Source organism: Arthrobacter sp. Y3222053 (assembly GCF_059092805.1).
Genome location: NZ_JBNHIA010000004.1, coordinates 283,356 through 336,765, shown reverse-complemented (window position 1 = coordinate 336,765; position 53,410 = coordinate 283,356). Strand labels below are relative to the sequence as shown.

The 53,410-nt window shown below is 69.9% G+C and carries 52 protein-coding genes, 1 pseudogene and 1 riboswitch (1 of these 54 running past the window's edge); of the genes and pseudogenes, 34 read left to right on the top strand and 19 right to left on the bottom strand.

Annotation, left to right across the window (positions count from 1 at the left end):
* Positions 1 to 412, bottom strand: a pseudogene (locus AC5RUW_RS12900) (hypothetical protein); the annotation flags it as partial.
* 335 nt (positions 413 to 747) lie between these two features.
* Positions 748 to 1,287 carry a YceI family protein gene (locus AC5RUW_RS12895; RefSeq protein WP_494161055.1) on the bottom strand — a complete coding sequence of 180 codons (540 nt, stop codon included), beginning with the start codon at positions 1,285 to 1,287 and terminating at the stop codon, positions 748 to 750.
* Between the two features lie 141 nt (positions 1,288 to 1,428).
* Between AC5RUW_RS12895 and AC5RUW_RS12890 the strand changes: the two genes are divergently transcribed.
* From AC5RUW_RS12890 to ccsB, 5 genes are all read left to right on the top strand, one after another.
* The gene (locus AC5RUW_RS12890; RefSeq protein ID WP_494161054.1) at positions 1,429 to 2,091 is read left to right on the top strand and encodes a histidine phosphatase family protein; all 663 of its coding nucleotides are present in this window, start codon (positions 1,429 to 1,431) and stop codon (positions 2,089 to 2,091) included.
* 93 nt (positions 2,092 to 2,184) lie between these two features.
* Positions 2,185 to 2,787, top strand: a complete 603-nt coding sequence (locus tag AC5RUW_RS12885; RefSeq protein ID WP_494161072.1) for a TlpA family protein disulfide reductase — start codon at positions 2,185 to 2,187, stop codon at positions 2,785 to 2,787.
* Positions 2,788 to 2,859: 72 nt separating this feature from the next.
* The gene (locus AC5RUW_RS12880) at positions 2,860 to 3,576 is read left to right on the top strand and encodes a cytochrome c biogenesis CcdA family protein (RefSeq protein WP_494161071.1); all 717 of its coding nucleotides are present in this window, start codon (positions 2,860 to 2,862) and stop codon (positions 3,574 to 3,576) included.
* 13 nt (positions 3,577 to 3,589) lie between these two features.
* Entirely contained in the window at positions 3,590 to 5,338 is a 1,749-nt protein-coding gene (gene resB, locus AC5RUW_RS12875) for a cytochrome c biogenesis protein ResB (RefSeq protein ID WP_494161053.1), read from the top strand.
* On the top strand, positions 5,338 to 6,381 hold the full coding sequence (ccsB, locus tag AC5RUW_RS12870; RefSeq protein ID WP_494161052.1) for a c-type cytochrome biogenesis protein CcsB: 1,044 nt from the start codon (positions 5,338 to 5,340) through the stop codon (positions 6,379 to 6,381). The genes resB and ccsB overlap by 1 nt, the downstream gene beginning before the upstream one ends.
* Positions 6,382 to 6,505: 124 nt before the next feature.
* Here the strand turns inward: ccsB and AC5RUW_RS12865 are convergent, their stop codons facing one another.
* On the bottom strand, positions 6,506 to 6,889 hold the full coding sequence (locus AC5RUW_RS12865) for a PLDc N-terminal domain-containing protein (protein WP_494005776.1): 384 nt from the start codon (positions 6,887 to 6,889) through the stop codon (positions 6,506 to 6,508).
* A gap of 74 nt (positions 6,890 to 6,963) precedes the next feature.
* Here AC5RUW_RS12865 and AC5RUW_RS12860 point away from each other — a divergent pair, with 74 nt between their 5' ends.
* Together AC5RUW_RS12860 and AC5RUW_RS12855 are read left to right on the top strand one after the other, a co-directional pair.
* Positions 6,964 to 7,272: a DUF4229 domain-containing protein gene (locus tag AC5RUW_RS12860; RefSeq protein WP_494161051.1), complete on the top strand. Its 309-nt coding sequence runs from the start codon at positions 6,964 to 6,966 to the stop codon at positions 7,270 to 7,272.
* Positions 7,273 to 7,411: 139 nt separating this feature from the next.
* A complete protein-coding gene (locus tag AC5RUW_RS12855; protein WP_494161050.1) occupies positions 7,412 to 8,470 on the top strand; it encodes a hypothetical protein in 1,059 nt (352 codons plus the stop codon).
* 62 nt (positions 8,471 to 8,532) lie between these two features.
* Here the strand turns inward: AC5RUW_RS12855 and AC5RUW_RS12850 are convergent, their stop codons facing one another.
* The 3 genes from AC5RUW_RS12850 to AC5RUW_RS12840 all read right to left on the bottom strand — a co-directional run bounded on the left by AC5RUW_RS12850 (position 8,533) and on the right by AC5RUW_RS12840 (position 11,630).
* Positions 8,533 to 9,417 (bottom strand): 1,4-dihydroxy-2-naphthoate polyprenyltransferase, encoded by an 885-nt coding sequence (locus AC5RUW_RS12850; RefSeq protein ID WP_494161049.1) that lies wholly within the window; start codon positions 9,415 to 9,417, stop codon positions 8,533 to 8,535.
* 119 nt (positions 9,418 to 9,536) lie between these two features.
* Positions 9,537 to 10,670 (bottom strand): AMP-binding protein, encoded by a 1,134-nt coding sequence (locus tag AC5RUW_RS12845; protein WP_494161048.1) that lies wholly within the window; start codon positions 10,668 to 10,670, stop codon positions 9,537 to 9,539.
* A 6-nt stretch (positions 10,671 to 10,676) separates the two neighbouring features.
* Positions 10,677 to 11,630 carry a 1,4-dihydroxy-2-naphthoyl-CoA synthase gene (locus AC5RUW_RS12840; RefSeq protein ID WP_494161047.1) on the bottom strand — a complete coding sequence of 318 codons (954 nt, stop codon included), beginning with the start codon at positions 11,628 to 11,630 and terminating at the stop codon, positions 10,677 to 10,679.
* Between the two features lie 118 nt (positions 11,631 to 11,748).
* Here AC5RUW_RS12840 and AC5RUW_RS12835 point away from each other — a divergent pair, with 118 nt between their 5' ends.
* From AC5RUW_RS12835 to AC5RUW_RS12805, 7 genes are all read left to right on the top strand, one after another.
* A complete protein-coding gene (locus tag AC5RUW_RS12835) occupies positions 11,749 to 15,516 on the top strand; it encodes a nitrate reductase subunit alpha (RefSeq protein ID WP_494161046.1) in 3,768 nt (1,255 codons plus the stop codon).
* Positions 15,516 to 17,312, top strand: a complete 1,797-nt coding sequence (narH, locus tag AC5RUW_RS12830) for a nitrate reductase subunit beta (protein WP_494161045.1) — start codon at positions 15,516 to 15,518, stop codon at positions 17,310 to 17,312. Before AC5RUW_RS12835 ends, narH begins: the two co-directional genes overlap by 1 nt.
* Positions 17,309 to 18,010: a nitrate reductase molybdenum cofactor assembly chaperone gene (gene narJ, locus AC5RUW_RS12825; RefSeq protein WP_494161044.1), complete on the top strand. Its 702-nt coding sequence runs from the start codon at positions 17,309 to 17,311 to the stop codon at positions 18,008 to 18,010. The genes narH and narJ overlap by 4 nt, the downstream gene beginning before the upstream one ends.
* Entirely contained in the window at positions 18,007 to 18,804 is a 798-nt protein-coding gene (gene narI / locus AC5RUW_RS12820; protein WP_494161043.1) for a respiratory nitrate reductase subunit gamma, read from the top strand. Before narJ ends, narI begins: the two co-directional genes overlap by 4 nt.
* Positions 18,805 to 18,864: 60 nt before the next feature.
* A complete protein-coding gene (locus AC5RUW_RS12815) occupies positions 18,865 to 20,106 on the top strand; it encodes a nitrate/nitrite transporter (RefSeq protein WP_494161042.1) in 1,242 nt (413 codons plus the stop codon).
* A gap of 8 nt (positions 20,107 to 20,114) precedes the next feature.
* Positions 20,115 to 20,930 carry a histidine phosphatase family protein gene (locus tag AC5RUW_RS12810; protein WP_494161041.1) on the top strand — a complete coding sequence of 272 codons (816 nt, stop codon included), beginning with the start codon at positions 20,115 to 20,117 and terminating at the stop codon, positions 20,928 to 20,930.
* 73 nt (positions 20,931 to 21,003) lie between these two features.
* The gene (locus AC5RUW_RS12805; protein ID WP_494161040.1) at positions 21,004 to 21,747 is read left to right on the top strand and encodes a CPBP family intramembrane glutamic endopeptidase; all 744 of its coding nucleotides are present in this window, start codon (positions 21,004 to 21,006) and stop codon (positions 21,745 to 21,747) included.
* Between the two features lie 61 nt (positions 21,748 to 21,808).
* Here AC5RUW_RS12805 and AC5RUW_RS12800 read toward each other — a convergent pair whose 3' ends face one another.
* The 4 genes from AC5RUW_RS12800 to AC5RUW_RS12785 all read right to left on the bottom strand — a co-directional run bounded on the left by AC5RUW_RS12800 (position 21,809) and on the right by AC5RUW_RS12785 (position 24,613).
* Positions 21,809 to 22,237 carry a VOC family protein gene (locus AC5RUW_RS12800; protein ID WP_494161039.1) on the bottom strand — a complete coding sequence of 143 codons (429 nt, stop codon included), beginning with the start codon at positions 22,235 to 22,237 and terminating at the stop codon, positions 21,809 to 21,811.
* A 163-nt stretch (positions 22,238 to 22,400) separates the two neighbouring features.
* A complete protein-coding gene (locus AC5RUW_RS12795) occupies positions 22,401 to 22,958 on the bottom strand; it encodes a dihydrofolate reductase family protein (protein WP_494161038.1) in 558 nt (185 codons plus the stop codon).
* A 262-nt stretch (positions 22,959 to 23,220) separates the two neighbouring features.
* Positions 23,221 to 23,793 (bottom strand): TetR/AcrR family transcriptional regulator, encoded by a 573-nt coding sequence (locus AC5RUW_RS12790; protein ID WP_494161037.1) that lies wholly within the window; start codon positions 23,791 to 23,793, stop codon positions 23,221 to 23,223.
* Positions 23,786 to 24,613 (bottom strand): alpha/beta fold hydrolase, encoded by an 828-nt coding sequence (locus AC5RUW_RS12785; RefSeq protein WP_494161036.1) that lies wholly within the window; start codon positions 24,611 to 24,613, stop codon positions 23,786 to 23,788. Before AC5RUW_RS12785 ends, AC5RUW_RS12790 begins: the two co-directional genes overlap by 8 nt.
* Positions 24,614 to 24,819: 206 nt before the next feature.
* Here AC5RUW_RS12785 and AC5RUW_RS12780 point away from each other — a divergent pair, with 206 nt between their 5' ends.
* From AC5RUW_RS12780 to AC5RUW_RS12765, 4 genes are all read left to right on the top strand, one after another.
* Entirely contained in the window at positions 24,820 to 26,031 is a 1,212-nt protein-coding gene (locus AC5RUW_RS12780) for a thiolase family protein (RefSeq protein WP_494161035.1), read from the top strand.
* A gap of 57 nt (positions 26,032 to 26,088) precedes the next feature.
* Complete coding sequence (locus AC5RUW_RS12775) at positions 26,089 to 26,784, top strand: enoyl-CoA hydratase/isomerase family protein (RefSeq protein ID WP_494161070.1); 696 nt, start codon at positions 26,089 to 26,091, stop codon at positions 26,782 to 26,784.
* Positions 26,784 to 27,653, top strand: coding sequence for a 3-hydroxyacyl-CoA dehydrogenase family protein (locus AC5RUW_RS12770; protein WP_494161034.1), 870 nt, complete (start codon positions 26,784 to 26,786; stop codon positions 27,651 to 27,653). The genes AC5RUW_RS12775 and AC5RUW_RS12770 overlap by 1 nt, the downstream gene beginning before the upstream one ends.
* A 192-nt stretch (positions 27,654 to 27,845) precedes the next feature.
* Positions 27,846 to 28,640, top strand: coding sequence for a hypothetical protein (locus AC5RUW_RS12765; protein WP_494161033.1), 795 nt, complete (start codon positions 27,846 to 27,848; stop codon positions 28,638 to 28,640).
* Positions 28,641 to 28,704: 64 nt separating this feature from the next.
* Here AC5RUW_RS12765 and AC5RUW_RS12760 read toward each other — a convergent pair whose 3' ends face one another.
* Positions 28,705 to 29,163, bottom strand: a complete 459-nt coding sequence (locus AC5RUW_RS12760; protein WP_494161032.1) for a GyrI-like domain-containing protein — start codon at positions 29,161 to 29,163, stop codon at positions 28,705 to 28,707.
* 234 nt (positions 29,164 to 29,397) lie between these two features.
* On the opposite strand from AC5RUW_RS12760, the gene AC5RUW_RS12755 reads away from it, so the two are divergent.
* Positions 29,398 to 30,153 carry a tyrosine-protein phosphatase gene (locus tag AC5RUW_RS12755; protein WP_494161031.1) on the top strand — a complete coding sequence of 252 codons (756 nt, stop codon included), beginning with the start codon at positions 29,398 to 29,400 and terminating at the stop codon, positions 30,151 to 30,153.
* Between the two features lie 116 nt (positions 30,154 to 30,269).
* Here AC5RUW_RS12755 and AC5RUW_RS12750 read toward each other — a convergent pair whose 3' ends face one another.
* Positions 30,270 to 30,656 carry a hypothetical protein gene (locus tag AC5RUW_RS12750; RefSeq protein ID WP_494161030.1) on the bottom strand — a complete coding sequence of 129 codons (387 nt, stop codon included), beginning with the start codon at positions 30,654 to 30,656 and terminating at the stop codon, positions 30,270 to 30,272.
* 77 nt (positions 30,657 to 30,733) lie between these two features.
* A riboswitch (SAM riboswitch) is annotated at positions 30,734 to 30,861 on the bottom strand.
* Positions 30,862 to 30,980: 119 nt separating this feature from the next.
* Complete coding sequence (locus AC5RUW_RS12745) at positions 30,981 to 31,889, bottom strand: SGNH/GDSL hydrolase family protein (protein ID WP_494161029.1); 909 nt, start codon at positions 31,887 to 31,889, stop codon at positions 30,981 to 30,983.
* A 255-nt stretch (positions 31,890 to 32,144) separates the two neighbouring features.
* Here AC5RUW_RS12745 and paaZ point away from each other — a divergent pair, with 255 nt between their 5' ends.
* The gene (paaZ, locus tag AC5RUW_RS12740; RefSeq protein ID WP_494161028.1) at positions 32,145 to 34,232 is read left to right on the top strand and encodes a phenylacetic acid degradation bifunctional protein PaaZ; all 2,088 of its coding nucleotides are present in this window, start codon (positions 32,145 to 32,147) and stop codon (positions 34,230 to 34,232) included.
* Between the two features lie 186 nt (positions 34,233 to 34,418).
* On the opposite strand, the gene AC5RUW_RS12735 is transcribed toward paaZ, so the two are convergent.
* From AC5RUW_RS12735 to AC5RUW_RS12715, 5 genes are all read right to left on the bottom strand, one after another.
* Complete coding sequence (locus tag AC5RUW_RS12735) at positions 34,419 to 35,042, bottom strand: TetR/AcrR family transcriptional regulator (RefSeq protein WP_494005751.1); 624 nt, start codon at positions 35,040 to 35,042, stop codon at positions 34,419 to 34,421.
* A gap of 64 nt (positions 35,043 to 35,106) precedes the next feature.
* Entirely contained in the window at positions 35,107 to 36,450 is a 1,344-nt protein-coding gene (gene paaK / locus AC5RUW_RS12730) for a phenylacetate--CoA ligase PaaK (protein ID WP_494161027.1), read from the bottom strand.
* Positions 36,451 to 36,494: 44 nt separating this feature from the next.
* Positions 36,495 to 36,968: a hydroxyphenylacetyl-CoA thioesterase PaaI gene (paaI, locus tag AC5RUW_RS12725; protein WP_494161026.1), complete on the bottom strand. Its 474-nt coding sequence runs from the start codon at positions 36,966 to 36,968 to the stop codon at positions 36,495 to 36,497.
* 203 nt (positions 36,969 to 37,171) lie between these two features.
* The gene (locus AC5RUW_RS12720; RefSeq protein WP_494161025.1) at positions 37,172 to 39,355 is read right to left on the bottom strand and encodes a S9 family peptidase; all 2,184 of its coding nucleotides are present in this window, start codon (positions 39,353 to 39,355) and stop codon (positions 37,172 to 37,174) included.
* Positions 39,356 to 39,443: 88 nt separating this feature from the next.
* Positions 39,444 to 40,004 carry a hypothetical protein gene (locus AC5RUW_RS12715; RefSeq protein WP_494161024.1) on the bottom strand — a complete coding sequence of 187 codons (561 nt, stop codon included), beginning with the start codon at positions 40,002 to 40,004 and terminating at the stop codon, positions 39,444 to 39,446.
* Between the two features lie 334 nt (positions 40,005 to 40,338).
* Between AC5RUW_RS12715 and paaA the strand changes: the two genes are divergently transcribed.
* The 11 genes from paaA (at position 40,339) to AC5RUW_RS12660 (ending at position 49,307) form a co-directional block, all read left to right on the top strand.
* Positions 40,339 to 41,328, top strand: coding sequence for a 1,2-phenylacetyl-CoA epoxidase subunit PaaA (gene paaA / locus AC5RUW_RS12710; RefSeq protein WP_494005746.1), 990 nt, complete (start codon positions 40,339 to 40,341; stop codon positions 41,326 to 41,328).
* Positions 41,329 to 41,331: 3 nt separating this feature from the next.
* Complete coding sequence (paaB, locus tag AC5RUW_RS12705) at positions 41,332 to 41,637, top strand: 1,2-phenylacetyl-CoA epoxidase subunit PaaB (protein WP_494005745.1); 306 nt, start codon at positions 41,332 to 41,334, stop codon at positions 41,635 to 41,637.
* Between the two features lie 2 nt (positions 41,638 to 41,639).
* Entirely contained in the window at positions 41,640 to 42,452 is an 813-nt protein-coding gene (paaC, locus tag AC5RUW_RS12700) for a 1,2-phenylacetyl-CoA epoxidase subunit PaaC (RefSeq protein ID WP_494161023.1), read from the top strand.
* Positions 42,453 to 42,454: 2 nt separating this feature from the next.
* Positions 42,455 to 42,991, top strand: coding sequence for a 1,2-phenylacetyl-CoA epoxidase subunit PaaD (gene paaD, locus AC5RUW_RS12695; protein ID WP_494161022.1), 537 nt, complete (start codon positions 42,455 to 42,457; stop codon positions 42,989 to 42,991).
* 2 nt (positions 42,992 to 42,993) lie between these two features.
* The gene (paaE, locus tag AC5RUW_RS12690; RefSeq protein ID WP_494161021.1) at positions 42,994 to 44,148 is read left to right on the top strand and encodes a 1,2-phenylacetyl-CoA epoxidase subunit PaaE; all 1,155 of its coding nucleotides are present in this window, start codon (positions 42,994 to 42,996) and stop codon (positions 44,146 to 44,148) included.
* 16 nt (positions 44,149 to 44,164) lie between these two features.
* Positions 44,165 to 44,932: an enoyl-CoA hydratase/isomerase family protein gene (locus AC5RUW_RS12685; protein ID WP_494161069.1), complete on the top strand. Its 768-nt coding sequence runs from the start codon at positions 44,165 to 44,167 to the stop codon at positions 44,930 to 44,932.
* Between the two features lie 142 nt (positions 44,933 to 45,074).
* Positions 45,075 to 45,767 (top strand): hypothetical protein, encoded by a 693-nt coding sequence (locus AC5RUW_RS12680; RefSeq protein WP_494161020.1) that lies wholly within the window; start codon positions 45,075 to 45,077, stop codon positions 45,765 to 45,767.
* A gap of 229 nt (positions 45,768 to 45,996) precedes the next feature.
* Positions 45,997 to 46,704, top strand: a complete 708-nt coding sequence (locus tag AC5RUW_RS12675; protein ID WP_494161019.1) for a copper resistance CopC family protein — start codon at positions 45,997 to 45,999, stop codon at positions 46,702 to 46,704.
* 191 nt (positions 46,705 to 46,895) lie between these two features.
* On the top strand, positions 46,896 to 47,420 hold the full coding sequence (locus tag AC5RUW_RS12670; RefSeq protein ID WP_494161018.1) for a copper chaperone PCu(A)C: 525 nt from the start codon (positions 46,896 to 46,898) through the stop codon (positions 47,418 to 47,420).
* Complete coding sequence (locus tag AC5RUW_RS12665) at positions 47,420 to 48,853, top strand: Dyp-type peroxidase (protein ID WP_494161017.1); 1,434 nt, start codon at positions 47,420 to 47,422, stop codon at positions 48,851 to 48,853. The genes AC5RUW_RS12670 and AC5RUW_RS12665 overlap by 1 nt, the downstream gene beginning before the upstream one ends.
* A 205-nt stretch (positions 48,854 to 49,058) precedes the next feature.
* On the top strand, positions 49,059 to 49,307 hold the full coding sequence (locus AC5RUW_RS12660; protein ID WP_494005737.1) for a DUF6480 family protein: 249 nt from the start codon (positions 49,059 to 49,061) through the stop codon (positions 49,305 to 49,307).
* 143 nt (positions 49,308 to 49,450) lie between these two features.
* On the opposite strand, the gene AC5RUW_RS12655 is transcribed toward AC5RUW_RS12660, so the two are convergent.
* Positions 49,451 to 49,903, bottom strand: a complete 453-nt coding sequence (locus tag AC5RUW_RS12655; protein ID WP_494005736.1) for an Lrp/AsnC family transcriptional regulator — start codon at positions 49,901 to 49,903, stop codon at positions 49,451 to 49,453.
* A gap of 246 nt (positions 49,904 to 50,149) precedes the next feature.
* Here AC5RUW_RS12655 and pdhA point away from each other — a divergent pair, with 246 nt between their 5' ends.
* The 3 genes in view from pdhA to AC5RUW_RS12640 are tightly spaced (at most 14 nt apart) and all read left to right on the top strand, a layout consistent with a single transcriptional unit that may run on beyond the window.
* Entirely contained in the window at positions 50,150 to 51,271 is a 1,122-nt protein-coding gene (gene pdhA / locus AC5RUW_RS12650) for a pyruvate dehydrogenase (acetyl-transferring) E1 component subunit alpha (protein ID WP_494161068.1), read from the top strand.
* A 14-nt stretch (positions 51,272 to 51,285) separates the two neighbouring features.
* A complete protein-coding gene (locus tag AC5RUW_RS12645) occupies positions 51,286 to 52,329 on the top strand; it encodes an alpha-ketoacid dehydrogenase subunit beta (RefSeq protein WP_494161016.1) in 1,044 nt (347 codons plus the stop codon).
* Positions 52,326 to 53,410, top strand: partial view of a dihydrolipoamide acetyltransferase family protein gene (locus tag AC5RUW_RS12640; RefSeq protein ID WP_494161015.1) — the 5' portion only. Its footprint extends 580 nt past the window's final position; 1,085 of the gene's 1,665 nt are visible here — the first part of the coding sequence; its start codon is at positions 52,326 to 52,328; its stop codon lies off the right edge, out of view. The genes AC5RUW_RS12645 and AC5RUW_RS12640 overlap by 4 nt, the downstream gene beginning before the upstream one ends.

The following is a 53,410-nucleotide window of genomic DNA, read 5'->3' as shown; positions in this document are numbered from 1 at the left end:
GGTCCGCCGGCTGTCCGTACTGCTGCTGTCCGTACTGCTGCTGGGCTGTGGGGTCCGCCGGCTGTCCGTACTGCTGCTGTCCGTACTGCTGCTGGGCCGTGGGGTCGGCGGGCTGGCCATACTGCTGCTGACCGTACTGCTGACCGTACTGGGGCTGCCCGTACTGGGGCTGCTGAGTCGGCTCGGCAGGCTGGATGTACTGCTGCTGCCGGGCGGCGTCGTCCTGCGCGTCAGGAGCAGCGGCGGCCTCGGCCTGCCCGGCTCCGGCGGAGTGCGAACCGGGGGAGACTGCGTCGCCGTCGACGGCCCCCGCGCCGTGCGCGGATTCAGGCGCGCCGGTGCCGGGCTCATTCCCGGCGTCCGGGCTCCCGTGCCCGGCGTCCTGGGGTTCGGGGCTGTTCGGTGTGGTCATTGCAGTTGGTTCGCCTCTCTGACAGGCCCGGAAACCGGCTCGCCGGTGCGGGTGCGGAAATGGACCGGGGCCATGCGGCAGGTCACAGGCCCGTTCGCCCAGCCTACCTGCGTACCCGATGTTTGGGCCGTTTCACCGGAGACGTGGCGCCCGGGCCTCCCGCCCCGGGACCGGTGCGGGGACGGCGTGCCCGACGTGGGACCTGCGCCGGACAGCTCGGACGCGTGGGGTGCCCGGGCTGCGGCACAGATGAGGCGGCCCCGGACGCGTGGGGGTCAGGCGTCCGGGGCCGCGGTCCATGTCTGCCTCTCAGGCAGCGGTGTCCGTCCGCCGGGTCAGCTGGCCACGAACTCGGCGTCGATGTTGATGCTGACCTTGTCGCCGACCAGGACGCCGCCGGCTTCCAGGGGCGCGTTCCACGTGAGGCCGAACTCCTTGCGGCTCACGCTGGTGCTGGCGGAGAAGCCTGCGCGGGTGACGCCGAAGGGGTCGACAGTGACGCCGTTGAACTCCGCGTCCAGGACCACCGGACGGGTCACGCCCTTGATGGTGAGGTCACCGGCAACCCGGTACGTCTCGCCGGCCGCCTCCAGGCCGGTGTACCGGAAGGTCAGCTCCGGGTGGTTTGCCACGTCGAAGAAGTCCTCGCCCTTGACGTGTGCGTCGCGGTTCGCGTCCTTCGAATTGAAGGATTCGGCCTTGATGGTCGCGGCGATGCGGGACTCCCCGGCCGTCGGGCCGACCTCGATGACGGCCTCCACGTCCTGGAAAGCGCCGCGCACTTTGCTGATGCCCGCGTGCCGGACCGAGAACCCGACCTCGCTGTGGGAGGGATCGAGGGTCCAGGTTCCGGCGGCAAGTCCGTTGGGGATCATGTGGTTTCTCCTTGATGGGTCCGTGGCGACGAGGTCATCTCCGACGCGAGGTGCATGCATATGCATGCAGTCTGGCATGAATCGCTTGAATGTTCAAGTGTTGATTTAGTGCCCGGCCTTGACTCTGCGAAACTGGGGTGCATGTCCCGCTCATCCATACATCTGGTCCGCCACGGCGAAGTGCACAACCCGGACCGCGTCCTTTACGGCCGGCTGCCTGAATTTCACCTCTCCGATTTGGGGAGGCAGATGGCTGACCGGGTCGCCGGCTACTTCGGGGATCGGCAGCAGGCGGGCGCCAACGTCGTGCGGCTTGTCGCCTCGCCGCTGACCCGCGCCCAGGAAACCGCGGAGCCGATCGCCGCAGCCCTGGGGCTGGAGGTGGTCACCGATGATCGCATCCTGGAAGCGGAGAACCGCTTTGAAGGGCTCTCCGCGGTGCAGCGGCAGCTGCGTAATCCGCGGTACTGGCCGCTGCTGCGCAATCCGTTCACGCCGTCCTGGGGGGAGCCGTACGCCCAGCAGGTGGCGAGGGTTATGGCTGCCGTCGAGGATGCCCGCGTTGCCGCGGTGGAGGCAGCCGGCGACGGCGCCGAAGCGGTCCTGGTCAGCCACCAGCTTCCGATCTGGGTCACCCGGCTGGCCGCGGAGGGCCGACGGCTCTGGCACGACCCCCGGCAGCGGCAGTGCACGCTGACCAGTGTCACCACCCTGAACTTCGAAGGCCCCGTGCTGACAGGGGTCCGATACGCGGAGCCGTCCGCCGACCTGCTGCCCGGGGCAGCGAACGTCCCCGGAGCGTAATAGAATTACTACGCTTCGTAGAAAGGGCACCGCCCGCGCCGCGATGAAAGTTGGACAGCCTTGAACAATCCCCGGAGCCCCGAGCCGGACACCATGGGCCGCCGCCGCTTCCTGCGCGCCGGCGCGGCCCTCGCGGTCGCGGCGCCTTTCGCCGTCATGGCCGCGGGGTGCAGTGCGGAGGAGGACCCGCTTGCCGCCCAGGCCCGGGCGGGTGACAACAAGAACTACATCGCCGGTGACGGTTCCGTCACCGAGTACGCGGCGTCCGAGCGCGGCGAGCCGGTGCAGCTCAGCGCCCGGCTCTTCGACGACACGGAAGTCAGCTCGGCCGACTGGGCCGGCGACGTCGTCGTCCTCAACTTCTGGTACGCCGCCTGCGCGCCCTGCCGCAAGGAAGCCCCGGACCTGGTGGACCTGCACAACCAGTTCGAAGCCGAGGGGGCGCGCTTCTACGGCGTCAACATCCGTGACGAGCGGCAGACCGCTGAGGCGTTCGAGCGCACCTTCAACATCCCCTACCCGAGCATCAACGACCGCGACGGCGGCGTGCTGCTGTCCATGACCAGCTATGTTCCGCCGCAGGCGGTACCCACCACGCTGGTGCTGGACCGGGAAGGCCGCGTGGCCGCCCGCATCCTTGGCCTGGCCGACAAGGGAACCCTCAAGGCGCTTATCACCGACGCCCTGGCGGCCTGATCCGTGCAGCCCTTCCTTCCGGCAGCCCTCCCGGCGGCCAACGTATTCGCGGAGACCATCCTCAACGGCTCCATGCTGCTGGCCATCCCGGTCGCTGTCCTCGCCGGACTGGTGTCCTTCCTGTCTCCCTGCGTGCTGCCCCTGGTGCCGGGCTACCTCGGCTACGTGACGGGGCTGACCGGCATCGACCTGGCGAACCAGCGCCGCGGCCGGATGCTGGCCGGCATCAGTCTGTTCGTGTTCGGCTTCTCGCTGGTCTTCGTGCTCATCGGCGCCGGTGTCGGCCAGCTGGGCGGCTGGCTGCGCAGCCCCGACCAGGGCTGGGTGCCCCAGGTCCTCGGCGTGCTGATCATCCTCATGGGCGTGGTGTTCCTCGGCGGACTGAGCTGGTTCCAGCGCGACCGGAAAATCAACGCCCGGCCGCCGGCCGGCCTCTGGGGCGCACCGCTGCTGGGTGTCACCTTCGGCCTCGGCTGGGCTCCGTGCCTCGGGCCCACCCTTTCCGCCGTGCAGCTGCTGTCCTTCTCCGGCGACGACGCCAGCGCAGCCAAGGGTGCCCTGCTGACCTTTGTCTACTGCCTTGGGCTGGGACTGCCGTTCCTCCTCATCGCCCTCGGATTCCGGCGTGCCTCAGGTGCCCTGGGCTTCCTGCGGCGGCATCGCCTGGGCCTGCAGCGCTTCGGCGGCGGGATGCTGATCCTGCTTGGCCTGCTGATGGTCACCGGCGTCTGGAACCTGTGGATCAACGACCTGCAGGGGTGGCTCGACAGCGTGACCCTACCCATCTGATGACTGCCGCCCCATGACCGAGAACCCGAACACCGAACCCCCTGGGAAGCCCGTGAAGACCGAACACGATACCCCGCCCGGCAGCTCCGGGCCGGAATCCGGCAAGGACCGGACCGGACGCCGGGACGCCGACGTCGCCCTCCCGGCCCTCGGCGCGCGCGGCATGCTGCGCTGGGCCTGGAACCAGCTCACCAGCATGCGGACTGCGATGTTCCTGCTGCTGCTGCTGGCGGTGGCGGCAGTGCCGGGGTCGCTGTTTCCGCAGCGGCCCTCCGACCCGGCAGGCGTCAACCAGTACCTGCAGGAAAACCCGGCCCTGGGGCCCTGGCTGGACAGGTTCCAGCTCTTCGACGTGTATTCCTCGGTGTGGTTCTCCGCCATCTACCTGCTGCTGTTCGTCTCGCTGATCGGCTGCGTCATCCCGCGGGCCAAGGCGCACTTCAAGGCCATGCGGTCCAAGCCGCCGCGGACCCCGCGGCGTCTGTCCCGGCTGCCCGAGCACGGCACGCTGGCTATCCCCGCCGATCGTGGGCTCACTCCGGAGGGCGCAGTCCGCGAGGCCGCCGCCATCCTGCGCCGCCGCGGCTACCGGGTGGACGTGCGCGACGCCGCCACCGACGCTCCCTCGGTCGGAGCCGAACGCGGTTTCGCCAAGGAGCTGGGCAACCTGGTCTTCCATACGTCGCTGATCGGGGTGCTCATCTCCGTGGCCGTCGGCAACCTGTACGGCTATAACGGCCAGAAGATCGTGGTGGAGGGGGACACCTTCGTCAACACCCTGGTCGGCTATGACACCTTCACACCCGGCAGCAGCTTCACCGCGGAGGAGCTCGATCCGTTCTCCCTGACGCTCGATGAGTTCCAGGTGGAGTTCGACCGGGAGTCGCAGACCCACTACGGGCAGCCCCTGGACTACACCGCCAAGGTCACGCTGCGCGACGACGTCGACGGTGAGCCGCGGACCGAGGAGCTGAAGGTCAACTCTCCGCTCTCGGTGGACGGCACGCGCGTCTATCTGGTCGGCAACGGCTACGCGCCGATGGTGACCGTGCGGGACGGAAACGGCGACATCGCCTTCTCCGGGCCGGTGATCGGCGTCCCGCAGGACGGGATGTTCACCTCCCTCGCCGTCATCAAGGTGCCGGACGCCCGCCCCGACCAGCTCGGATTTGTAGGCTTCTTCCTGCCCACCGCCATGCTGGACGAAGACGGCGTTTCCTATTCGGGGGACCCGGATCCGTTCAATCCCCAGCTGAACCTGAACTCCTACTACGGCGACCTCGGGCTCGACGAGGGCGTGCCCAGCAATGTCTACGTGCTGGACACTGAGGAGCTCACCGAGCTGAACAACCGGGACCTGGAGTCCGGCGGCATCGTGCTGGGTGCCAACGACACCTACGAACTGCCCGAGGGCAAAGGCAGCATCACGTTTGACGGCCTCAAGCGCTACATCGCCGTCGACATCGCCTACGATCCGGGGGAGATGGGGGCCCTGGTCTTCGCCACCCTCGGCTTCGCCGGACTGATCGCCTCGCTCTTCCTCGCCCGCCGCCGGGTATGGGTCCGTGCCGCCGACGGGGAGGATGGCCGCATAATGGTCGAGTACGGCCTGCTGGCCCGCGGCGAGGACGCACGCCTGGGCCCGGAGGCAAAGGCGCTGCACGAACTCTTCGAAAAGCAGTGGTCCCCCGTCGGGACCGCGACCGGAAACCACCCCGTCGCCGCTGACGTGCGGGAAACAGAACCAGGTAAGGACAAGTAATGCCCTCCATCGATCAGACCCTGGCGGAGTACAGCGAGCTGTTCATGCTCCTGGCCGCGTTCACCTATACGGTGGCGTTCCTGGCGTTCTGCTGGGACCTGGCCCGGAGCAGCCGGTCCCTGGCCTCCCTCGAAGAGCGCCTGGCGGCGCAGCAGCCGGCGCGCGCGATGGTCGGAGCCGGTGCTTCCGCCGGGGGCGGCACGGATGCCCTGCCCGCCGCGGAGCGCGGGGCCCGGGACACCGGCGCGCACACCGCCGATGACGCCATGCAGTACTCCGGCGCCCGCCGCAACGCCGCCCGTGTGGGCGTCGCCCTGACGGTCCTGGCCGCGGCAATCCATGCCGCCGGCGTCATCACCCGCGGCATGGCAGCCCACCGTGTTCCGTGGGGCAACATGTACGAGTTCTGCACCACCGGTGCCCTCGTCGTGGCCGTGGTGTTCCTCATCGCGCTGGTCAAGAAGGACCTGCGGTTCCTCGGCACCTTCGTCATCGGCCTGGTGCTGATCATGATGATGGCCGCCACCATCGGCTTCCCGACGCCGGTCGCGCACCTCGTTCCGGCCCTGCAGAGCTACTGGCTGATCATCCACGTCTCCGTGGCCGTCCTAGCCTCGGCCCTGTTTACCCTGACCTTCGCCATGTCGGTGCTGCAGCTGCTGCAGTCCCGCCGCGAGGCAAAGATCCGGGCCGGTGGCGGCAACACCATGGGCTTCATGCGTCTGGTCCCCTCCGCCCTCAGCCTGGAGAACCTCAGCTACCGGGTCAACGCAGTCGGCTTCGTGCTGTGGACCTTCACCGTGATCGCCGGCGCGATCTGGGCCGAGCAGGCCTGGGGCCGCTACTGGGGCTGGGACACCAAGGAGGTCTGGTCCTTCGTGATCTGGGTGGTCTACGCCGGCTACCTGCATGCCCGCGCCACCCGCGGCTGGACCGGCACCCGCGCGGCCTGGCTGTCGATCGTGGGCTACCTGTGCGTGGTCTTCAACTTCACCATCGTGAACATCTTCTTCTCCGGCCTGCACAGCTACGCCGGCGTCTGATCGGTCACCAGGTACGCAGCCAGCCTGCAGCTGCAAAAAACAGCCCGCCCCGGAACGTCAGTTCCGGGGCGGGCTCTTTCTGTCTGACGATGGTCTTGGGATTGTGACCGCAGGAAACGGGCTCCTAGGCGGAGTCCTGCTCCTCGCCCTGTTCCCCGCGCTCGGCGGCGCGCTTTTCCCGCTCACGGATTTCGGCTTCACGCCGACGCAGTTCGGCTTCCTTTTCCTGCTGCCGACGGCGGATCTCCAGGTTGCGCAGGAACTCGGGGTCGTCGTCGGGCGCGGTGGGGTGGCGGGGCTGGGGCCGCTTGGGGCCGGGCCCGGACCGCGGGCGGCCGAAGAGGAACCACAGCCCTGCTCCGAGCAGCGGCAGCAGCAGGATCACTGCCAGCCAGGCGGGCTTGGAGATGCTCCTCACCTCCTTGGCCGCGGACATGATGCAGTCGATCAGCGCGTAGATGATCACGGCGGCGACGACGATGATACCGAACAGCAGGAGGCGTGGCATATCCCAATTGTAGGGGAGGGCCTTCCGCCAACCGCCAGCCCCGACGCAGTGCAGGACCTGCGTAGAATGAAGAGGTGGCTTTCTGGAAATTCACCGCACTGCGCCTTGGCCTCGTGGCCGTCTTCTTCGCCGCCTGCCTCTGGCTGAACCTGGGGCTGGTCTACTCGGCCGTGGTGTCGGCGATCCTGGCCTGGTGCGTCACTTATCTGTTCTTCCGGAACATGCGCGACGACGCCGCGCGCAGCCTCCAGACGCGCTTCCGTGATGGAGCCCCGCCCAAGCGCAACCGCGCCGAGCTGGATGACGCGCAGGCCGAGGACACCCTGGTCGACGAGGTCCCGGACGTGCGCATCGACAACGACCGTAAGCCCCGCGGCAACTAGCCCGGCGGCAGCCGGCCCCGCTGTTCCCTCCGGCTGCGAAGCCGCCGCCCCACCCGGCGGGTAGACTGCCTGCATTAACGGCCGGCCGCCGCCAACCGCGCAGCGCCGGCATCATGCCGACAACGGGGGGTTGCAGGCCATGGGGCATCCGAATCGAACGCATCCGGACGAGCGGACCTACAACCGCCGATGGCTGATCGGCGTGACCGCCGGGCCGTTGGTGCTCGGCTGTGCGGCGGCCGGCTGGATGTACTCGGTGGCGGACCGGCTTCCGGACATGCTGGCCAGTCACTGGGGCAGCGACGGCGTGGACGGATACTCCCCGCTGTGGGTCACCGCCCTGATCGCCGTCCTGGCCGGCGGAGGCAGCGGGGCGCTGATCGCCGGGTTGGGCATCCTGACCCGGGGCTACTCGCTGTTGCTGGGCCGCGTCACCGTGGGGTTCGGCCTTGCTTTCGGAACCCTCATCACAGCCCTGGCCGTCGGCGTCGTGGCCGGCCAGATCGACCTCGCCGACGCTTCCCAGGCAGCGGTCTCCGGGCCGGTGACAGGGATCGGCTCGGCGCTGGGAGCTTCCCTCGGGACGGCGGCAGCGCTCCTTTACCGGCCCGGAGAGGTGGATCGGACTCCCACCCCGGAGACCGCGGCTGCCGGCCGGGCCGCAGCCGATGACCGTTCCGCCGTGGTCCAGGCCGCCCAGGCCTCGGCCGCGCAGGGCGGGACACTGGCCGTCACCGTGTCGATGGGCCGCACGGCCTGGCTGCTCAGTTTCGGAACCGGAGGGCTCGTGGCACTCAGCGTGGTGTTCCTCCACCCGCTCCTGGCGTTGCTCGGTATCCCGGCGGCCGCCGTGATGTGGGCGTTCCTGCACGGCCGGGCCATCATCGACCGGGACGGCGTGCGGGTGCTCGCCGGCGGCGTCAAGACCCTCATGCCGGTCGGCCACGGGCAGATCCGCTCCGCGTCGGTGCAGGATATCCGGGCCATGGACCACGGCGGCTGGGGCTACCGGCTCAACCTCGGCGCCGTCGGCTTCATCACCGGAAACGGCCCGGCCCTGGTCCTGGAAACCGGCCCTGCACTCAGGCACGTGATCTCGATGCCCGACCCTGAAACGGCAGCCCGCGCCTGCGCCCTGGTCAACGCCTATCGGCAGGCGGCCGATCTGCCCAAAGCCGCCGGCGCAGCAGCAGGCTGAGTTCCGGCCCGGCCCCGGCGGAGCGGGCGGCCGGAAGGGGCGGGACCGTCAGGCCGGGACCCTCAGGCCAGCACACGGGTCAGGACCAGGCCCAAACCGTACAGCACACTGAAGCCCAGGTTGATCAGCCCGGTCTGCTTCAGCACCGGGATCAGGCTCTTGCGCTTCCTGCCCCGCAGCATCAGCCAGGACGGCATTAGGCAGGCGGGTGCGAGCAGCAGCACCAGCAGCACCCACGGCCGGTCCGGGGCGATCAGCAGCGGCAGCAGCAGGGCCAGCGCCAGCATCATCACGTAGCTGATGCGCGCTGCCTCGTCGCCCAGCCGCACGGCCAGCGTGCGCTTGCCGACCTCGCGGTCCGTGGGGATGTCCCGCACGTTGTTGGCCATCAGCAGGGCTGTGGCAAAGAGGCCGGTGGACACGGCGCCGATCACGGCTGCCCAGTCCACGGTGCCGGCCTGGGTGTAGGTGGTGCCCAGGGTGGCGACGAGCCCGAAGAACACAAAGACGAAGACATCCCCCAGGCCGAGATAGCCGTACGGGTTGCGCCCGCCGGTGTAGCCCCAGGCGGCGGCGATGCAGCCCACGCCCACCAGCAGCAGGAACCACGCCTGCGACAGCAGCACCAGCGCCAAACCGGCGAGCAGCGCCGCGGCGAAGCACGCAAACGCCGCATACTTGACCTGCTGGGGGGCGGCGGCGCCTGAACCGGTCAGGCGCAGCGGCCCCACACGAACGTCGTCGGTGCCGCGCACGCCGTCGGAGTAGTCGTTGGCGTAGTTGACCCCGACCTGCAGCAGCACGGCCACGAGCAGGGCCAGGACGGCGTTGACCGGTTTGAAGGCATCCAGCCCGAAGGCTGCGGCGCTGCCGATGACGACAGGCGCCACCGCCATCGGCAGGGTGCGGGGTCGGGCGCCTTCAATCCACTGGGCGGCTGTGGCCACTGTGCATCCTTCTCGTCATGGTGTTGGTATCCCTCGGGACCATTCTTCTCCGCCGCCGCGTCCAGCAGAAATCGGCGCAGCCGCCCCGGCCGGCCGGTCGCCGGCAGCGGTGCGCGGACTCAACGCCGGGCTGCGGCCAGCAGACGGCGGAGGCCCAGCCGGTCGGTCTTGCCGTTGGGCAGCAGCGGAAGCTCCTGGAGCAGGAGCACCACCTTGGGCACGGAGGCCGGTCCCAGCGCCGCGCGGACCGCGTCGCTGACCTTCCGTGGATCCACCTCGCCGACGACGGCGGCGCCGACGGCCTCGCCCCACTCGGCGTCCTCGATGCCCAGCACCACCGCCTGGTGGACTTCGGGCAGCTGCTCGATCGCCGCGGCCACCGCGGGAGCGGAGATCTTCACGCCGCCGCTCATCACCACATCGTCCACCCGGCCGGTGACGCGCACGCTGCGGCCGGCCACGACGCCGGTGTCGTCGGTGCGGAACCAACGCCGGCCGGAGTGGAAAGGGAAACGGCGGGACGTCAGCTCGGGCTGGCCGAGGTAGCCGTCGGCCAGCACGTCGCCGCTGACCCACAACCGGCCCTCGTCCTGGATCACCTCGACGCCGGGCAGCGGAACGCCGTCGTACACGCAGCCGCCGCAGGTCTCGCTCATGCCGTAGGTGGTCACCACCCGCACGCCGTGGGATCGGGCGGCGTCCAGCAGCCGGGCCCCGGCCGGGGCGCCGCCGAGCAGGATGGCGTCGAAGCGGCGCAGCACCCGCAGCGTCGCCTCCGAGGGATCCTGCAGCAGCCGGTGCAGCTGGGTGGGCACCAGGGAGGTGAACCGGTGCCGGTCGGTCATGTCGGCTGCCGCTTCGGTGAAGGCCTCCGCCGTGAACGGCTGCGTCAGGTCCATGAACACGGGATCGGTGCCGGCGAACAGGGAGCGCACCAGGACCTGGACCCCGGCGATATAGCTGACCGGCAGGGCCGAGAGCCACTGCCCGTCCGCCTCCAACGCCACCGCCGTGGCCATCGACGACGCAGCGAGCGCGTCGGTGCTGAGCATGGTCTGCTTCGGCAGCCCGGTGGAGCCGGAGGTGCTGACCACCAGGGCGATGTCGTCGTTCGGCAGCTGGCCGGAGAAGCTCTGCCCTGGATCGGTGTGGGGGGCGACGGCCGGTCCTTCACCTGCCAGCGCGGCGGCGAGCGGGGCCAGCAGCTGACGGCCGTCGAAGCCGGGGTGCGTGTGGACGGGAAGCAGTTCCATTCGGGCCTAGAAGTAGTAGGGGAAGGCGGACCAGTCGGGCTCCCGTTTACCCAGGAAAGCGTCCCGGCCCTCCACCGCTTCGTCGGTCATGTAGGCCAGCCGGGTGGCTTCGCCGGCGAACACCTGCTGGCCGGCCATCCCGTCGTCGGGCAGGTTGAACGCGAACTTCAGCATCCGGATGGCCTGCGGCGACTGCCGGGCGATGTCCGCAGCGTACTGAAGGGCGACCTTTTCCAGGTCCTCGTGGTCCACGGCCTCGTTGACGGCGCCCATGGCCACCATGTCCTCGGCGGAGTACTCACGGGCGAGGAAGAAGATCTCCCGGGCCCGCTTCTGCCCGATCTGCCGGGCCAGCAGGGCGGAGCCGTAGCCGGCGTCGAAGCTGCCCACGGTGGCGTCGGTCTGCTTGAACTTTCCGTGCTGGCGGCTTGCCAGGGTCAGGTCGGAGACCACGTGCAGGCTGTGCCCGCCGCCGGCGGCCCAGCCGTTGACGACGGCGATGACCACCTTCGGCATGGTGCGCATCAGCCGCTGCACCTCAAGGATGTGCAGCCGGCCGGCGCGGGCCGGGTCGATCGTCTCCTGCGTCTCGCCCTCGGCGTACCGGTAGCCGTCGCGGCCGCGGATCCGCTGGTCGCCGCCGGAGCAGAAGGAATGGCCGCCGTCCTTGGGGGAGGGGCCGTTGCCGGTGAGCAGGACGGTCGCGACGTCGGGGGTCATCCGCGCGTGGTCCATGGCCCGGTACAGCTCATCCACGGTGCCGGGGCGGAAGGCGTTGCGCACTTCGGGCCGGTTGAAGGCGATGCGGACGGTCGGCAGGTCGCGCAGGATGCGCCCGTCGGCGTCGCGCTCCACCTGCCGGTGGTAGGTCATGTCCTGCAGGTCCCCGAACCCGCTGACCACACGCCACTGCCGCGGGTCGAAGATGTCCGATACCTTTTCCGGAAGTTCGATGCTCACGCATCGAGTCTATCCCCCGCCCTCCGGGCCGCTTTCCGGGCCTCCTGATGCCGGCCCGGTCCGCCCAATACACCGGCGAAACCTACCGGCCCGGGAACGGCGTCGCTAGCGTTACAGAATGGTCAGCTCCCCGGCGGGGATTGACGGCCCCGCATCCGATGCCCTGCTTGGCTTTGGCCGGTTCTTCACCCGGTGGGACGAGAGCGCGGACCGCCGCGCCGTCTACCGGGAAGGCGGCCGGCAGGCCGACGACTTCTACCGCAACCGGTGGAGCCACGACAAGATCGTCCGCTCCACGCACGGGGTGAACTGCACCGGCTCCTGCTCCTGGAAGGTCTACGTCAAGGACGGGATCATCACCTGGGAGGCGCAGGAGACCGACTATCCATCCGTGGGCCCGGACCGCGCCGAATACGAGCCGCGCGGCTGCCCCCGCGGCGCGGCCTTCTCCTGGTACACGTACTCGCCCACCCGGGTCCGCTATCCCTACCTGCGCGGGGTGCTGGCGGAGATGTACCGCGAGGCCAAGCGCGACGTCGGCGGTGATCCGGTGCTGGCGTGGGAACGGATCGTCACGGATCCGGAAAAGCGGCGACGCTATCAGCAGGCCCGGGGGAAGGGCGGGCTGGTGCGCTCGAGCTGGGCCGAGGCGCTGGAACTGACCGCGGCCGCCCACGTCTACACGGTCAAGACCTTCGGGCCGGACCGCTGCACCGGGTTTTCCCCCATTCCCGCGATGTCCATGGTCTCCCACGCCGCGGGGGCCCGGTTCATCAACCTCATCGGCGGGGTAATGAACAGCTTCTACGACTGGTACGCGGACCTGCCGGTGGCCAGTCCGCAGGTTTTCGGCGACCAGACCGACGTGCCCGAATCCGGGGACTGGTGGGACGCGACCTATCTGATGATGTGGGGGTCCAACATTCCGGTGACCCGCACCCCGGACGCGCACTGGATGGTGGAGGCCCGCTACCGGGGCACCAAGGTGGTCTCGGTCAGCCCCGACTACGCCGACAACACCAAGTTCGCCGATGAATGGCTGCCCGCCGCCGCCGGGTCCGACGCGGCGCTCGCCATGGCCATGGGGCACGTGATGCTCAAGGAGAACTTTGTGGACCGGCGGGTGCCGTTCTTCGAGGACTACGTGCTGCAGTACACGGATCTGCCGTTCCTGGTCACCCTGGAGGAGCGCGGCGACGGCACGGTGGTGCCCGGCAAGTTCCTCACCGCCGCCGACCTGTCGGGGACCGACGCCGGCGGCGGGGGCGCGCACCGGGCCGGTGGCCCCCGCCCCGGCGCCGCCGGTGCCGACGCGGCGTTCAAGACGGTGCTGATGGACCGCGACGCCGGTACGCCCGTGGTGCCGAACGGTTCCATCGGCCACCGGTACAACGAGGCCGACGCCGGGAAATGGAACCTGGACCTGGCCGGCGTGCGCCCCTCCCTCTCCGCGGCGGACACGGCCGGCTGGGACGGAACGGTCAGCGGGCTTCAGCTGCCGGCCTTCACCGACCCTGACGGCACCGGCTCGGTGCTGCAGCGCGGCGTGCCGGTCGCCGTCGTCGCCGGTCGGAAGGTGACCACGGTCTTCGACCTGATGCTCGCCCAGTACGGGGTAGGCCGGGAGGGGCTGCCCGGCAGCTGGGCCGCCGGGTACGACGACGCCGCCACCCCCTACACCCCGGCCTGGCAGGAGGAGATCACCTCGGTGGGCGCGGACGCGGTGATCCGCACCGCGAGGCAGTTCGCGCGGAACGCCGAGGACTCCGGCGGGCGGTCGATGATCATCCTCGGCGCCGGGCTCTGCCACTGGTACCACGGCGACGTCACCTACCGGGCGATCCTGGCCCTGCTCATGCTCACCGGCTGCGAGGGCCGCAACGGCGGCGGCTGGGCGCACTATGTGGGCCAGGAAAAGTGCCGCCCGATCACCGGTTGGGCCGCGATGGCCGCCGCCACCGACTGGACCCGGCCGCCGCGCTTCATGATCGGCACCGGGTTCTGGTACATGCACACCGACCAGTGGCGCTCCGACGGCTATTCGGGGGATGCGCTGCACTCGCCGCTGGCGGACGGCCACCTGGCCGGGATGCACACCGCGGATCTGCTGGCGAAGTCGGTGCGCATGGGCTGGATGCCCTTCTATCCGCAGTTCGACAAGCGCAATTCGCTGGATATTGCCGATGCCGCGGCGGCCGCCGTCGCCGCCGGCGAGGCTCCGGACGAGGGCCGTTGGGTGGCGGACCGGCTGAAGGACGGGTCGCTGCGGTTCGCCATCGAGGACGTGGACGCGCCGGAGAACTGGCCGCGGACGCTGCTGCTGTGGCGTTCGAACCTGTTCGGCTCCTCCGCCAAGGGGGAGGAGTACTTCCAGAAGCACCTGCTCGGCACGCTCAACAATGTCCGGGGCGCCGACCATGCCGATGCCCGGCCGCAGGACGTGGCCTGGCATGAGCAGGCGCCGCAGGGCAAGCTCGACCTGCTGGTGACCGCCGATTTCCGGATGACCAGCTCCACACTGCTCTCCGACGTCGTGTTCCCGGCCGCCACCTGGTACGAGAAGAACGACCTCAACACCACCGACATGCACCCCTACATCCACGCCTTCACGCCGGCGATCCCCCCGCCGTGGGAGGCGAAGTCGGACTACGAGCTGTTCCGGCTGCTCTCCGAGGAGTTCTCCCGCCAGGCGCAGACCCACCTCGGTGTGCGGAAGGACCTGGTGGCCACCCCGCTCACCCATGACACTCCCGGCGAAATCCGCCAGCCGGGCGGCCACGCACCGGATTGGAAGGGCACGGACCTGCCGGCGGTGCCCGGAGAAAACCTGCCGGCCCTCAAGGTGGTCGAGCGGGACTACACGGCCATCGGCAGCAAATTCGTCGCCGTCGGACCGCTGGCCGAGCAGCTGGGCTTCGTCACGAAGAACGTGACGTACGACGTCGGCGAGCAGGTGGTGCAGCTGGCGCAACGGCACGGGGTGTTCGACTCCGGGCCGGCCGCCGGCCGGCCGGCGGTGGACACCGCGCCGAAGATGGCCGAGGCCATCCTGCTGTTCTCCGGCACCACCAACGGCGCCCTGGCCGTGCAGGGGTTCCGGCACCTGGAGCAGCGCACAGGGATGCCGCTGGTGGACCTGGCCGAAGGCTCCGAGGAGAAGCGGATCACCTACGCCGCGACGCAGGAGCAGCCGGTTCCGGTGCTGACCAGCCCGGAATGGTCCGGCTCGGAGACCGGGGGGCGGCGCTACGCGCCGTTCACCATCAACATCGAGCGGCTCAAGCCGTTCCACACCCTCACCGGCCGGATGCACTTCTTCCTCGATCACGACTGGATGCGGGAGATGGGCGAGACGCTGCCCATCTACCGGCCGCCGCTGGACATGCACCGGCTGTTCGGCGAACCCCAGCTGGGGCAGCGGGGCGAGCTGTCCGTGGCGGTGCGCTACCTGACCCCGCACAACAAGTGGGCCATCCACTCCGAATACCAGGACAACCTGTTCATGCTCTCCCTCTCCCGCGGCGGGACGGCGGTGTGGATGAGCCCGCAGGACGCGAAGCTGATCGAGGTGGCGGACAACGACTGGGTGGAGTGTGTGAACACCAACGGGGTGCTGGTGGGCCGGGCCATCGTCTCCAGCCGGATGCCGGCGGGCATCATCTACGTCCACCACGCGCAGGAACGCATCATCGACACCCCGAAGTCCGAGGCCACCGGGCGGCGCGGCGGCATCCACAACTCGGTGACCCGTATCCTGCTCAAACCCACGCACATGATCGGCGGTTACGCCCAACTGTCCTGGGCGTTCAACTACCTCGGTCCCACCGGCGTGCAGCGGGACATCGTCTCCGTGGTGCGCAAACGCTCCCAGGAGGTGCGGTACTGATGAGGATCCTCGCCCAGGTCGCCATGGTGATGGCGCTCGACAAGTGCATCGGCTGCCATACCTGTTCGGTGACCTGCAAACAGGCCTGGACCAACCGGGCCGGCACCGAATACGTGTGGTTCAACAATGTGGAAACCCGCCCCGGTCAGGGCTATCCGCGCCGCTATGAGGACCAGCAGAAGTGGCGCGGGGGATGGGAGCTGAACCGGGCCGGGCGGCTGAAGCTCAAGTCCGGCGGGCGCTGGCAGAAGCTGCTCGGCCTGTTCGCCAGCCCCGTCCAGCCCGAGCTGAGCGACTACTACGAGCCGTGGACCTACGACTACGAGAACCTGATCAATGCCCCGGCCGGGGACGACTTCCCGGTGGCCCGGCCACGGTCGTTGATCACCGGGGAGAACACCAAGATTGAGTGGTCCGCGAACTGGGACGACGACCTCGGGGGATCCCCTGAAATCGGCCCGCACGATCCGGTCGTGGAGAAGATGCGCCGCGACGCCGAGGAGAAGGTGAAGTTCGAGTTCGACCAGACCTTCATGTTTTACCTGCCGCGCATCTGCGAGCACTGCCTGAACCCGTCCTGCATGGCATCCTGCCCGTCCGGGGCGATCTACAAGCGCACCGAGGACGGGATCGTGCTGGTGGACCAGGACCGCTGCCGCGGCTGGCGGCAGTGCGTGACCGGCTGCCCCTACAAGAAGATGTACTTCAACCACCGCACCGGCAAGGCCGAGAAGTGCACGTTCTGCTTCCCCCGCGTGGAGGTCGGCATTCCCACGGTCTGCGCGGAGACCTGCGTGGGCCGGCTGCGCTACATCGGCATCTTCCTGTACGACGCCGACCGGGTCACCGAGGCAGCCTCCGTCCCGGATCCGCAGGACCTGTACGAGGCGCAGCTGGACCTGATGATGGACCCGAACGACCCGGAGGTGATCCGCGCGGCCCGGGCGGAGGGGATTCCGGAGGACTGGCTCGACGCCGCGCGGCGCTCGCCGGTCTATGCGATGGCCAAGGAGCTGCGGGTCGCGCTGCCGCTGCACCCCGAATACCGGACCATGCCGATGGTCTGGTACGTGCCGCCGCTGTCTCCGATCGTGGACGTGCTGAAGGACTCCGGGCACGACGGCGAGGACGCCGGCAACCTGTTCGGCGCCATCGACTCGCTGCGCATTCCGGTGGAGTACCTGGCCGAGTTGTTCACCGCCGGCGACACGGACCTGGTCACCGGGGTGCTGAGGAAACTGGCGGCGATGCGGGCCTACATGCGCAACATCGCGCTGGGCGATGCCCCCGACGAGGAGATTGCCCGCGCCGTGGGCATGAGCGGCCGGCAGATCGTCCAGATGTACCGGCTGATGGCGGTGGCCAAGTACGAGGAGCGCTACGTCATTCCCAGCGCGCATCTGGAGGACGCGCACAACCTCGAGGAGATCGGCTGCTCCCTGGACGTGGAGGGTGGGCCCGGCATGGGCCAGACCGGCGTGTTCGGCGAGGCCTCGGGACGGCCCATGCCGATCGCCGTCGAGAATTTCGCGGCCCTCGAAGCCCGGCAGCGCGGCGACGACCCGGCCGGCAACCGCGGCACGGGTCGGATCAACCTGCTGAACTGGGACGGCCGCGGTGCCCCGCGCGGCCTGTTTCCGCAGCGGCCCGACGCCGGCGAGTCCCGGAACGCCGGTATGACGGACGCCGCCGGGCAGCCCGGAAAGGGCGGAGATCCGGGCTCCGCGGACAACGAAACGGGCCCGCGCCGCGGCCCGGACCCGTCCGCACCCGGCGGGACAGGAGAAGCGAAGTGAGCCTGCTCGAGAAGCTGTTGGGCAAGCCGGCCAGGGGCACCCTGGAAGCCGGGCCGTACGCCGACCCGAACCCCCGGCGCAGCGCCGTCTGCCGGCTCGCCGCCGCCCAGCTGCTGCAGTATCCGGACGAAGCGCTGCTGGCCCGCCTGCCGCTGCTGCTCCGGGCCCTGGCCGAAGTGGACGCTCCCGCGGACCAGGTGCAGGAGCTGTGCGGCTGGCTGACGGACCGCCCGCTGCGCGAAGTGCAGGGCGACTACGTCCAGGAATTCGACCTGTCCCGGAAGCACAGCCTGCACCTGACCTACTGGACCGACGGCGACACCAGGCGCCGGGGGCAGGCACTCTCGGGCTTCAAGGAGGTGTACCGCCGGCACGGGGCGGTGACCGACGATGCCGAGCTGCCGGACTACCTGCCGATGGTGCTGGAGTTCGCGGCCAGGGTCTCGCCGGAGGACGGCTACGGGCTGCTGCAGCGCTACCGCCCGTCGCTGGAACTGCTGCGGCTGGCGCTGCACGACGACGGGCTGCCCCACCACGGCGCCGTCGCCCTGATCTGCCGGACCCTGCCCGGACCGTCCCCTGCGGACCGGGACGCGGTCATGCGGATGGCCGGATACGGCCCGCCCGCTGAAACGGTGGGCCTGGAACCGTACGACGTGCGGCTGCTGCCGATGAGCGAGAGGAAGCCGTCACCATGAAGCCGATGGATATACCCACCGACGTGAACGTGGGCCTGGACGACGTGATGCTGTGGGGCGTGCTGCCGTACGTGGTGCTGGCCGTCATGATCGGCGGAACGATCTGGCGCTATCGCTACGACCAGTTCGGCTGGACCACCCGCTCCTCCCAGCTGTACGAGTCGCGGATCCTGCGCATCGCCTCGCCGCTGTTCCACTTCGGGATCCTGGCGGTGATCGCCGGGCATTTCATCGGGCTGGTCATTCCGGAGTCCTGGACCGACGCGGCGGGCATCAGCGAGCACGCCTACCACATCATGGCGCTGAGCATCGGCGCGGTGGCCGGGTTCGGGACGCTGGTGGGGGTCGCCCTGCTCATCTATCGGCGGCGCACCACGGGGCCGGTGTTCATGGCCACCACCCGCAACGACAAGTTCATGTACGTGGTGCTGGTGGGCGCCCTGCTCGCCGGGCTGGCCACCACCCTGGTGAACGTCTTCGACCCGACGGTCACCGACTACCGGCTCACCGTCTCGCCCTGGTTCCGGTCCATCTGGATCTTCCAGCCGGACATCGCCGCCATGGCGGCGGCGAGCTTCTCGTTCAAGCTGCACGTGCTGTGGGGCCTGGCCCTGTTCGCGATCTGGCCGTTCACCCGGCTGGTGCATGCGTTCACGGCGCCCCTGCAGTACCTGTTCCGCCCGTACATCGTCTACCGGTCGCGCGATCCGCAGGGCGTCGGAGCGGCTCCCGTCCGCCGCGGCTGGGCTCCGGTCGGCACCCCTGACCGGGACCGCCGCAACATCCGCAGGTAACCGCCGCCGCCGTCGTCCGGGCGCAGGCAGCGGCGGCCCGTCCAAGGGATCGGAGATGAGATGTCCAGTGCAGCCGATGCGCCGGCGAGCGGAGCCAGCCTGAAGGACGGCCAGCTCCGAAACCTGGTCCTGGCCACGATCGCCTCGACGGTCGGGTTCTGGGCCTGGACCGTCATCGGCCCCCTCTCCAGCCGGTATGTGGCGGAGATGGATCTGTCTCCGGGGCAGGCCTCGGTGCTGGTGGCCATGCCGATCCTCGTCGGTTCGGTGGCCCGGATTCCGGTGGGCGCGCTGACCGACCGTTACGGCGGCCGGCTGATGTTCACCCTGGTGCTCGGGGCCACCGCGCCGCTGGTGCTGCTGACCGCCGTCGCCGGCCGGACCGGCAGCTTCGCGTTCACGGTGGTGGTCGCGTTCTTCCTGGGCATCGCCGGAACGGTCTTCGCCATCGGGATCCCGTTCTGCTCCGCCTGGTACGAACGCAGCCGCAAGGGCTTCGCCACCGGCATCTTCGGCGCCGGCATGGTGGGCACCGCCGTCTCCGCGTTCTTCACCCCGCGGCTGGTGGCCGCCGTCGGCTACTTCCCGGCGCACCTGGTGATCGCCGCCGTCGTCGCGGTGATGGCGGTGCTCAGCTGGCTGCTGCTGCGCGAGTCCCCGGCTTGGTCCCGGCCCATCGAGCCGACGTGGCCGAAGATCCGGCATGCCTTCACGCTGAAGGTGACCTGGCAGCTGTGCTTCCTGTACGGCGTGGTGTTCGGTGCCTTCGTGGCGTTCTCCAACTACCTGCCGACCTATCTGGGCAACGTCTACGACTGGGATGCCACCGCCGCCGGCACCCGGACGGCGGGCTTCGCCGTCGCCGCCGTCATTGCCCGGCCGATCGGCGGAACGATCGCCGACCGGGTCGGACCGCGGGCCGTGACCCTGGCGTCCTTCGCCGGCACGGCCGTGCTGGCCATGGTGGTGGCGTTCCGGCCCGAGGAGGAACGCGTCTACGGCACGGCGTTCCTGGCCATGGCCGTGTTCCTGGGACTGGGCACCGGGGGAGTGTTCGCCTGGGTGGGGCGGGCCGCACCGGCGCGCGACGTCGGCACGGTGGGCGGCATCATCGCCGCGGCCGGCGGGCTGGGCGGCTATTTCCCGCCGCTGGTCATGGGCGCGACCTACGATGCGGAGAACCGCAGCTACTTCGTCGGGCTGAGCCTGCTGGCAGTCTTCGCGGTGCTTGCGTTCATCCTGACGTTCATCGTCCGCAACGGCGGACGGGTGGACCAGCGCGCCGCGGCCGGCACCGGCTGAGCGTTTCGATGGGCGCTGTCGAACTCCTGCTGATCCGGCACGGCGAGAGCACGGCGAACGTAGCCGCCACCGCAGCGCGCCGGGCCGGCCTGCCCGCGGCCGACGTCGGCGGCCTGCGGGACTGGGACGTGCCGCTGACCGACGCCGGGGAGCGGCAGGCCCGGGCGCTGGGGCTGTGGCTGGCCGGGCTGCCGGCTGACCGGCGCCCGCAGTCGGCCTGGTGCTCGCCCTATCTTCGGGCGCGGCAGACCGCCGAGCTGGCCGGGGTCGGAGAGCTGATCAGCGGCCGGGCGTCCGGCGGCGAAGCGGACGGCCCGGGGGCGCCTGCCGGCGGCGGGGGACCCGGTCCGCCGAAGACGCCCGGCGGCGAGAGCGGTGTGCTGCGCGTGGATGAGCGGCTCCGGGACCGGGAGCAGGGGGTGCTGGACCTGCTGACCCACGACGGAATCCGCGCCCGCTGGCCGGAGGAGGCAGCGCGCCGCAGGCTGCTCGGCCGGTTCGCCTACCGGCCGCCGGGCGGGGAGTCCTGGGCCGACGTCGCGCTGCGCCTGCGCTCGCTGATGGGCGACCTGGACGCCGCCGAGGACGGGCGGCGGGTGGCGGTGTTCTGCCACGACGCGGTGATCCTGCTGCTGCGCTACGTCTGCGAGTTCCTGCTGCCCGAGCAGATCGAGCAGATAGCCGCCCGGGCCGGCGTACGCAACGGGTCGGTGACCCGGTTGGTTCGGCCGTCCGGCGGCGGCCCCTGGCAGGTTGCCGGATACAACCGGGTGGACCACCTCGCCCACGGCGGTGCATGGATCACCGACCATCGGGAGGGATGACCCAGACCCTGTCGCCGGGCAGCGGGCCGGGCCGTCCAGCGAACAGTCAAGGTCGCTCGATAGGCTGGAGCGCATGGCCGAATACCGTGTTCCTCCCCGGCAGACCGCCCCTTCCGTCTCACCGGAGCGGCGGTTCAACCGCGGGGACGCCGTAGCCGCCGGTTTCTACCTGCTGTTCGTGGGCGTGTTCAGCTTCCTGCCCATCGCACTGCCGGAGCAGCTGGCGCAGGATCCGCTGCTCGCCGCCTACGCCGTGAACGTGACCTTCTACCTGGCCGCTGCGGTGCTGGCCTGGCTCGCCTCCCGCCGTGCCATCACCACGGAGCTGCGCCTGCTCGCGGCCCGTCCCGTGCTGACAGCGGCGGCGATACCCGGCGGGGTCCTCCTGATGCTGCTGGTCTCCATGGTCGCCGTGGTGCTGGCCGGGCCGGCGGAGACTCCGGTCAACCAGCAGGCCGCCCAGGACCTGGTGACAGGGCTGCCTCCGCTGCTGGTGATTCCCATGGTGGTGGTGCTGGCTCCGTTCGTGGAGGAGTACGTCTACCGGCATCTGCTTATCGGCAAGCTCAGCCGGTACCTCAACATCTGGATCTGCGCCGTCCTGTCAGTGCTGCTCTTCGCTGGCATCCACGTGGTCGGCAAGCAGGAGCTCACCGCGCCGCTGCTTGCCCCCTACCTGGCGATGGGAGCGGTCCTGGTGGCCGTCTATATCTGGGCAGGAAAGAACTTCATGCTCAGCTACGGCGTGCACGCGGCGAAGAACCTGCTCGCCGTCCTGCTGACCTACGCTGTGCCGGCCGAGCTGCTGCAGCAGTAGCCGTGGCCCCGGGTGCCCGCAGCAGTAAAGCAGGGGCGGCGCGGGCGGCCCCGGCCCAGGCCTACGCGACGCAGAACTCGTTGCCTTCGGGGTCGGCCATCGTGTGCCACTCGTGCGGTCCCGCGCTGCCGGTCCACAGATACGTGGCGCCCCGGGCCTCCAAGGCGGCGCGGACGGCGTCCTTGTCGTCGCCGGCCAGCCGGATGTCGAGGTGGATCCGGTCCTTGACCGTCTTCGGTTCGGGCACGGCCTGGAACAGGATCCGCGGATGCCCGTCACCGTTGGGCCCGTGCAGCGCGGCGCCCTGCCGGAAAACCCGCACGCCGTTGTGGTCAACCAGGTCGTCCGCCGTGATGAGGCCCCGGGCCAGCAGCCCGTCCAGGAACTGCTGGTCCGTGGGCTCCACCTCCCAGCCAAGGGTCTCGGCCCACCAGTCGGCCTGGGCGAGGGGATCGGTGCAGTCGATGCAGATCTGGATGTCGTAGCTCATGCCTGGAGACTAGGCCGACGGCGGGAGCACGAGGCGCTTCTTGCGGACAAGTGCTGTCCGCTGCTGTCGCTGCCACTCCGGGAACCGGCTGCCGGTCCGCAGCGGCAGCGGCTTCCCGAAACGGCAGCCGGAGCGAAGTGCACGGGGAGCGGACGCGCAGTGCTCAGCGCACGACGTCGTACACGGACTTCACGATGCCGTTTGCATACGCCTCGTGCTCGGCCAGCCGCAGCGTTCCGTGGGTGTCGGTGGTGTCATCGAAGAGGCGGCGGCCCTGGCCCAGGACCACCGGAAACACCAGCAGGTGGTAGCGGTCCACCAGGTCCGCCGCCGCAAGGGACTTGGCCAGCGTCGCGCTGCCGTGCAGCAGCAGGTTTCCGTCCGTGTGGTCCTTCACCCGGGCCACCTCGTCCACTGAGCCCAGGACCGTGGTGTTTTCCCAATCCGGGTCGGAGAGGGTCGTGGAGACCACGTACTTGGGCATGGCGTTGTACTCGGCGAACTCCTCCATGGCGGGCCAGACAGGCGCGAACTCGTCGTAACTCACCCGGCCGAGCAGCAGGGCGGCCGCCTCGCGCTGCTCCCGGTCCTTGATCTCATATGCGGCTTCGTCAAAGGGGACGTCGTGGAAGGTCCAGCCGGCATGCGGATGCGGGCCGCCGCCGGGGGAGTCGATGACACCGTCCAGCGAAATGAACTCCGTGACGATCAGCTGTCCCATCCTGGCCTCCGTACGCTGTCGCGGGTCGTGCCCGGGGCAGGGTTGGTGCCGGCCGGGCCGCTGCGGATGCCACCTACTGTCGCACCGGGCAGCGCCTGAGGGAAAGGCCTTCCGGCAGCCCAGGCCCGGGCGCTGCCGCCGGCACACGAGCCCCCGCAGTTCATCGGCTTCAGGCCCGCCTCCGCGCGGCCGTGCCGCCCATCCCGGCGGCTGGGCGGGCGCGGCAGCCGCATGGTCTGGCCCGGCCCGGGACCCGCCGTCCTCAGCTGCCGGCGGCGAGTCCCCGAAGCGCCGTGTCCAAGGCGGCGACCAGCACCTGGAAACTGTCATCCCTGGAGTGCGGCAGCCCGAAACCGTCCTGGCATTCGAGGTCCGCGAATCCGTGCAGGGCGGAGCGGGTGAGGCGGATGGCGTCGATCATCGACTTTTCGGGCAGGCCGTAGCCCGCCAGCGCCGCCGCGACGACGTCCACTGCGCGTCCGGCCTCGGCCTGACGTGCACCTTCCCCGGCGGGCACGGCGGTCTGGGACAGGCGGTACAGGCCGGGGTGTTCGCTGCTGAAGCGCCGATAGGCCCAGGCCAGCCGTTCCAGCGCGTCGAAGCCGGACCGGCCGGCGACGGCGTCCAGCAAGGCGTCAGCGAGCATCCGCGTCGCCTCGGCCGCGACGCGGGCCATGACCTCGTCGCGGCCGGCGACGTGCTTGTACAGGCTGGGGGCTGCCACTCCCAGGTCGGCGGCCAGCCGGGCCACGGTCACCGCCGCCGCCCCGTCCTGGTCGCAGATGGCCGAGGCGGCCTGGGTGATCCGCTCCGGTCCGATTCCCGCCCTAGGCACCGCGCGTACCGCCGTCCGTACCCTCAAAGACGGCCCGGGCAAAGTCCCGGACGGCCGGGCCCGTCACATCGGCGTTCTCCAGCATGGGTGCATGGCCGCTGCGCGGCACCATCAGGAGGCTGCTGTTGCGCAGCTGAGCTGCTGCCCACTGCGCTTCGGTGGCCGAATCCTTCCAGTCCGGGTCCTGTTCGCCCATCACCACCAGGGCCGGCGCCTCGATCCGGCCGTTCAGCCAGGGGGCGACGACGTCGTGGTTCGTGGTGGCCGTAGCCCGGAACGCTGCCCAGCGCCCGGACGAGCTGAGGTGCCGGGTCAGCTCCCCGGCCCGGCGCTTGGCATCCGGCAGGCCCGGCCACAGGGTCGAGGCGTAGTACCGCCAGACCGCCGGTCCCCAGGGTTTCCGCAGGGCCGCGGACAGCATCAGCCGGCCCACGGATGAGGTTCCGTTGCGCAGGAACGGTCCGATGAGCACCAAACCGGCGGCGAGGTCCGGACGGCGGCCTGCGGCAATCACGGCAGCCGCGGCGGACATGGACGCGCCCACGAGCAGGGCCGGTCCGCCGCCCAGGTGTTCGACGATGGCAATGAGGTCCCGGGCCGTCGCCTCGTCCCCGTAGGAGTCAAACCTGCTGGAGCTTTCACCATGCCCGCGCAGGTCAGCGGCGGCCACGCGGAAGCCGCTGCGGACCAGCTCATCCGTCAGCAGGACAAACCCGCTGCGGTCTTCGCCGATCCCGGGGGAGGCGACAATCAGGGGCCCGTCGCCACGGACCTCTACAGCCAGCGTTCCGCCGGCGGACTGCACTTGGCTAATAGTCATAACCCAGAAGCTAATGCTATTAGCCAAACTTGGCAAGGGGTGAGTCGTATGCAGCTTCGGGATCCGTCACGCGGTTGACCCTCCTCCGTCGGAATGGGACGCTAAAGTGAACGAATGGTCGGTAAATAAGGGCGGGCCTGTGCCCGAAGCCGGCCGAGAAGCATCTGGGCAGCCGGATCCGCCGGCGTCCCGCACGAAGGAGTGACATGGCTGAAGCGTTTTTGGTGGGCGGCGTGCGGACCCCGGTGGGCCGCTACGGCGGCGGGCTCTCCTCGGTCCGTCCCGATGACCTGGCCGGCCTGGTGCTCAGCGAGCTCGCGGCCCGGGAAGGCCTGGACCCCGCCGTCGTCGACGAGGTCATCCTCGGCAACGCCAACGGCGCCGGCGAGGAAAACCGCAACGTGGCGCGCATGGCCGCCCTGTTGGCCGGCTTCCCCGACGCGGTGCCCGGCATCACGGTCAACCGGCTCTGCGCCTCCGGCCTCTCCGCGATCATCATGGCCTCGCACATGATCAAGGCCGGCGCGGCCGACGTCGTCATCGCCGGCGGTGTCGAGTCCATGTCCCGCGCGCCCTGGGTCATGGAGAAGCCGTCGAAGGCCTTCGCCAAGCCCGGCGACACCTTCGACACAGCCATTGGCTGGCGCTTCGTCAACGAGCGCTTCAGCAAGGGGGACCTCGCCCGTGACGGCAAGATGACCTACTCCATGCCGGAAACCGCCGAGGAGCTGGCCGCCGTCGACAACATCTCCCGCGAGGACGCCGACGCCTTCGCCGTCGCCTCCCACGAGAAGGCACTCGCCGCCATCGCCGCCGGGCATTTCAAGGACGAAATCGTGCCGGTCACGGTCAAGGGCCGCAAGGGCGACACCGTCGTCGACACCGACGAAGGTCCGCGCGAAGGCACCACCATGGAGGTGCTCGCCAAGCTGCGCCCGGTGGTGAAGCCCGGCGGCATCGTCACCGCCGGCAACGCCAGCTCGCTGAACGACGGCGCCTCCGCCATCATCGTCGCCTCGGAACGCGCCATCGAGAAGCTGGGCCTGAAGCCCCGCGCCCGGATCGTCGACGGCGTGTCCGCCGGCGTCGCCCCGGAAATCATGGGCATCGGCCCGGTGCCGGCCACGCAGAAGCTGCTCGAGCGCACCGGCACCCCGCTGGACGCCGTCGGCGCCTTCGAACTCAACGAAGCCTTCGCCACCCAGTCGCTGGCCTGCATCCGCCGCCTCGGCGTGGACGATTCGATCGTGAACACCGACGGCGGCGCGATCGCCCTCGGGCATCCGCTGGGCTCCTCCGGGTCCCGGATCGCCATCACCCTGCTGGGCCGGATGGAGCGCGAAGGCGTGTCCAAGGGAATTGCCGCCATGTGCGTGGGCGTCGGCCAGGGCACCGCCATGCTCCTCGAGGCGGTCTAAGTGGCGGACTTCGCAGCCTGCAAGACCCTTCGCGTCACCGAGCAGCAGGACCGCGTCATCGCCGTCCTGGATCGGCCGGAGGTGCGCAACGCCATCGACCAGGCCATGGTCGATGAGCTGCACGCCCTGTGCGCCGAGCTGGAGGAAAACCCCAAGGTCCTGATCCTCACCGGTTCGCAGGGCATCTTCGCCTCCGGCGCCGACATCGCCCAGCTGCGCGAGCGCCGCCGGGAAGATGCCCTGCGCGGCATCAACTCGACCATCTTCCACCGTATCGCCAAGCTGCCGATGCCGGTGATCGCCGCCGTCGACGGCTACGCCCTGGGCGGGGGAGCAGAGCTGGCCTTCGCCGCCGATTTCCGCCTCGGCACGCCGAAGGTGAAGATCGGCAACCCGGAGACCGGGCTCGGGATCATGGCCGCCGCCGGGGCCACCTGGCGGCTGAAGGAGCTTGTGGGCGAGCCGCTGGCCAAGGAAATCCTGCTCGCCGGCCGGGTGCTGAATGCCGAGGAGGCCCTCGCCGTCCGGCTGATCACCGAAATCCACGAACCCGACGCCCTGCTCGACGCCGCGAACGCCCTGGCGGACCGGATCGGGAAGCAGGACCCGCTGGCCGTGCGCATCACCAAGACCGTGTTCCACGCTCCGGCGGAGGCGCACCCCGTCATCGACACCCTCGCCCAGGGCATCCTCTTCGAATCCCCGGCGAAGTTCGACCGCATGCAGGCATTCCTGGAAAGGAAAAAGAAGTAATGGCATCCAGCAGCATTCCGAGCACCATTCCGAAAACTGTAGGCGTCCTCGGCGGCGGACGGATGGGCGCGGGCATCGCCCACGCCTTCCTGGTCTCCGGCGCCACGGTGACGGTGGTGGAGCGCGACGACGACGCCGCCGCCGGTGCCCTGGAGCGGGTTACCTCAGCCGTGGGCAAGAGCGTGGAGCGAGGCACCGTCACGGAGACCCGTGAACAGCTCGAAGCCCGGCTGACGGTTTCCACCGACTACGCCGCCTTCGCCGGCTGCGACCTGGTGGTCGAAGCCGTGCCGGAGGACTTCGACCTGAAGGTCTCCGCCCTGACCCGGGTGGAGGAACAGCTGGGTGGGACCGCGTGGCTGGCGTCGAACACCTCGTCGCTGTCCGTCTCCGACCTGGCAGACAAGCTGGGCCGCCCCGAGCGGTTCTGCGGGCTGCACTTCTTCAACCCGGTGCCCGCTTCCACCCTGATCGAGGTCGTGCTGGGACGGCAGACCTCCGACGAACTCGCCGCCCTGGCTCCGGCCTGGGTCAAGGACCTGGGCAAGACTCCCGTCGTCGTCAACGATGCTCCCGGCTTCGCCAGCTCCCGGCTCGGCGTCGCCATCGCCCTGGAGGCAATGCGGATGGTCGAGGAGGGCGTGGCGTCCGCCGAGGACATCGACAACGCAATGGTGCTGGGCTACAAGCACCCCACCGGGCCGCTCAAGACCACCGACATTGTGGGCCTGGACGTGCGCCTGGGGATCTCCGAGTACCTCGCCTCCACGCTGGGCCCGCGGTTCGAGCCTCCGCAGATCCTGCGCGACAAGGTGGCCCGCGGCGAACTGGGCCGCAAGTCCGGCAAGGGTTTCTACGACTGGAGCTGATCCTCAACCGGCAGGCAGCCCGTCCCCGTTTTCGGGGGCGGGCTGCCTGCATCCGGAGAATTCGCGGAGACAGCGAATGCCTATCTGCGGATTTGACTTCAAACTTCACCCCGGGTTGACTACTCGCCTTAGGCCGCTGCCGGGAATGCCTGAAAGCGGATACTTATGACAATGGGGGTCAGCATGTCGCGTATGTCCAGGATCATTAAGCCCGGATTGGCTGCCGGTGCCGCAGCCGTCCTCCTTCTCGTCTCCGGCTGTTCAGGTGAAAGCGAGGCCGACGCCCAAAGCCCCGCAGCGTCCCCGACCACAGTGATTGTGGACGGGGTGGAGTACGGGCCGACCATCGAAGGCATGCCCACCCTGAAGGAGCTGGCCTCCGACGAGCGGGGAGAGTGGCGCAAGACAACCATCCTGCCGGATGATCCTGCCTTCACCTTCGAACCCTCGGTCATCACCGAGGCGGCAAGCTCGGTCTGGAGCGAGGCGGACATCAAGGAAGCCCAGCGCCTCGCCGTTGAAATGGCGGTCGACATGATTGACACCGCAGCCAACGGCGCGCCGGGCGACGGCCAAGCCAGGGTCGACTGGTGGGAGCTGAACATGGACAAGTTCGACCCGGTCTGGCAGCAGGAGATTTACAACAGCCTGATTTCCGATGACCCGAATCTTGCCGTCGTGTTCAAGGGCACCCATCGGGAAGCGAGCGATACATCCGACGGCTACGGCCTGGTCTACGGCGAGGGCGAGGTCCATATCAAGGACCGCGCCATCGAGACGACCGCAATCGACGCCGGCCCCATCGGAGATGAGAACGGCATTTCCGTCGCCTTGAATATTGATTACGTCAACGTCGCTGAGGTCAACGGCAAAAAGACCGACGAGGAAGTGGAAGGAAAGCTGATCTACCATTTCACGAAGAGCGAGGACGGTCAGCTTCGCATCTCCGGCGTGCAGCCTGAATTCAGGTACCAGATCCTTAACTAGTAAGGCCACCAACAGTTTCCCGCGTTTGTCGGCGTCCGGCCGGCCAACGCGGGAAACTGTCGTTTCAGGGCCGGATGACGGGCTGCTGCAGCTCAGCCACCCAGTCGCTTTGATCATCGGAGACCGCGCGGAGGTAGAGCTCCCGGCAGGGCCCGGACGGAACGAATCCCCTGGCGATGATCTGCGTGTGCAGCGCCTGCCAGCTTTCGCCGATACGCTCCATGGAGCCGAGGTGGACGCCGCATACCGCGGTGGCGACGCGGGGCAGTCCCACCGTCTCGACGCCGTCGGGAGCAGTCCCGGCGTGCTCGTAGCCGGCGGTCACGCGCAACCCTGCCTCGCCTGCCTCGTACACTGCCACCGGAGTCGCCAGCGATGCTCCGGCCCGGGCCAGATCGGCAGCCACACTGTCGAACAGCGGGCCGACGACGCCGGCGATCTCGGGCTGCTCCGATACGACGGCAGTGCGGGCAGCCAGTCGGAGGGCAGGGAGTGGCTTTTCGATGATTTCAATCGGGGACATCCGGTTCTCCTTCTCGATCAGGTGGAGCCGCCGGTTTATGGGCGGGAACAAGCAGACCTGCCGCGTCCCGGTCCCGCAGCATGCGGTGGGTGACCCGGCCGATCTGCGCGAAGGCTCCGATGGCCGGCAGCTTCAGTCCTCCTGCCTGACACAGTGTGAGGGGTACAGTACATCACCCGGCGGTGCCGAAGACCGCGCGGAGGCTCCCTGCCCGCCCGAGGCTACGCTGGACGCATGGAAGCCGACAGCCGGAGCAGGCACTGGGACGGAGCCGTCAACGCCCGGGACCTGGGCGGGCTGCCCGCGGCAGGCGGACGCCGGGTCCGGGCGGGCCGCCTGATCCGGATGGGGCGCGCGGAGTGGCTGACCGAACAGGGCTGGCGCCAGGCCTGGGATGACGGGGTCCGCACCGTGATCGACCTGCGGAACGTCCAGGAGCAGGGCCGCCGGGACAGCGACCCCGACGTGCCCGATGCCGTCCAGGCCCGCTTCCGGCGGCTGTCCCTGCCGATCCAGGACTGGCAGGACCCTGACTTCACCGCGCTCACCGGCCCCTACATGGATTCGCCCAGGTTCTACCGCGAGAACCTGCGCCGCTGGCCGCAGCGCCTGACAGCCGTTATGGAGGCGATCGCTGATGCGCCCGAGGGCGGCGTCGTCTTCCACTGTTCCGCCGGCAGGGACCGCACCGGGCTGGTCGCCATGCTGCTGCTGCAGCTGGCCGGCGCGGCCCCGGAGACCATCGCCGCCGACTACGTCCAGGGCCTGTGCGGCATCAACGCCCACCACGCCCGGCAGCGCACGCCGCGGGAACGGCCGCTGACCCCGGCCGAGCTGCACGACCGCGCGGAGGCCGAACGGGCGGCGCTGCTCGCAGCCCTGGAGGGATTCGACGCCGAGGGGTACCTGCGCAGCGCCGGCGTGCGGCCGGACGTGCCGGACCTGCTGCGGGCCCGGATGCTCGATCCGAACCCGCACCACGGACACTGATCCGGGCGGGCCGGCAGCGGCAGCGGACTCGGGGGCCGCTGCCGTCCGAACACAGCTGACCGCCGAACCCTGCTGACCGCCGCCGGCGTCCGAACTACCGGCCGCTCACTGACCGGTCACTCACTCGACGCCACCTGGTCCTCAGCGGATCGGCTGAAACCCGGGCGCAGGCAGGGATGAACCCGGTCCAGCCGGGCCAAGTAGAAAAAAGAGCTCCCGGTGGGTCCCAGGAAACCGCCCGGAACCATCAGCGTGGAATACCGCGGGCACCACTGCGGAGGGGCGACGGCGATCTTCAGCGCCGCGGCCAGCGCCGGGACGTCGTGGAACCAGAACAGCTGCTGCTGTCCCTCGCGAATCAGATGGATGAGCTGCAGTTCGGCATCCACATGGATCTCGACGTCCACCCAGTAGTCCAGTTCAGCCATCCGGCGGTGGTGGATCCAGTGGACGCGGTGGCCGGGAGTGAAGCTGCGGCAGCGGGACGTGGTATCGGTGCCCAAGAAAGTTCCCCTTCGGGTTGTCCTTGCCTGCGCCGGATGCCGCTGCCCCCGCCGTACCGGGGCCTTGGAGGCGCCCTGGCGGACGGCCTGCGGCGAATGCAGGCCGCTTCGTCATCCGAACCACCCGCCGAACAAGGGGGTTGGTGTGTGGCAGGTCGGAGCCTTCCCTCGGCGCCGGGCGCGTCGGGTGCCACATCTCGTGAAGCTGGAATTACTGTAGCGCAGGGCACCGACAGCGGAAAGGAGGCCTGGGCGCAGGCCCAGGCACACAGTCGGCCGGCCGCCCTGCGCCGGCGGCCGCCCGGCATCTGCGGGGATGTCGGCTCAGCGGCAGCCGGGCCGCCCGCGGCGGTCGTCGAAGGACGCATCGGCGAGGATGGCCGGCAGGTAGCCCTGATCGTAGCCGGCGGCGTTCGGATGCAGGTCGAAAGGCCCGCCTTCGAACCGGATCCACGGGTCCGGCGAGCCGATGCCGTGCCCGGCAAACTCGTCCACCACGTCCACGAACACCGCGTCCTCAGGCAGCTGCGCCGAGATAACAGCGTTCAGCTCATCGGTGCCGGCGTTGAACAGCTCCTGGGCGGGCACGCTCAGCGCACCGGGAACCGCGGCCTCGAAGAGGTGGGGATAGCCGGTAACCACGAGTTCGGCCCGCGGGGCTGCGTCCCGGATCCGCTGCAGCGAAGCGGCAAGGTCCGGGGCAAGGACGGTCCGGGCGTACTCCTTGGCCCCGGTAATCGCTTGGGCGCAGGTGGCGGGAAGCCCGGGGCCAGCGCACGCGGCAACGACGTCCCCGAATCGGACATCGTTGCCGCCGATGGTCACGGAGACCAGGTCGGTGCCGCTGTGCAACAGTCCCTGGGCCAGCACGGTGTCAATCTGCTGCGGCAGGTCCACGGGCCCGGCCGGCGGGGCGGGATCGGTGGTCAGCGCCGTCGCTCCGGCGCAGGTGGCGTCGGTCTGCAGATCCACCCGGCGCAGCGCATCCAGCAGGGCGGGGTAGCCGAAGGCGGTTCGGCCGCATTCCCCGATGTCGTCGCTGCCGCCGTAGCCGGAGGCATAGGAATCGCCGAGGGCCACGTAGTCGACGGTCCGGCCGCGCGGGTGGTGCCCGCCGTCGTCGCCCCTCCCTCCGCGCTCCGGGGCGGCGCCGGCCGGAGCCGGCCCCGCCAGCAGGGCCAGAAGGACGACGGCGGCGGCCAGGCGGGGACGGTGCAGGATTCCGGGTGCCATGGGAACCTCCGGGGGCAGCGGGTGCGGGGAGGACCAACGCTAGCGCCCGGGCCAGGGCGCTGTCAGCCGGTGCGTCGCGGCCGGGCAGCGAAACCCTCGAAGCGAAACCCTCGAACACAGTGGTGTGCGCCACGCCGGGGTGCGGTACGCTGGACTTTATTACCGACCGTCCGGTCAGTTATCTGTGTCCCGTGCAGCCCTCCGCTGCCGCACCGAAGGCCGGAAACCGTCCCGTTCCGAAAGGGCCCGTCAAAGATGACCGCAACAGCCGTTGACGTGCAGATCGTTCCCAGTTTCGTCCAGGACGCCTGGTGGACCCCCGAGCGCAGCCAGGTCTCCGCTCCCGCCGAAGTCCGGGACGCCAGCACCGGCGAAACCCTCGCCCTGGTCAGCTCCGAAGGCCTGGACCTGGCCGCCGCCGTCGAGCACGCCCGCACGGTGGGCCAGCGCGAACTCGGCGCCCTGACCTTCCACCAGCGCGCCCTGAAGCTCAAGGAGCTGGCGCAGTACCTGAACGCCCGCAAGGCCGAACTGTACGAGATCTCCGCCCGCACCGGCGCCACCAAGGGCGACTCCATGGTGGACATCGACGGCGGCATCGGCGTCCTGTTCACCTTCAGCTCCAAGGGCAGGCGGGAACTGCCCAACTCCACGGTGATCATCGACGGCGCCATCGAGCAGCTGTCCAAGGACGGCTCCTTCATCGGCGAGCACATCTACACCCGCATCCCCGGCGTCACGGTGCAGATCAACGCCTTCAACTTCCCGGTCTGGGGCATGCTGGAAAAGCTCGCGCCCGCCTTCATCGCCGGCGTGCCCACCATCGTGAAGCCGGCTACCCCCACCGGATACCTGGCGGCCGAAGCGGTGAAGATGATCACCGAATCCGGCATCCTGCCCGCCGGCTCGCTGCAGCTGATCTCCGGGTCCGCCCGCGACCTGCTCGACCACCTCGACTACCGGGACATGGTCTCCTTCACCGGTTCGGCCTCCACCGCCAACCGCCTGAAGTCCCACGTCAACGTGGTGGAGGGCGGAGTCCGCTTCACCTGCGAGACCGACTCCCTGAACGCCGCGATCCTGGGGCCCGACGCCATGCCCGGCACCCCCGAATTCGACGCCTTCGTGAAGTCCCTGGTCACCGAGATCACCGTCAAGGCGGGCCAGAAGTGCACCGCCATCCGCCGCGCCATCGTGCCGACGGACCGCGTGAACGACGTCGTCGCCGCCGCAGCCGCCCGGATCGAGCAGCGCATCGTCCTCGGCGACCCGCGCGGTGAAGGCGTCACCATGGGTGCGCTGGCCTCCGTGGAGCAGCTCGACGGCGTCCGCGAGTCCGTGAACCGGCTGCTCTCGGGCGGCGCGCAGATTGCCTACGGCTCGCTGGAGGCGCCCGACGTCGTCCGCGCCGACGGCACCCGCGGACCGGCCGACGACGGCGCGTTCCTGGCGCCCGTGCTGCTCACCTGGGAGAACCGGGAGGCTGAGGAGCTGCACACCGTGGAGGCCTTCGGCCCCGTTGCCTCCGTGGTGGGCTACACCGACCTCGCCGACGCCGTCCGCCTGGCCGCCATGGGCTCCGGCTCCCTGGCCGCCACGGTCTGCACCAACGATCCGGACACGGCCCGCGAGCTGCTCACCGGCATCGCCGCCCACCACGGCCGCGTGCTGCTGCTGAACCGCGAGGACGCCCGCACCTCCACCGGCCACGGCTCGCCCGTGCCGCACCTGGTGCACGGCGGCCCCGGACGCGCCGGCGGCGGCGAGGAGCTCGGCGGCATCCGCTCGGTGCTGCACCACATGCAGCGCACCGCTGTGCAGGGCTCACCCAATATGCTCACTGCGGTCACCGGCGTCTGGCACACCGGTGCGGACCGCACCTTCGACGACGTGCACCCGTTCCGCAAGGACCTGGCGACGCTGAAGATCGGCGACGCCGTGCGCTCGGACCTGCGCGAAGTCACCCTGGAGGACATCACCGCCTTCGCCAACAGCACCGGGGACACCTTCTATGCGCACACCAACCAGGAGGCCGCCGAGGCCAACCCGTTCTTCCCGGGCATCGTGGCGCACGGCTACCTGCTGCTCTCCTGGGGTGCCGGACTGTTCGTGGAGCCGGCTCCGGGGCCGGTGCTGGCCAACTACGGGCTGGAGAACCTGCGCTTCATCACCCCGGTCGCGGCAGGCGACTCCATCCGGGTCACGCTGACCGCCAAGAAGATCACCCCGCGGGAGACCGACGAGTACGGCGAGGTCGCCTGGGACGCGGTGCTCACGAACCAGAACGACGAGATCGTGGCCACGTACGACGTCCTGACCCTGGTCGAGAAGCAGCGGGGCTGACGCCCTTCAGCTGATTGACCGGCTGCAGTAACGGCGAAGGCCGGCGGAACCCGTGGGGGGGTCCGCCGGCCTTCGCCGTTAAGTGGTCGAGTCATGAAGTGCTCGTGCCGGTCATTCCTGCCGGCTGCCCTCGTCGGCTGCGTCGCCGTGTCCGCTCCTGGGCGGACGGTGGGCGGAACAGACGGCTCAGGAGCGCGCGTGCAGCCCGTCGAAGACCATGGTGATGACGTCGTCGGCCAGCTTCTCCGGGGAGATCGGGCCGCCGGGCTTGTACCACTCCACGATGGAGTTGATGGTGCCGAACAGCAGTCGGGTGGTGGTGCGCGGATCGATGTCGCTGCGCAGGGACCCCTCGGTGCGGGCGGCGTCGACCAGTGCCGCAACCCGGCGGTCGAACGCGCGCCGGCGTTCCAGCGCATCCCGCTCGATCTCGGTGTTGCCGCGCAGGCGCAGCAGCAGGGTCACGTACGGAAGCCGCTCGGCCAGGACCGCAATGGTGCCCCGGAGCACGAACTCCAGGCGCTGCTCGGCCGGACCCTCGGACGCACGCGGGTCATCCAGCACGCCTTCGAGGCCGCCGAGGGCCTCCTCCAGAGCCAGCCGCAGCAGGTCGCCCTTGGACGGGACGTGGTGGTAGATCGCGGACTTGGTGATGCCCAGGTTCTCCGCGAGGATGCCCATGGAGGTCGCCTCGTAGCCGTGCCGGTTGAACACATCCACGGCGATGTTGAGCACCGACTGCTGGTCGTAGCCGGGGCGTCCGCGGCGGGTGCCGGCAGCACCCGCCGCGGATGAGGTTGAAGTAGGCATGGCTCCCATTTTCGCATGTGTCAATGAATGGACGGCGGCCGGGGCCCTGCCTGCCCCCGCGGGCTTAGCCCTGCGGCTGCTCCCTGCGCAGGTCATAGATGCGGCGCAGCTTGCCGCTGGACCGGGCCAGGGTACCCGGCTCGACGACCTGGATGCCGCAGGAGGATCCGATGTGGATCTTGATTTCCTTCTTCAATGTGGCCGCCGCGGCGGCCGCGGTCTCCGCGGTGCAGTCCTCGCGCCGTTCGATCTTCACCGTCAGCTCGTCCATCCGGTCCGGACGGGTGATTTCCAGCTGGAAGTGCGGGCTGAGGCCCGGCACGCGCAGCGCGATCTCCTCCACCTGGCTGGGGAACAGGTTCACCCCGCGCAGGATGATCATGTCATCGTTGCGTCCGGTGATACGGCCCATCCGGCGCATGGACGGCCGGGACGTGCCCGGCAGCAGGCGGGTCAGGTCGTGGGTGCGGTACCGGATGATCGGCAGCGCCTCCTTGGTCAGGGAGGTGAAGACGAGCTCGCCGTGCTCGCCGTCGCCCAGGACCTTGGTGTCATCGAACGGGTCGATGATCTCGGGGCGGAAATGGTCCTCCCAGATATGCGCGCCGTCCTTGGTCTCCACGCATTCGCCGGCGACGCCGGGGCCCATCACCTCGGAGAGGCCGTAGATGTCGCAGGCATCGATGTCGAACATCGCCTCGAGCTCGCGGCGCATCTCCTCGGTCCACGGTTCGGCGCCCAGGACGGCGTTCTTCAGCGAGGTGCTGCGGGGATCCAGGCCGGCCTTCTGCATGGCGTCGCCGATGGTCAGCAGGTAAGTGGGGGTGCAGAGGATGGTGTCCGGCTCGAAGTCGCGGATCAGCTGGATCTGCTTCTCGGTTTGCCCACCGGACATGGGAATCACAGTGCAGCCCAGGGTCTCCGCCCCGAAGTGCGCGCCGAGGCCGCCGGTGAACAGGCCGTACCCGTAGGCGTTGTGCACCTTGTAGCTGCTCTTGACGCCGGAGGCACGCAGCGAGCGGGCCACCAGGGTGCCCCAGCGGTCCAGGTCGCCGCGGGTGTAGCCGACGACGGTGGGCCGGCCGGTGGTACCGGAGGAGGCATGGATGCGCGCCACCTGATCCTGCGGAACGGCGAACATCCCGAACGGATAGGTCTGCCGCAGGTCCTCCTTGGTGGTGTACGGGAACAGCCGAAGGTCCCCGAGCTCCTTCAGGTCCTCGGGCCGCACGCCCGCTTCGTCGAACTTCTTCGTGTACAGCGGCACGCGCTCGTAGGCGTACTTGAGGGTGTGCTGCAGCCGGGTCAGCTGCAGCGCCTCCAGCTCGTCGCGGCTCATCCGTTCCTCGGGATCCCAGGTGGAGGGGTCCGCTGCGGTGGACTTGATGGGTGCGGGCGCGGTCTTCATGCGTAACCTTCGTTTCTTGCTGTGGGGGAAGGGGGTGGCGGTTGCTACCGGCGGGTGCGTGGATTGGGAATGGTGCGGGAACGGCCCCGGAACTCGGCGATGACCGTGCTGCCGCCGTCGGGCGCGGCAGCGGTGATCTCGATGTCGTAGACGCCGCTGCGGCCGGAGGATGCGCGGTGGCGGGCGACGGCGGTCAGCCGGTCCCCGGCCTTGGCCGAGGCAAGGAAGTTGATGTCGGCACCGGAAGCGACCGTGACCATGGGGGCCTCGGCCATCGCGGGCCCGTCATGCGGGTTGCAGGCCAGGGCAAAGGCGGTGTCGGCGAAGGCAAAGACCATGCCGCCGTGGGCGATACCGAAGCCGTTGAGCATTTCCGGGCGCAGCTCCATGGTGATGGTCGCTTCGCCGGCGGCGGTGTGCAGGACTTCGATGCCGAGCCACTCGCTCGTGGCGTCCTGCTCCAGGATGGGATGGGCCGGGGTGCTCCCCGGGCGTGTGGTGACGGCGCCGTCAGCCATGTGGAAACCTCTCGCCTTATTTACCGAATGTTCATTAGGTAATCCTGTGAGGGTTCTCACTGTCAAGTTTGATCCACGCCACATAGCTGCATGACGCCGCTCTCACCGCCCCGGATGCACGAAGGGCCGGGACGGGCGCCGCAGCGCCGTCCCGGCCCGATCCGAGCCCCCGTTCGCGGGGCTTCCGGTCAGCTCACCGCCGGTCAGCTACCGGCAGCGGTCACCGGCTTGACGGAGGGCAGCAGGGTCCGCGCGTCCAGGGCGGCGAGGATGAACGCGTAGTCCCAGGCGCGGTCCTTCCAGGCCTCGTACCGGCCGGACGCGCCGCCGTGCCCGCCGTCCATTTCGGTCTTGAGCACGATCGGCTCGCTGCCGGTGCCCTTTTCCCGCAGGGCCGCCACCCACTTGGCCGGCTCCACGTACAGCACCCGGGTGTCGTTGAAGCTGGTCACCGCAGCGATCCGCGGGTAGGCCGCTTCCCGCACATTCTCATACGGGGTGTATTCGGCCATGTAGCGGTACACCTCAGGGTCGGTGATCGGGTTGCCCCACTCCTCCCATTCCAGCGCGGAGAGCGGCAGCTCCGGATCGAGGATGGTGGTCAGCGCGTCCACGAACGGCACCTGCGCCACGATCGCGCGGTACTTTTCCGGGGCCAGGTTCGCGACGGCGCCCATCAGCAGCCCGCCCGCGGAACCGCCCATGGCGGCGATCCGGGCCGGATCCGCCCATCCCGAGGCGGCCACGTGGTCGGTGGCGGCCACGAAGTCGGTAAAGGTGTTCTTCTTGTTCAGCTTCTTGCCGTCGTCGTACCAGGCCCGGCCCATTTCGCCGCCGCCGCGCACATGCGCGATGACATAGACGATGCCCCGGTCCAGCAGGGACAGCCGGGCAATGTTGAACGCCGGGTCCATGCTGATCTCGTAGCTGCCGTAGGCGTACACCAGGGCGGGGTTGCTGCCGTCGCGCGCCACTTCGGCCCGCCGCAGCACCGAGAGCGGAATGCGCGTGCCGTCCGCCGCCGTCGCCCAGTCCCGCTCCGCCACGTAGTCCGTCGGATCGTAGCCGCCGCGCACCGGGGTTTCGCGGCGCAGCTGCAGCTCGCCGCTATCCAGCACGTAGTCGTACACGCGCGGCGGGGTGAGGTAGGAGGTGTAGGAGAGCCGGATGACCGGGGATTCGTACTCGGCGTTGGACAGGCTGGCCGTGTACAGCTCTTCGTCGAAGGCCGGTTCCACCGGGTCGCCCTGTGCCTCGGTGCCCAGCGCCTGGACGGGGAGCACCTGGACACGTTCGGTGGTGTCCTTGCGCACCGAAACCAGCACATGGGTGGCGGTGACCGCGGCACCGTTGACGCGCACGTCGTCGCGGTGGGGGACCACGGTGTTCCACAGCTGCTCCTCGAGCGGCTTGGCGAACTCCTCCTCCGCGACCAGGGAGACCATGGAGTTCAGGGCTCCGCGGTTGTGGGTCAGCAGGTACTGGCGCTGCCCGGCCAGGGTCAGCGGCTCCGCCTCGTAGAGGATGCGGGCGCTGCGGGGAATGAGCGTGCGCAGCTGCGCGGCTGGGTCCTCGAAGTCCATCACCCGGTACTCGCTGTACTCGGAGTTGCCGATGCCGATCACCAGCTGGCGCCGGTCCGCGGAGAGCTCGAAGCCCGTCCACATCGCCACGTCGTCCTCCTGGTAGATCACGACGTCGTCCACCGGGTCGGTGCCGAGCACATGGGCCTTGACCTGGTGCGGCCGCCAGGAGTCGTCCACCACCATGTAGAAGACCCGGCTGCCGTCGGGGGAGAAGGCCAGGCCGTAGAAGACGTTTTCGATGACGTCCGGCAGCAGCTCGCCGGTGCGCAGGTCCTTGATCCGCAGCGTGAAGCGCTCGTCGCCGGCGTTGTCCTCGGCCCACGCGAACAGGTTGCCGTCTTCGGTCACGGCCATGCCGCCGAGCGAGAAGAAGGGCTTGCCCTCGGCCTGGGCGTTGCCGTCCAGCAGGATCTGCTCGCCGGGCACCGGGACCCCGGGCTCGACGGCGGGTGGGGTCCAGTCCGCCTGCAGGTCGCCGGTGTCCCGGGCGGCGGTACGGCATTGGATGCCGTACTGCTTCCCTTCCTCGGTGCGGGTGTAATACCACCAGCCGCGCTTGCGGGCCGGAACCGACAGGTCGGTCTCCACGGTCCGCGCCTTGATCTCGTTGAAGATGTCCTTCCGCAGCTGGTCCTGGTCTTTGGTGACCTCCGCCGTGTAGGCGTTCTCCGCTTCGAGGTGGGCGACGACCTCGGGGTTCTCCTTCTCCCGCAGCCACTCATACGGGTCGACGAATGTGTGGCCGTGGTGGGTGCGCTCGGTCGGTACCTTCTTGGCGACGGGTGGCTGCGAAGTAGTCATCTGTCGAATATATCCAGCCGGGTGTCGGGGGAAAGGGCCGCCGCGGCCGGTTATGCCCGGGGCTTAGGGTGCACCCGGCGATGCGCGGCTACCGTTTCAGGAGGAACCAGGCCGTAAGGGCGCCGGCGGCGAGGAAGAGGATCCAGTTCGCCAGTACGGTCAGCAGGGTTCCGCTGTACGGGCGGGAGCTGAGGTCACGGGCGGGAATGATCACCGGTTCCGGGGCCGGGCCTCGGCGGAACTGGCCCCAGAGAGAGGTGCTGAGCAACAGGGCGCCGCCCGCCACTGCGACGGGAGCCGCCGGCAGGGCGAACAGGACCACGTGGCCGGCTGCCAGATGCAGCGCGAGCAGCAGCGCCGCCGCCCCGAGGGCGCCCGCGGCTGTCTTCCACCAGGGCATCCGCGCGAGGGCCGGCAGGACAAAGGGGGCGGCGCCGGCGGCGGCCAGCAGCACGGCGAGGGTGGCCGTCGCCGGCAGCGTCACCGCGAGGGTGCCCCCGGTGGAGGCCACGGCTCCGGCAACAGCCGAAAAGCCGGCGAGGCCGAGGAGCGTCGGGACGGTGATGCGCGCGGCCTGCGCGGCGGTGGGGCGGGGCAGGGTCCACCGATCCGGGCCCGGCCCGGGAGCCTGGGGTTCCTCGGTCTCCACATTCCTCCCTTCGCCGGATCTCTGCTCCAACTGTCTGCTCCAACGGTATCCCTGCCCCGCGGGCGGCCCGCACCGGCCATGCCGCTCGTCGGCGCTTCCACGGCGTCCCGGGACCTGCCGCTCCTTGGCGCCCGCCGGTGCGACCGGCGCCCGGGCGCCCATCCGGCCGGAACGGCGCAAATCCCGGACGCCGTCTTGACGTGCCGTCGGCCACACCCATATTCTGAACGAACGGTCGGTAAATACGGCCGCGCTTCCGCGCCCGCGGAGCGCACCGGGCGGCGGGCGCTGTTCCGGACAAAGCAGCGGCAAGACGCACAGTGAGGTGACATATATGGCTACGCAGGCACAGGCATCGCCGGAACTGCATGCTGTTCCCTCGGCCGAGGAAACGGCCGGGCAGGAATACTTCGATCGGATCATTGCCGAGGACTCGCGAATTGAGCCCCGTGACTGGATGCCGGAGGCCTACCGGAAGACGCTGGTCCGCCAGATCTCCCAGCACGCGCATTCGGAAATCATCGGCATGCAGCCCGAAGCCAACTGGATCACCCGTGCGCCCTCGCTCAAGCGCAAGGCCATCCTCATGGCCAAGGTCCAGGACGAGGCCGGCCACGGCCTCTACCTCTACTCCGCCGCCGAAACCCTCGGCACCCCGCGCGAGAAGATGACCGAGGACCTCATCGCGGGCAAGGCCCGCTACTCCTCGATCTTCAACTACCCCACGCTCACCTGGGCCGACATGGGAGCCATCGGCTGGCTGGTCGACGGCGCCGCGATCTGCAACCAGGTTCCGCTCTGCCGGGCCTCCTACGGTCCCTACGGGCGGGCCATGGTCCGCATCTGCAAGGAAGAGTCGTTCCACCAGCGGCAGGGTTTCGAGATCCTGCTGGAACTGGCCAACGGCACCGAGGCCCAGCGGCAGATGGCACAGGACGCCATCAACCGCTGGTACGCCCCGGCCCTGATGATGTTCGGCCCGCCGGATGACGACTCGCCCAACTCCAAGCAGTCGATGGCTTGGAAGATCAAGCGCTTCTCCAACGACGAGCTGCGCCAGCGCTTCGTCGGCATGATGGTCGAGCAGGTCAACGTCCTGGGCCTGACCCTGCCGGATGACCAGGTCCGGTTCAACGAGGAAACCGGCAAGTGGGAGCACGGCCCGCTCGACTGGAACGAGTTCAAGGAAGTCCTCGCCGGCCGCGGCCCCTGCAACTCGCAGCGCCTGGCCCGCCGCCGCGAGGCCCACGAAGAAGGCGCCTGGGTGCGCGAAGCCGCCGCGGCCTACGCGGCACGACAGGCACGAAAGGCCGAGGTGGCATAAGAGATGGCGCAGGAATCAACCGGAGTCAGCGCAGCCTGGCCGCTGTGGGAAGTCTTCGTCCGCTCCTCGCGCGGGCTCTCCCACGTCCACGCCGGATCGCTGCACGCCCCGGATGCCGACATGGCCGTGCGCAACGCACGTGACCTCTACACCCGCCGCAACGAGGGCGTCTCGCTCTGGGTGGTGCCGGCGTCGGCCATCATCGCCTCCGACCCCGATGCCAAGGGCCAGTTCTTCGAGTCCCCGCAGGGCAAGGACTACCGGCACGCCACGTACTACACGAAGTCCGAAGGGGTGAAGCACCTGTGAACATGGACAGCGCCACCCGCATCACGCCGGGCAACGCCCTGCGCCCCGAGGACATCGCCGCCTCCGAGCTGCACGCCCCGGAGGACGTGGCCGAGTACGCGCTGCGCCTGGGCGACGACGCCCTGATCCTGGCCCAGCGCCTGGGCTGGTGGATCTCCCGCGCCCCCGAGCTGGAGGAAGACGTGGCCCTGGCCAACATCGGCCTGGACCTCATCGGGCACGCCCGCTCCTTCCTCACCTACGCCGGCACCGCCTGGGGCAAGACGGAAGACGACCTGGCCTACTGGCGCGACGAGACCGAATTCCGTTCCGCCCACATCGTCGAGCAGCCCAACGGCGACTTCGCCGACACCATCGCCCGCCAGCTGATCGTCTCCTTCTTCCAGTACGAGCTCTACACCGCCCTGCTGGAGTCCACGGACGAGACGATCGCCGCGATCGCCGCCAAGGCGGTCAAGGAAGTCGACTACCACCGCGACCACAGCTCCCAGTGGGTGCTGCGCCTGGGCCTGGGCACCGACGAATCCCGCCGCCGGATGACGCGCGCGCTGGAGAAGGTCTGGCCCTACGTGAACGAGCTGTTCGTCGACGACGAGCTGGTGGAGAAGCTTGACGGCATCGCCGTCCGCCCCTCGTCGCTGAAGCCCGCCTTCGACGCCAAGGTCGGCGCCGTCCTGGCCGAGGCCGAGCTGCAGGTTCCCGAGGTGCAGCCGGCTCCGGGCGGCGGACGCCGCGGACAGCACAGCGAGCACCTAGGCTACATCCTGGCCGAGATGCAGGTCCTTGCCCGCCAGCACCCCGGAGCTACCTGGTAGCCATGGGCACCTCCGTCCACTCACCGCTGCGGCCCGCCGACGCCGCCTCCGCCGCCGCCTGGGACGTCGCCGCCACGGTGTGTGACCCCGAGATCCCGGTGCTCACCATCGAGGACCTGGGCGTGCTCCGCTCGGTCTCCGTGGAGGACCCCGTCGAGGCCGGCGGTCACCCGGCGGTGCGGGTGCAGATCACCCCCACCTACTCCGGCTGCCCCGCCATGGACGCCATCCGCGACGACGTGACCGCCGCGCTGAAGGCCGCCGGCTACCCGGCGGTGCAGGTGGACCTGGTGCTCTCCCCGGCCTGGACCACGGACTGGATGAGCGAGGCCGGCAAGGCCAAGCTCAGCGAGTACGGCATCGCCCCGCCCACCGGCAAGGCCGCCGCCGGCCCGGTCAGGCTGGGCCTCAGCGTGAAGTGCCCGCAGTGCAGCTCGCTGAACACGCGCGAAATGACCCGCTTCGGTTCCACCTCCTGCAAGGCGCTCTACGTCTGCCAGGACTGCCGCGAACCCTTCGACTACTTCAAGGTGCTCTAAGAATGACAACCGAAACCGCCGCCCCGGCCGCACCGTCGCGCCGCACCACGTTCCACCCGCTGACCGTCAGCGCGGTCCGCCGGCTCACCGACGACGCCGTCGAAGTCACCTTCGCGGTGCCCGAGGAGCTGGCCGGGCAGTACGACTACCTGCCGGGCCAGTACGTGGCGCTGCGCACGACCCTCGACGGGCAGGAGCTGCGGCGCAGCTACTCCATCTGCGCCGAGCCGCGCCCGGGCGAGGTCAAGGTGGCCATCAAGCGGGACCTGGGCGGCAAGTTCTCCACCTGGGCCAACGAAAGCCTCAAGGCCGGAGACGTGCTGGACGTCATGAGCCCCACCGGCGCGTTCATCTCCAAGCACAAGATGACCGAGCTGAACCATCCCGAGCAGATCGACGTCGCCGGCCAGGACGTGTTCGTCGCCGTCGCCGCCGGCTCCGGCATCACCCCGGTGATCTCCATCGCCCGCACCGTGCTGGCCGCCTCCGACACCGTGCGGTTCGACCTGGTCTACGCCAACAAGGCCGCCATGGACGTGATGTTCCTGGAGGAGATCGCGGACCTGAAGGACAAGTACCCGACCCGGTTCGCCGTGCACCACGTGCTCTCCCGCGAACAGCGGATCAGCCCGCTGCTCTCCGGCCGGATCGACTCGGAGAAGCTGACCACGCTCATCGACTCGGTGCTGCCCACCGGCGACGTGGACGAGTGGTTCCTCTGCGGGCCGTTCGAACTGGTCCAGCTCTGCCGCGACAGCCTCGCCGAGCGCGGCGTTCCCGCGGAGAAGGTGCGCTTCGAGCTGTTCACCACCGGCCAGCCCGCCCGCCCGGAGGGCCAGATCGGCCGCCCGGTGGAGGTGGACCCCTCTGCGGACAACTTCGAGATCACCTTCAACCTGGACGGCCTGCAGGGCAAGGTGGCCAGCCCCACCCACGCCCGCGAATCCATCCTCAACGCCGCGCTGCGGGTGCGCCCGGACGTACCGTTCGCGTGCGCCGGCGGCGTGTGCGGCACCTGCCGGGCCAAGGTCGTCACCGGCACCGTGGAGATGGAGGAGAACTACGCCCTGGAGCCCGATGAGATCGAGAAGGGCTACGTGCTGACCTGCCAGACCCGGCCCACCAGCCCCGCAGTCACCGTCGACTACGACGCCTAGGAGAACAGGCATGAGCATGATCGAGCTGAGCATCGAGGGCAACGTCGCCGAGGTGGTGCTCAACGCCCCGCAGAAGATGAACGCGCTGGACGAGCAGGCCCTCGCCGACCTCGACCGCGCCTACGACGACGCAGCCGCTGCCGGCGTCCGGGCCCTGCTGCTGCGCGGCGAGGGCCGCGGGTTCTGCGCCGGGCGGGACATTTCCGGCGTCGTGCCCGCCGACGACGACGCCTACGGCTACCTGGCGGATAAGGTCACCCCGCTGCTGCAGAAAATGGCGGCCTTTCCCGCGCCTACCTTCGCCGCCGCGCAGGGCGCGTGCCTCGGCGTCGGGCTCGGGCTGCTGATCGCCACCGACGTGGTGTACGTGGCCGAGAACGCGAAGATCGGCTCGCCGTTCGCCAACCTCGGCGCCACCCTGGACTCCGGCGGACACTGGCTGTTCACCGAGCGCCTCGGCGCGCACCGGACCCTGGACCTGATCTACACGGCGGACCTGATGAGCGGCGCCGAAGCCGTTGCCGGCGGGCTGTTCAGCCGCGCCTTCCCCGCGGAGGAGCTGTTGCCGCGCACCCGGGAAACCGTGGCCCGGGTGGCCGACGGCGCCACCGGCGCGTTCCGGGCCTCCAAGGAATTGGTGACGCAGATCCGCGACCAGCGCATCGGCCTGTGGACGTCCGTGGAGGCCGAGAACCGCGCGCAGGGCGACCTCTGCGGCAGCGCAGACTACGCCGAGGGTTTCGCAGCCTTCCAGGAAAAGCGCAAACCCGTCTTCAAGGGCTGACACCGGTTCCTCCTCTTCCCGGTGGCCGCAACTATTCGACACTCTGTAGAAATCCGGGCAGAATGGCACTGTCCGTCCGTTGCCCGGCGTCGTGCCGGCGGCGGAGCGGGCGGACGGCAGATGGAACAACCACGGAGAATCCATGCACGCGCGTAACCTGAGGCTGCTGCGCGGCTGGTCGGCGGCCTTCGCCGCGACCGCCGTCGCCGCCTCGGCGCACGTGCTCGCCGGCGGTGCCATCGGCACCCCGACCATCCTGCTGCTCTCCTTGGCGCTGTCCGGCCTCGTGTCCTGTGCGGTGGCCGGCCGGTCGTTGTCCCTGCCCCGCCTCGCCGCAGCCGTGACCGGCAGCCAGGGCATCTTCCACCTGCTGTTCAGCGTCGGCGGCGCGGGCGCATATGCGTCCGGTGCCGCACGGGAGCCCGCAGCCCTCAGCGCCGACGCAGCAGCGCTGGCAGCGGGCTCCACCGGCGAAGGCATGGACGCCCTGGGAGCCGCAGCGGGGCTGGGCGGTCACGCACACCATGCCGCCTCCTTTGCCGTGGCCGCCGGCGGCGTCCCTTCCGCCGGCCTCGCTGCCGGCGGGGCGCTGATGTGGGCCGGGCACCTGGCCGCTGCCCTGATCACCGTCGTGCTGATCCGGCACGGCGAAACCACGGCGCGGCGCCTGGTCGAGGCAGTGCGGCTGCGCATCACGGCCTACCTCCCGCTGTTCCGTCAACCGGCCGTGCGGCATGTCCGGGTTCCGGTCCTGACGGATTTCCTCTCGCCGCTGCACCGCCTGGGCGCTCCGCTGCGTGCCATGCGCCACCGCGGGCCTCCGCTGCCCGCCTGATCACCGATTTCCCCGCGGCAGCCCGTACCCCTAAAGGTTGCCGCCATCATCGACTTCAGGCTGCGCGGGCCGACGGGTCCGCGAAGTGGCCCTTGCCGCCAATACTGCTGTTTGTACCGCGCAGCAGCGGACGACTCTTCATCAAGGCGTAGGCGGCATTGTCCGTCGACCCTTCGGGGCGGCGCAGGCCATTTCCGGTCACCTGCCGCACGCGCTGCGGAAAGCAGCTATGACACACCACTCCACTGCCTCCCAGGGCACTCCTGCCGTGACGCCGGACGTTCTGCAGGCGGCGCCCGTTCGCCCCTTACCGACCCCGGCCGCCGCGCTGCGCCTGTTGAGCGTGCTGATGCTCGCGATGTCCGCGGGACTTGCGGCCTCGCTCGCCGCGGCCCCGGCTGCGCTGGCGCACGACCAGCTCATCTCCGCCAATCCCGACGACGGCGACGTGCTCGCCGAGGCGCCGGCCGCCGTCGAACTGGTGTTCAGCGCCGAGCTCATGGACCTGGGCAACGAAGTCCGGGTCGAGGATGCAGCCGGCACCGACGTCACCGGCGGCGCGCTGCAGCTGCAGCGCGAGACGCTGACCCAGCCCCTGGCTGCTCTCGACAGCGGCACCTACGACGTCACCTGGCGGGCCGTCTCCAGCGACGGACACCCCATCACGGGGAGCTTCAGCTTCCAGGTCGGCTCCGGCGACGCTGACGGCGCACCCACCGGCGGCGCAACCGGCCAGGAGGAGGGCAGCGGGGGAACCGGGGCGGCAACCCCGGGCGCTGAGGACGCATCCCCGAGCGCTGACGCTTCCCAGCCGGACAACTCCGGGGGCGACGCTTCCGGCCTTCCCGGCTGGGTTCCAGCTGCCGGGCTGGGAGCCCTGGCCGGGATCGGCATCTACGCGGCTGCCGTCCGGCTGCGCCGGCGCGCGCGCCGCTGAGCTGACACACCCCGGACCCGTTGATACGTAACCGCCGGGTGCAGGCGCCGCCGGGCCCACGCACCCGAACGTGATGCCTGGCCGCCCCGGCGCCGGCGCAGCTGAGCCGACGTACCCACAGGTATAAACCGGTCCGGCGCCGGCATCCACTGACACTTGACGACTGAACATCTGCAAAGGACATAACCCCCATGAGCACCATCTCCTGCTTTTCCCGCTCCGCCCGCACCGCCGCCCTGCTCGCCGCGGCAGGCCTGGCCCTGACCGCCTGCAACTACGAAGAGGAGCGCGGCGACGCCGCCCCGCCCACCGCCGAAGTCGTGCAGCTGTCCGTCGAGGAGGCCTGGATCAAGGCCGCCGACGACGGCATGACCGGGGCCTTCGGCACCCTGGTGAACGACGGCGACCGCGACCTGGTCGTCACCGGCGCGTCCTCCGACGCCGCCGAGGAGGTTGAACTGCACGAAATGGCCGCCAACGAGCACGGGGCAATGGTCATGCGCGAAGTCGACGGCGGCTTCACCGTTCCCGCAGGCGGCCAGTACACGCTGGAGCCCGGCGGCAACCACCTCATGCTCATGGGCCTCACCGGACCGGTTCAGCCCGGAGACACGGTGACCATCGAGCTCAAGCTCGAGGATGGAAGCCTGATCGATTTCGAGGCACCCGCCAAGGACTTCGCAGGCGCCAACGAGAACTACGACGGCGGCCACTGATGAGGCGTTTCCGCCGCGCCTCCGGCAGCTCCGGCCGGGAAGGTCCCGAAAGGGAGGGCCCCGGGCGGGAGGATCCCGAGCGCGAGGACCCTGGGCGTGAGGAGCCGCTGCGGGGGCCGGGCACGGGACCGGGAACGACCGGCTCGTCCCATGACGCCGCCGACGCCGCGGTCCCCGCCGGTGCCCTGGCCTCCGCCGCGCCCCGCCCACGATCCGGCGTCGGACGCCGGCACCTGCTGGCCGGAGGCGCCGCGGCCGGGCTGGGAGCACTCGCTGCCGCCGGTGCGCAGATTGCCTCCGGTCGGACCACGCCCGAGCGTGCTGCGGCAATGGACGACGGCGGCAACGGCCTGCAGACGGTGCCGTTCCACGGACTGCATCAGGCCGGAATCGAGACTCCCGAGCAGGCCCACGCCGTGTTCCTCGGCTTGGACCTGCTGCCGTCGGTCACCCGGGACCGCCTCCAGGCCCTGCTGCGGCTGCTCTCGGACGACGCCGCCGCCCTGACCCAGGGCCGGCCGGCCCTGGCGGACACCGAACCCGAGCTGGCAGTGCGTCCGGCCCGGCTCACCGTCACGTTCGGTTTCGGGCCGAAGTTGGTCGAACGGGCCAATCCGGGGCTGGCGCCGTCATGGTTGCGGCCGCTGCCTGCCTTCGGCATCGACCGGCTGCAGCCGGAGTTCGGAGCCGCGGACCTCCTGCTGGCCATCGCCGCCGACGACCCGCTCACCGTGGCGCATGCCCGGCGCATGCTGCTCAAGGACAGCCGGGCCTTTGCCACGCTGCGCTGGACCCAGTCCGGCTTCCGCCGCTCCTACGGGACGGAGGCGGCCGGGACCACCATGCGCAACCTCTTCGGCCAGGTGGACGGCACCGCCAACCCGCGGGCCGGGTCGGAGGACTTCACCCGGGTGGTGTGGGGCGACGCCGACATCCCGGCCTGGCTGCCCGGCGGCACCTCCGTGGTCATCCGGCGGATCGCCATGAACCTGGACACCTGGGATGAACTCGACCGCCCTGCCCGGGAGGAAAGCGTGGGACGCCGGCTCGATACCGGGGCCCCGCTCACCGGAACCCGGGAGGACGACGAGCCGGACTTCCAGGCCCGCAGTTCCCTGGGATTTCCGGTCATCCCTGAGTATTCACACATGCGCCGGGCCCGGCCCGACGATCCCCGGCAGCGGATTTATCGGCGGTCCTACAACTACGACGACCCGGCTGCCGCCGGTGGGGCAGCAGGATCGGTATCCGACGCCGGGCAGATCTTCGTGTCCTACCAGGCGGACGTCGACCGGCAGTTCGTGCCCATCCAGCGCCGCCTGGACGAACTGGACATCCTCAACGAATGGACCGTGCCGATCGGATCGGCCGTGTTCGCCGTCCCGCCCGGAGCCCGCGAGGGCGGATATGTGGGGGAGGAGCTGTTCGCCTGAGCGGGCAGGGGCTGCCGCACACACGGCCAGAGGCGGCGCGGAGAGGCTGCCGTAATCCGGAAGGGCTGCGGTGATCGGGAGGAGGCCACCGTAACGCAGGTTGCCCCGCGACCGTCCGGCGGCTAGGTTGGAGTCAAGCTACTAAGTATGCTTAGTTCCGCTTCGGCGGACGGCGGCTTGAACGGAACCGATGAGGAGGCGGCGCATGGCTGACAGCTACAACCCGAACAACGATCCGGCGAATCCAGACAAGCCCAAGGATGCGCAGATGGGTCCCGGCACCCAGGAGGGTACCGGCAACCACGCCCACAGCGAGGACAAGGCCGGGCACCCGAATCCGGACCCGGCCTCGGGAAACATCACCGGCCTGGAACCGGGCGGGGGCGTTCCTCCGGGAGAGACCCCGCCCGCCGAGGGACAGATGAGCACCGATCAGGGCCACGACGAGGACTGACGGCCGAGACCGGCCGGGGCGGGCCTTCCGTCTGCCCCGCCCGGCGCAAAGGGGCCCGGCAGCCATATGGCTGCCGGGCCCCTTTTATGCGTCCGGGGCTGGTTCGCGGGCGTGGTTCGCACCGGCTGCCTGGACACCTCGGCTCAGCGGGTATCCAGGTCCTCGAACACCAGGAAGGTCTGGGTGTCCAGGACGCCGGGCATCGACTGCAGCTGGTCGAAGATGACCCGGCGCAGATGGACGTTGTCTTCGGCCCGGACCAGCAGGATGACATCGAAGGAGCCGCCGACCAGGGCGATGTGGTGCACCTCCGGCAGTTTCCGCAGCTGTTCGCGCAGCTCCCGCCAGGCGTGCTGGCGGACCTTCAGGGTCACATAGGCGCTCGCCCGCAGGCCGGCCTTGACCGGGTCGACGACCGCAGTGAAGCGGCTGAGCACGCCGGTTTCGGTGAGCTTGGCGATCCGCGAATAGGCATGCGCACGGGATACGTGCACGGCTTCGGCCACCGCCGTCACCGAGGCCCTGCCGTTGGCGGTCAGCTCCGCCAGGATGCGTTTGTCGATCTCCTCCAGGGCCGGTGCCTGCGGATCTGCCATGCGTCTACACCTCGTATTGTTATCCAGCTCACTTCGCCAATCAGTCCACAACGATACTGGGCTTTATTCAGATCGTCCAGAGTTTCCCGGAGTGCTGGATACGAATAATTGGTGCTGCCCATACTGGGGTTACAGAACATCCACCACCCACGCCGGTGGTCCGCGGGCAGTGCTGCCCGGCCTCCGGCCCGAACCGCGCACCGTGGACGGCCGTGCGGACGCAAGGGAGGCACCATGACCATTTCGATGGGCAACACCCGCAGCCAGGACGAGGCAGAGACCGCGGACCTCACCGCCACGATGCTTCCCTCCGCGGAGCCCGTGCAGCTGGTGGACGCCGACGGCGCGCACCGCCACGACGACCGCTACCCCTTGCCCGACGGCGAGGCGCTGCTGGAAGCCTACGCCCGTCTGGTCACCGGCCGGCGGATCAACGACCAGGCGAACGCCCTCGTCCGCCAGGGCCGGATGGCTGTCTACCCCTCGTCGCACGGGCAGGAAGCCTGCCAGGTCGCCGCCGCAGCGGTGCTGGGCAGCCAGGACTGGCTGTTCCCCACCTACCGGGACTCCGTCGCCGTCGTCTCCCGCGGTGTCGACCCCCTGCAGGTGCTGACCCTGCTGCGCGGCGACTGGCATGCCGGCTACAACCCCTACGAGCTCAAGGTCGCCCCGCAGGCAACGCCCCTGGCCACCCAGCTGCTGCACGCAGTCGGCGTCGCGCACGCCGCGAAGCTCAAGGGCGAGGACACCGTGGTCCTGGCCATGTGCGGTGACGGCGCCACCAGCGAAGGCGACTTCCACGAGGCGCTGAACTTCGCGGCCGTGTTCCACGTCCCCGTGGTCTTCTTCGTGCAGAACAACGAATACGCCATCTCGGTGCCGCTGAAGAACCAGACGGTCGCCCCGTCGCTGGCGCACAAGGCGATCGGCTACGGCATGCCCGGCGAACGCGTGGACGGCAATGACCTGGCGGCGCTGCTCGCCGTGCTCGGCACCGCCGTCGCCCGGGCCCGCGAAGGCGGCGGGCCGGCGCTGGTGGAGGCGCACACCTACCGCATGCAGGCGCACACCAACGCCGACGACGCCACCCGCTACCGGGCGCAGGAGGACGTGGAGAAGTGGGTGCCGCGTGATCCGCTGCTGCGCATGCGCACCTACCTGCGTGGACTGTCCCTGCTCGACGAAGCAGCGGAGGAACGCATCGCTGCCGACGCTGAGGCGGTCGCCGCCCGCATGCGCGAGGGCCTGAACGCCGAGACCGAGCTGGATCCGATGGACCTGTTCCGCTACGTGTACACGCAGCCGACCCCGCAGCTGCGGGAACAGGCCGAAATGCTGCGCGGGGAACTTTCCCGCACCGAGGCATGAAAGGCAGCCCCGAGATGACAGCCACCACCCAGGCGCCCGCCGAGGCCGGCACCGAAACCCTGACCTTCGCGAAGGCGCTGAACACCGCCCTGGCCGACGCCATGGAAGCGGACTCCCGCGTCATCATGTTCGGCGAGGACGTCGGCCCGCTCGGCGGCGTCTTCCGCATCACCGACGGGCTGACCGCCCGGTTCGGTGAAGAGCGCTGCTTCGATACCCCGCTGGCCGAGTCCGGCATCATGGGCATGGCCGTGGGCATGGCCATGAACGGCATGCGTCCGGTGGTCGAGATGCAGTTCGACGCCTTCGCCTACCCCGCGTTCGAGCAGGTCGTCAGCCACGTCGCGAAGCTGGCCAACCGCACCCGCGGCGCCGTGCGGATGCCGATCGTCATCCGCATCCCCTACGCCGGCGGCATCGGCGGCGTTGAACACCACTGCGACTCCTCCGAGTCCTACTACGCGCACACCCCGGGCCTGACCGTCGTCGCGCCCGCCACCGTGCGCGACGCGTACCGGATGCTGCGCGAGGCGATCAGCCTCGACGACCCGGTCGTCTTCCTGGAACCGAAGAAGCTGTACTGGTCCAAAGACAAGGTCGACCTGGCCGAGGAGCGCCGCCGCGCCGCCGATCCCGACGCGCACCGCACCTACGGCACTGCGTCGGTGGCCCGCACCGGCACCGACGCCACCCTCATCGCCTACGGGCCCTCCGTGTCCACGGCGCTGAACGCCGCCGAAGCCGCCGCCGCCGAAGGCCGGTCGCTGGAGGTCATCGACCTGCGCACCATTGTCCCGTACGACGACGAGACCGTGGCGGCCTCCGTCCGGAAGACCGGCCGCGCCGTCGTCATCTCCGAAGCGCCCGGGTTCGCATCCGTCGCCTCGGAAATCGTGGCCCGGATCCAGGAACGCTGCTTCCACTCGCTGGCCGCCCCGGTGCGCCGGGTCACCGGCTTCGACATTCCGTACCCGGCACCCAAGCTGGAACACCACTTCCTGCCGGGAGTCGACCGCATCCTGGACACCGTCGACGAGCTGCAGTGGGAGGACCAGTGAGCGTGCGCACTTTCCTGCTCCCCGACCTGGGGGAGGGGCTGACCGAAGCCGAGCTGGTGACCTGGCTCGTCAAGGAGGGCGAGGTGATCGCCGTCGACCAGCCCGTTGCCGAGGTGGAAACCGCCAAATCCCTCGTCGAGGTGCCCTCGCCGTTCGCCGGTACCGTCGCCCAGCTGCACGGTGCCGCCGGTGAAACGATCGACGTCGGCCGTCCGCTGATCTCGGTGGCCGAGCCGGGAACCGCGGTTCCCGGCGGCGGCCCGGGCGCTGCCCAGGCAGCCGGCGCTGAGGCAGCCGGCGGAACGTCGACCGCTGGTGCGGAGGCGGGCGGTCCTGCCGAGGCGTCCGCCGCGGCCCACAGCGGCACCCGGCCCGATCCCGCCACCCCCGAACATGCCCTTCCGTCGGCCGGCGGCGACGCCGGTGCGGCCGGCGAGGCCTACCGCCAGGAGGAACGGGCCGGCTCCGGGAACGTGCTGATCGGCTACGGCACTCCGGGCGGCCACGGCCAGTCCCGGCGCAACCGGCGGCCGAAGTACGCCTCCGGCGCTGCGGCCGGCAACAGCCCCGCCGCTGCACCCGGCTCCGCGTCCTCGAACGGCGCGGCAGCCGGTGCCACGGCCCCGGCAGCTGCTGCCGACCCGTCGCCGGCTCCGCAGCCGTCGCCGCCGGCGGTCGAGGCTCCCCGCTGCATCTCTCCGATCGTCCGCCGACTGGCCCGCGACAACGGGCTCCGGCTGGCCGACCTGACCGGATCCGGGCCCGACGGCCTGATCCTGCGCCGCGACGTCGAGCAGGCCCTCTCCGTACTGGCCCGCGCCGGTGAAGCCGCCGCCGGAGGGCAGGGGCCCGAGGCACCCGTCGAAGCTGTGGCTGCGGCCCGCCCCGCCGATGCCGCCGGCCGCTCCGCTGCGGCGGGCTCGGACCCGGGCACGGCCGTCACCGATGCCCGCAGCGGTCTCGGCGTGACCCGTACTCCCGTGCGCGGGGTCCGCAAGGCAGTGGCAGCCAACCTGGCGGCCAGCCGCCGCGAGATCCCCGAGGCCACGGTCTGGGTGGACGTGGATGCCACCGCGCTGCT

What these genes read in the sequence shown, in the direction of transcription:
- AC5RUW_RS12890 (WP_494161054.1), top strand. Translation starts at nt 1,429, where the DNA reads ATGTCCCGCTCATCCATACATCTGGTCCGCCACGGCGAAGTGCACAAC.
- AC5RUW_RS12735 (WP_494005751.1), bottom strand. Translation starts at nt 35,042, where the DNA reads ATGCCTACTTCAACCTCATCCGCGGCGGGTGCTGCCGGCACCCGCCGC.
- AC5RUW_RS12895 (WP_494161055.1), bottom strand. Translation starts at nt 1,287, where the DNA reads ATGATCCCCAACGGACTTGCCGCCGGAACCTGGACCCTCGATCCCTCC.
- pdhA (WP_494161068.1), top strand. Translation starts at nt 50,150, where the DNA reads ATGGGCAACACCCGCAGCCAGGACGAGGCAGAGACCGCGGACCTCACC.
- AC5RUW_RS12880 (WP_494161071.1), top strand. Translation starts at nt 2,860, where the DNA reads ATGCTGCTGGCCATCCCGGTCGCTGTCCTCGCCGGACTGGTGTCCTTC.
- paaA (WP_494005746.1), top strand. Translation starts at nt 40,339, where the DNA reads ATGGCTACGCAGGCACAGGCATCGCCGGAACTGCATGCTGTTCCCTCG.
- narI (WP_494161043.1), top strand. Translation starts at nt 18,007, where the DNA reads ATGAAGCCGATGGATATACCCACCGACGTGAACGTGGGCCTGGACGAC.
- AC5RUW_RS12865 (WP_494005776.1), bottom strand. Translation starts at nt 6,889, where the DNA reads ATGCCACGCCTCCTGCTGTTCGGTATCATCGTCGTCGCCGCCGTGATC.
- AC5RUW_RS12795 (WP_494161038.1), bottom strand. Translation starts at nt 22,958, where the DNA reads ATGGGACAGCTGATCGTCACGGAGTTCATTTCGCTGGACGGTGTCATC.
- AC5RUW_RS12845 (WP_494161048.1), bottom strand. Translation starts at nt 10,670, where the DNA reads ATGGAACTGCTTCCCGTCCACACGCACCCCGGCTTCGACGGCCGTCAG.
- AC5RUW_RS12800 (WP_494161039.1), bottom strand. Translation starts at nt 22,237, where the DNA reads ATGAGCTACGACATCCAGATCTGCATCGACTGCACCGATCCCCTCGCC.
- AC5RUW_RS12685 (WP_494161069.1), top strand. Translation starts at nt 44,165, where the DNA reads ATGATCGAGCTGAGCATCGAGGGCAACGTCGCCGAGGTGGTGCTCAAC.
- paaC (WP_494161023.1), top strand. Translation starts at nt 41,640, where the DNA reads ATGGACAGCGCCACCCGCATCACGCCGGGCAACGCCCTGCGCCCCGAG.
- AC5RUW_RS12660 (WP_494005737.1), top strand. Translation starts at nt 49,059, where the DNA reads ATGGCTGACAGCTACAACCCGAACAACGATCCGGCGAATCCAGACAAG.
- AC5RUW_RS12785 (WP_494161036.1), bottom strand. Translation starts at nt 24,613, where the DNA reads ATGACTATTAGCCAAGTGCAGTCCGCCGGCGGAACGCTGGCTGTAGAG.
- paaI (WP_494161026.1), bottom strand. Translation starts at nt 36,968, where the DNA reads ATGGCTGACGGCGCCGTCACCACACGCCCGGGGAGCACCCCGGCCCAT.
- AC5RUW_RS12670 (WP_494161018.1), top strand. Translation starts at nt 46,896, where the DNA reads ATGAGCACCATCTCCTGCTTTTCCCGCTCCGCCCGCACCGCCGCCCTG.
- AC5RUW_RS12810 (WP_494161041.1), top strand. Translation starts at nt 20,115, where the DNA reads ATGGGCGCTGTCGAACTCCTGCTGATCCGGCACGGCGAGAGCACGGCG.
- AC5RUW_RS12745 (WP_494161029.1), bottom strand. Translation starts at nt 31,889, where the DNA reads ATGGCACCCGGAATCCTGCACCGTCCCCGCCTGGCCGCCGCCGTCGTC.
- resB (WP_494161053.1), top strand. Translation starts at nt 3,590, where the DNA reads ATGACCGAGAACCCGAACACCGAACCCCCTGGGAAGCCCGTGAAGACC.
- ccsB (WP_494161052.1), top strand. Translation starts at nt 5,338, where the DNA reads ATGCCCTCCATCGATCAGACCCTGGCGGAGTACAGCGAGCTGTTCATG.
- paaB (WP_494005745.1), top strand. Translation starts at nt 41,332, where the DNA reads ATGGCGCAGGAATCAACCGGAGTCAGCGCAGCCTGGCCGCTGTGGGAA.
- paaE (WP_494161021.1), top strand. Translation starts at nt 42,994, where the DNA reads ATGACAACCGAAACCGCCGCCCCGGCCGCACCGTCGCGCCGCACCACG.
- AC5RUW_RS12680 (WP_494161020.1), top strand. Translation starts at nt 45,075, where the DNA reads ATGCACGCGCGTAACCTGAGGCTGCTGCGCGGCTGGTCGGCGGCCTTC.
- paaD (WP_494161022.1), top strand. Translation starts at nt 42,455, where the DNA reads ATGGGCACCTCCGTCCACTCACCGCTGCGGCCCGCCGACGCCGCCTCC.
- paaZ (WP_494161028.1), top strand. Translation starts at nt 32,145, where the DNA reads ATGACCGCAACAGCCGTTGACGTGCAGATCGTTCCCAGTTTCGTCCAG.
- AC5RUW_RS12665 (WP_494161017.1), top strand. Translation starts at nt 47,420, where the DNA reads ATGAGGCGTTTCCGCCGCGCCTCCGGCAGCTCCGGCCGGGAAGGTCCC.
- AC5RUW_RS12645 (WP_494161016.1), top strand. Translation starts at nt 51,286, where the DNA reads ATGACAGCCACCACCCAGGCGCCCGCCGAGGCCGGCACCGAAACCCTG.
- AC5RUW_RS12815 (WP_494161042.1), top strand. Translation starts at nt 18,865, where the DNA reads ATGTCCAGTGCAGCCGATGCGCCGGCGAGCGGAGCCAGCCTGAAGGAC.
- AC5RUW_RS12780 (WP_494161035.1), top strand. Translation starts at nt 24,820, where the DNA reads ATGGCTGAAGCGTTTTTGGTGGGCGGCGTGCGGACCCCGGTGGGCCGC.
- paaK (WP_494161027.1), bottom strand. Translation starts at nt 36,450, where the DNA reads ATGAAGACCGCGCCCGCACCCATCAAGTCCACCGCAGCGGACCCCTCC.
- AC5RUW_RS12765 (WP_494161033.1), top strand. Translation starts at nt 27,846, where the DNA reads ATGTCCAGGATCATTAAGCCCGGATTGGCTGCCGGTGCCGCAGCCGTC.
- AC5RUW_RS12855 (WP_494161050.1), top strand. Translation starts at nt 7,412, where the DNA reads ATGGGGCATCCGAATCGAACGCATCCGGACGAGCGGACCTACAACCGC.
- AC5RUW_RS12835 (WP_494161046.1), top strand. Translation starts at nt 11,749, where the DNA reads ATGGTCAGCTCCCCGGCGGGGATTGACGGCCCCGCATCCGATGCCCTG.
- AC5RUW_RS12720 (WP_494161025.1), bottom strand. Translation starts at nt 39,355, where the DNA reads ATGACTACTTCGCAGCCACCCGTCGCCAAGAAGGTACCGACCGAGCGC.
- narH (WP_494161045.1), top strand. Translation starts at nt 15,516, where the DNA reads ATGAGGATCCTCGCCCAGGTCGCCATGGTGATGGCGCTCGACAAGTGC.
- AC5RUW_RS12885 (WP_494161072.1), top strand. Translation starts at nt 2,185, where the DNA reads ATGGGCCGCCGCCGCTTCCTGCGCGCCGGCGCGGCCCTCGCGGTCGCG.
- AC5RUW_RS12675 (WP_494161019.1), top strand. Translation starts at nt 45,997, where the DNA reads ATGACACACCACTCCACTGCCTCCCAGGGCACTCCTGCCGTGACGCCG.
- AC5RUW_RS12770 (WP_494161034.1), top strand. Translation starts at nt 26,784, where the DNA reads ATGGCATCCAGCAGCATTCCGAGCACCATTCCGAAAACTGTAGGCGTC.
- AC5RUW_RS12655 (WP_494005736.1), bottom strand. Translation starts at nt 49,903, where the DNA reads ATGGCAGATCCGCAGGCACCGGCCCTGGAGGAGATCGACAAACGCATC.
- AC5RUW_RS12755 (WP_494161031.1), top strand. Translation starts at nt 29,398, where the DNA reads ATGGAAGCCGACAGCCGGAGCAGGCACTGGGACGGAGCCGTCAACGCC.
- AC5RUW_RS12760 (WP_494161032.1), bottom strand. Translation starts at nt 29,163, where the DNA reads ATGTCCCCGATTGAAATCATCGAAAAGCCACTCCCTGCCCTCCGACTG.
- AC5RUW_RS12805 (WP_494161040.1), top strand. Translation starts at nt 21,004, where the DNA reads ATGGCCGAATACCGTGTTCCTCCCCGGCAGACCGCCCCTTCCGTCTCA.